This is a genomic window from Mycolicibacterium sp. P4_G11 (genome assembly GCF_056555145.1).
In genome coordinates this window covers 626,607-682,577 of sequence record NZ_JBFUJW010000003.1, presented here as the reverse complement: position 1 = coordinate 682,577, position 55,971 = coordinate 626,607, and the positions used below count along the sequence as shown (strand labels likewise).

59 protein-coding genes and 1 pseudogene (1 of these 60 cut by a window edge) are annotated in these 55,971 nt (G+C 65.6%); 17 read left to right on the top strand and 43 right to left on the bottom strand.

Annotated features, from left to right (window positions below; genetic code table 11):
• Window positions 1-71: 71 nt before the first annotated feature.
• The 4 genes from AC1U2B_RS09320 to AC1U2B_RS09305 form a co-directional block, all read right to left on the bottom strand.
• Window positions 72-416 carry a hypothetical protein gene (locus AC1U2B_RS09320; protein WP_131630705.1) on the bottom strand — a complete coding sequence of 115 codons (345 nt, stop codon included), beginning with the start codon at window positions 414-416 and terminating at the stop codon, window positions 72-74.
• Between the two features lie 20 nt (window positions 417-436).
• The gene (locus tag AC1U2B_RS09315; protein WP_480216557.1) at window positions 437-2,149 is read right to left on the bottom strand and encodes a hypothetical protein; all 1,713 of its coding nucleotides are present in this window, start codon (window positions 2,147-2,149) and stop codon (window positions 437-439) included.
• A 285-nt stretch (window positions 2,150-2,434) separates the two neighbouring features.
• Entirely contained in the window at window positions 2,435-3,643 is a 1,209-nt protein-coding gene (locus AC1U2B_RS09310) for a hypothetical protein (protein WP_480216556.1), read from the bottom strand.
• 5 nt (window positions 3,644-3,648) lie between these two features.
• Window positions 3,649-4,275 (bottom strand): MspA family porin, encoded by a 627-nt coding sequence (locus AC1U2B_RS09305; RefSeq protein WP_480216617.1) that lies wholly within the window; start codon window positions 4,273-4,275, stop codon window positions 3,649-3,651.
• 351 nt (window positions 4,276-4,626) lie between these two features.
• Here AC1U2B_RS09305 and AC1U2B_RS09300 point away from each other — a divergent pair, with 351 nt between their 5' ends.
• Window positions 4,627-5,298, top strand: coding sequence for a Crp/Fnr family transcriptional regulator (locus AC1U2B_RS09300; protein ID WP_480216555.1), 672 nt, complete (start codon window positions 4,627-4,629; stop codon window positions 5,296-5,298).
• Window positions 5,299-5,396: 98 nt separating this feature from the next.
• Here AC1U2B_RS09300 and AC1U2B_RS09295 read toward each other — a convergent pair whose 3' ends face one another.
• The 4 genes from AC1U2B_RS09295 to AC1U2B_RS09280 form a co-directional block, all read right to left on the bottom strand.
• Window positions 5,397-5,810 (bottom strand): SdpI family protein, encoded by a 414-nt coding sequence (locus AC1U2B_RS09295; protein WP_480216554.1) that lies wholly within the window; start codon window positions 5,808-5,810, stop codon window positions 5,397-5,399.
• Between the two features lie 147 nt (window positions 5,811-5,957).
• Window positions 5,958-6,293, bottom strand: a complete 336-nt coding sequence (locus tag AC1U2B_RS09290) for an Imm51 family immunity protein (protein ID WP_157850363.1) — start codon at window positions 6,291-6,293, stop codon at window positions 5,958-5,960.
• Window positions 6,294-6,548: 255 nt separating this feature from the next.
• The gene (locus AC1U2B_RS09285) at window positions 6,549-7,304 is read right to left on the bottom strand and encodes a hypothetical protein (RefSeq protein ID WP_480216553.1); all 756 of its coding nucleotides are present in this window, start codon (window positions 7,302-7,304) and stop codon (window positions 6,549-6,551) included.
• A gap of 278 nt (window positions 7,305-7,582) precedes the next feature.
• On the bottom strand, window positions 7,583-8,014 hold the full coding sequence (locus AC1U2B_RS09280) for an XRE family transcriptional regulator (RefSeq protein ID WP_480216552.1): 432 nt from the start codon (window positions 8,012-8,014) through the stop codon (window positions 7,583-7,585).
• A gap of 544 nt (window positions 8,015-8,558) precedes the next feature.
• Between AC1U2B_RS09280 and AC1U2B_RS09275 the strand changes: the two genes are divergently transcribed.
• From AC1U2B_RS09275 to AC1U2B_RS09250, 6 genes are all read left to right on the top strand, one after another.
• A complete protein-coding gene (locus tag AC1U2B_RS09275; RefSeq protein WP_480216551.1) occupies window positions 8,559-9,098 on the top strand; it encodes a hypothetical protein in 540 nt (179 codons plus the stop codon).
• A gap of 214 nt (window positions 9,099-9,312) precedes the next feature.
• Window positions 9,313-9,900, top strand: a complete 588-nt coding sequence (locus AC1U2B_RS09270; protein ID WP_480216550.1) for a hypothetical protein — start codon at window positions 9,313-9,315, stop codon at window positions 9,898-9,900.
• A gap of 278 nt (window positions 9,901-10,178) precedes the next feature.
• The gene (locus AC1U2B_RS09265; protein WP_480216549.1) at window positions 10,179-10,757 is read left to right on the top strand and encodes a hypothetical protein; all 579 of its coding nucleotides are present in this window, start codon (window positions 10,179-10,181) and stop codon (window positions 10,755-10,757) included.
• On the top strand, window positions 10,750-11,265 hold the full coding sequence (locus AC1U2B_RS09260; protein WP_480216548.1) for a hypothetical protein: 516 nt from the start codon (window positions 10,750-10,752) through the stop codon (window positions 11,263-11,265). Before AC1U2B_RS09265 ends, AC1U2B_RS09260 begins: the two co-directional genes overlap by 8 nt.
• A gap of 338 nt (window positions 11,266-11,603) precedes the next feature.
• The gene (locus AC1U2B_RS09255; RefSeq protein ID WP_480216547.1) at window positions 11,604-12,131 is read left to right on the top strand and encodes a hypothetical protein; all 528 of its coding nucleotides are present in this window, start codon (window positions 11,604-11,606) and stop codon (window positions 12,129-12,131) included.
• A gap of 56 nt (window positions 12,132-12,187) precedes the next feature.
• Window positions 12,188-12,676 carry an MBOE_33420 family protein gene (locus tag AC1U2B_RS09250; protein ID WP_480216546.1) on the top strand — a complete coding sequence of 163 codons (489 nt, stop codon included), beginning with the start codon at window positions 12,188-12,190 and terminating at the stop codon, window positions 12,674-12,676.
• Here the strand turns inward: AC1U2B_RS09250 and AC1U2B_RS09245 are convergent.
• Window positions 12,643-13,095 carry a hypothetical protein gene (locus AC1U2B_RS09245; RefSeq protein ID WP_418005524.1) on the bottom strand — a complete coding sequence of 151 codons (453 nt, stop codon included), beginning with the start codon at window positions 13,093-13,095 and terminating at the stop codon, window positions 12,643-12,645. The two genes, AC1U2B_RS09250 and AC1U2B_RS09245, sit on opposite strands and share 34 nt — an antisense overlap.
• A 66-nt stretch (window positions 13,096-13,161) precedes the next feature.
• Window positions 13,162-14,451, bottom strand: a complete 1,290-nt coding sequence (gene pdxR, locus AC1U2B_RS09240; protein ID WP_480216616.1) for a MocR-like pyridoxine biosynthesis transcription factor PdxR — start codon at window positions 14,449-14,451, stop codon at window positions 13,162-13,164.
• Between the two features lie 202 nt (window positions 14,452-14,653).
• On the opposite strand from pdxR, the gene AC1U2B_RS09235 reads away from it, so the two are divergent.
• Window positions 14,654-15,223 (top strand): carboxymuconolactone decarboxylase family protein, encoded by a 570-nt coding sequence (locus AC1U2B_RS09235; RefSeq protein WP_480216545.1) that lies wholly within the window; start codon window positions 14,654-14,656, stop codon window positions 15,221-15,223.
• A 26-nt stretch (window positions 15,224-15,249) separates the two neighbouring features.
• Here AC1U2B_RS09235 and AC1U2B_RS09230 read toward each other — a convergent pair whose 3' ends face one another.
• The 3 genes from AC1U2B_RS09230 to AC1U2B_RS09220 form a co-directional block, all read right to left on the bottom strand.
• Window positions 15,250-15,819, bottom strand: coding sequence for a nitroreductase family protein (locus AC1U2B_RS09230; protein WP_071286819.1), 570 nt, complete (start codon window positions 15,817-15,819; stop codon window positions 15,250-15,252).
• A 71-nt stretch (window positions 15,820-15,890) separates the two neighbouring features.
• Window positions 15,891-16,403 carry a polyketide cyclase gene (locus tag AC1U2B_RS09225; protein WP_480216544.1) on the bottom strand — a complete coding sequence of 171 codons (513 nt, stop codon included), beginning with the start codon at window positions 16,401-16,403 and terminating at the stop codon, window positions 15,891-15,893.
• Window positions 16,400-16,846, bottom strand: a complete 447-nt coding sequence (locus AC1U2B_RS09220) for a hypothetical protein (RefSeq protein WP_480216543.1) — start codon at window positions 16,844-16,846, stop codon at window positions 16,400-16,402. The genes AC1U2B_RS09225 and AC1U2B_RS09220 overlap by 4 nt, the downstream gene beginning before the upstream one ends.
• 395 nt (window positions 16,847-17,241) lie before the next feature.
• Here AC1U2B_RS09220 and AC1U2B_RS09215 point away from each other — a divergent pair.
• Window positions 17,242-18,537 (top strand): annotated as a pseudogene (locus AC1U2B_RS09215) (integrase core domain-containing protein).
• Window positions 18,538-18,654: 117 nt separating this feature from the next.
• Complete coding sequence (locus AC1U2B_RS09210) at window positions 18,655-19,896, top strand: HNH endonuclease (protein ID WP_480216542.1); 1,242 nt, start codon at window positions 18,655-18,657, stop codon at window positions 19,894-19,896.
• Between the two features lie 103 nt (window positions 19,897-19,999).
• Here the strand turns inward: AC1U2B_RS09210 and nuoN are convergent, their stop codons facing one another.
• The 26 genes from nuoN to AC1U2B_RS09080 form a co-directional block, all read right to left on the bottom strand.
• A complete protein-coding gene (nuoN, locus tag AC1U2B_RS09205) occupies window positions 20,000-21,532 on the bottom strand; it encodes an NADH-quinone oxidoreductase subunit NuoN (protein ID WP_480216615.1) in 1,533 nt (510 codons plus the stop codon).
• Between the two features lie 5 nt (window positions 21,533-21,537).
• Window positions 21,538-23,088, bottom strand: a complete 1,551-nt coding sequence (locus AC1U2B_RS09200; RefSeq protein ID WP_480216614.1) for an NADH-quinone oxidoreductase subunit M — start codon at window positions 23,086-23,088, stop codon at window positions 21,538-21,540.
• On the bottom strand, window positions 23,082-24,965 hold the full coding sequence (nuoL, locus tag AC1U2B_RS09195; RefSeq protein ID WP_480216541.1) for an NADH-quinone oxidoreductase subunit L: 1,884 nt from the start codon (window positions 24,963-24,965) through the stop codon (window positions 23,082-23,084). The genes AC1U2B_RS09200 and nuoL overlap by 7 nt, the downstream gene beginning before the upstream one ends.
• 2 nt (window positions 24,966-24,967) lie before the next feature.
• Window positions 24,968-25,267 (bottom strand): NADH-quinone oxidoreductase subunit NuoK, encoded by a 300-nt coding sequence (gene nuoK, locus AC1U2B_RS09190; protein WP_043400812.1) that lies wholly within the window; start codon window positions 25,265-25,267, stop codon window positions 24,968-24,970.
• The gene (locus AC1U2B_RS09185; protein ID WP_260940578.1) at window positions 25,264-25,974 is read right to left on the bottom strand and encodes an NADH-quinone oxidoreductase subunit J; all 711 of its coding nucleotides are present in this window, start codon (window positions 25,972-25,974) and stop codon (window positions 25,264-25,266) included. Before AC1U2B_RS09185 ends, nuoK begins: the two co-directional genes overlap by 4 nt.
• Complete coding sequence (nuoI, locus tag AC1U2B_RS09180) at window positions 25,971-26,516, bottom strand: NADH-quinone oxidoreductase subunit NuoI (protein WP_480216540.1); 546 nt, start codon at window positions 26,514-26,516, stop codon at window positions 25,971-25,973. Before nuoI ends, AC1U2B_RS09185 begins: the two co-directional genes overlap by 4 nt.
• A complete protein-coding gene (gene nuoH / locus AC1U2B_RS09175) occupies window positions 26,506-27,735 on the bottom strand; it encodes an NADH-quinone oxidoreductase subunit NuoH (protein WP_480216539.1) in 1,230 nt (409 codons plus the stop codon). The genes nuoI and nuoH overlap by 11 nt, the downstream gene beginning before the upstream one ends.
• Complete coding sequence (locus tag AC1U2B_RS09170) at window positions 27,732-30,116, bottom strand: NADH-quinone oxidoreductase subunit G (protein WP_480216538.1); 2,385 nt, start codon at window positions 30,114-30,116, stop codon at window positions 27,732-27,734. Before AC1U2B_RS09170 ends, nuoH begins: the two co-directional genes overlap by 4 nt.
• A complete protein-coding gene (gene nuoF, locus AC1U2B_RS09165) occupies window positions 30,113-31,423 on the bottom strand; it encodes an NADH-quinone oxidoreductase subunit NuoF (protein WP_043400798.1) in 1,311 nt (436 codons plus the stop codon). The genes AC1U2B_RS09170 and nuoF overlap by 4 nt, the downstream gene beginning before the upstream one ends.
• Entirely contained in the window at window positions 31,420-32,142 is a 723-nt protein-coding gene (nuoE, locus tag AC1U2B_RS09160; protein WP_260940571.1) for an NADH-quinone oxidoreductase subunit NuoE, read from the bottom strand. The genes nuoF and nuoE overlap by 4 nt, the downstream gene beginning before the upstream one ends.
• Entirely contained in the window at window positions 32,139-33,467 is a 1,329-nt protein-coding gene (gene nuoD / locus AC1U2B_RS09155; protein WP_260940569.1) for an NADH dehydrogenase (quinone) subunit D, read from the bottom strand. The genes nuoE and nuoD overlap by 4 nt, the downstream gene beginning before the upstream one ends.
• Window positions 33,467-34,141 carry an NADH-quinone oxidoreductase subunit C gene (locus tag AC1U2B_RS09150; protein WP_260940567.1) on the bottom strand — a complete coding sequence of 225 codons (675 nt, stop codon included), beginning with the start codon at window positions 34,139-34,141 and terminating at the stop codon, window positions 33,467-33,469. The genes nuoD and AC1U2B_RS09150 overlap by 1 nt, the downstream gene beginning before the upstream one ends.
• Window positions 34,138-34,695 (bottom strand): NuoB/complex I 20 kDa subunit family protein, encoded by a 558-nt coding sequence (locus AC1U2B_RS09145; protein ID WP_043400788.1) that lies wholly within the window; start codon window positions 34,693-34,695, stop codon window positions 34,138-34,140. The genes AC1U2B_RS09150 and AC1U2B_RS09145 overlap by 4 nt, the downstream gene beginning before the upstream one ends.
• A gap of 11 nt (window positions 34,696-34,706) precedes the next feature.
• Window positions 34,707-35,081 carry an NADH-quinone oxidoreductase subunit A gene (locus tag AC1U2B_RS09140; protein WP_043400785.1) on the bottom strand — a complete coding sequence of 125 codons (375 nt, stop codon included), beginning with the start codon at window positions 35,079-35,081 and terminating at the stop codon, window positions 34,707-34,709.
• Window positions 35,082-35,274: 193 nt separating this feature from the next.
• Window positions 35,275-35,667: an Rv3143 family two-component system response regulator gene (locus AC1U2B_RS09135; RefSeq protein ID WP_043400825.1), complete on the bottom strand. Its 393-nt coding sequence runs from the start codon at window positions 35,665-35,667 to the stop codon at window positions 35,275-35,277.
• A 46-nt stretch (window positions 35,668-35,713) separates the two neighbouring features.
• Complete coding sequence (locus AC1U2B_RS09130; RefSeq protein WP_480216537.1) at window positions 35,714-36,055, bottom strand: DUF6285 domain-containing protein; 342 nt, start codon at window positions 36,053-36,055, stop codon at window positions 35,714-35,716.
• A complete protein-coding gene (locus tag AC1U2B_RS09125; protein WP_480216536.1) occupies window positions 36,052-37,023 on the bottom strand; it encodes a phosphotransferase family protein in 972 nt (323 codons plus the stop codon). Before AC1U2B_RS09125 ends, AC1U2B_RS09130 begins: the two co-directional genes overlap by 4 nt.
• Window positions 37,020-38,258 carry an acyl-CoA dehydrogenase family protein gene (locus tag AC1U2B_RS09120; RefSeq protein WP_480216535.1) on the bottom strand — a complete coding sequence of 413 codons (1,239 nt, stop codon included), beginning with the start codon at window positions 38,256-38,258 and terminating at the stop codon, window positions 37,020-37,022. Before AC1U2B_RS09120 ends, AC1U2B_RS09125 begins: the two co-directional genes overlap by 4 nt.
• Window positions 38,259-38,276: 18 nt before the next feature.
• Entirely contained in the window at window positions 38,277-38,888 is a 612-nt protein-coding gene (locus AC1U2B_RS09115) for a TetR/AcrR family transcriptional regulator (protein ID WP_480216534.1), read from the bottom strand.
• Window position 38,889: 1 nt separating this feature from the next.
• On the bottom strand, window positions 38,890-39,795 hold the full coding sequence (locus AC1U2B_RS09110) for a hydroxymethylglutaryl-CoA lyase (RefSeq protein WP_480216533.1): 906 nt from the start codon (window positions 39,793-39,795) through the stop codon (window positions 38,890-38,892).
• Window positions 39,792-40,994 (bottom strand): CaiB/BaiF CoA transferase family protein, encoded by a 1,203-nt coding sequence (locus tag AC1U2B_RS09105; protein WP_480216532.1) that lies wholly within the window; start codon window positions 40,992-40,994, stop codon window positions 39,792-39,794. The genes AC1U2B_RS09110 and AC1U2B_RS09105 overlap by 4 nt, the downstream gene beginning before the upstream one ends.
• Window positions 40,991-42,190: an alpha/beta hydrolase family protein gene (locus AC1U2B_RS09100; RefSeq protein ID WP_480216531.1), complete on the bottom strand. Its 1,200-nt coding sequence runs from the start codon at window positions 42,188-42,190 to the stop codon at window positions 40,991-40,993. The genes AC1U2B_RS09105 and AC1U2B_RS09100 overlap by 4 nt, the downstream gene beginning before the upstream one ends.
• 2 nt (window positions 42,191-42,192) lie before the next feature.
• Entirely contained in the window at window positions 42,193-43,284 is a 1,092-nt protein-coding gene (locus tag AC1U2B_RS09095; RefSeq protein ID WP_480216530.1) for a homogentisate 1,2-dioxygenase, read from the bottom strand.
• 88 nt (window positions 43,285-43,372) lie between these two features.
• The gene (locus AC1U2B_RS09090; RefSeq protein ID WP_480216529.1) at window positions 43,373-43,759 is read right to left on the bottom strand and encodes a nitroreductase/quinone reductase family protein; all 387 of its coding nucleotides are present in this window, start codon (window positions 43,757-43,759) and stop codon (window positions 43,373-43,375) included.
• A gap of 27 nt (window positions 43,760-43,786) precedes the next feature.
• Entirely contained in the window at window positions 43,787-44,944 is a 1,158-nt protein-coding gene (locus tag AC1U2B_RS09085; RefSeq protein ID WP_480216528.1) for an acyl-CoA dehydrogenase family protein, read from the bottom strand.
• Window positions 44,945-44,978: 34 nt separating this feature from the next.
• A complete protein-coding gene (locus tag AC1U2B_RS09080; protein WP_480216527.1) occupies window positions 44,979-45,569 on the bottom strand; it encodes a TetR/AcrR family transcriptional regulator in 591 nt (196 codons plus the stop codon).
• Window positions 45,570-45,859: 290 nt separating this feature from the next.
• Here AC1U2B_RS09080 and AC1U2B_RS09075 point away from each other — a divergent pair, with 290 nt between their 5' ends.
• On the top strand, window positions 45,860-46,849 hold the full coding sequence (locus tag AC1U2B_RS09075) for an esterase family protein (RefSeq protein ID WP_480216526.1): 990 nt from the start codon (window positions 45,860-45,862) through the stop codon (window positions 46,847-46,849).
• A gap of 263 nt (window positions 46,850-47,112) precedes the next feature.
• Here AC1U2B_RS09075 and AC1U2B_RS09070 read toward each other — a convergent pair whose 3' ends face one another.
• From AC1U2B_RS09070 to hisN, 3 genes are all read right to left on the bottom strand, one after another.
• Window positions 47,113-48,324, bottom strand: a complete 1,212-nt coding sequence (locus tag AC1U2B_RS09070; protein WP_480216525.1) for an acyl-CoA dehydrogenase family protein — start codon at window positions 48,322-48,324, stop codon at window positions 47,113-47,115.
• A 49-nt stretch (window positions 48,325-48,373) separates the two neighbouring features.
• Window positions 48,374-49,780 (bottom strand): acyl-CoA dehydrogenase family protein, encoded by a 1,407-nt coding sequence (locus AC1U2B_RS09065; RefSeq protein ID WP_480216524.1) that lies wholly within the window; start codon window positions 49,778-49,780, stop codon window positions 48,374-48,376.
• A 170-nt stretch (window positions 49,781-49,950) separates the two neighbouring features.
• Window positions 49,951-50,727, bottom strand: coding sequence for a histidinol-phosphatase (hisN, locus tag AC1U2B_RS09060; protein WP_043394712.1), 777 nt, complete (start codon window positions 50,725-50,727; stop codon window positions 49,951-49,953).
• 44 nt (window positions 50,728-50,771) lie between these two features.
• Between hisN and AC1U2B_RS09055 the strand changes: the two genes are divergently transcribed.
• Together AC1U2B_RS09055 and AC1U2B_RS09050 are read left to right on the top strand one after the other, a co-directional pair.
• The gene (locus AC1U2B_RS09055) at window positions 50,772-51,068 is read left to right on the top strand and encodes a hypothetical protein (RefSeq protein WP_377042159.1); all 297 of its coding nucleotides are present in this window, start codon (window positions 50,772-50,774) and stop codon (window positions 51,066-51,068) included.
• 217 nt (window positions 51,069-51,285) lie between these two features.
• The gene (locus AC1U2B_RS09050; protein WP_480216523.1) at window positions 51,286-51,642 is read left to right on the top strand and encodes a hypothetical protein; all 357 of its coding nucleotides are present in this window, start codon (window positions 51,286-51,288) and stop codon (window positions 51,640-51,642) included.
• 36 nt (window positions 51,643-51,678) lie between these two features.
• On the opposite strand, the gene AC1U2B_RS09045 is transcribed toward AC1U2B_RS09050, so the two are convergent.
• Window positions 51,679-53,055, bottom strand: coding sequence for an FAD-dependent oxidoreductase (locus tag AC1U2B_RS09045; RefSeq protein WP_480216522.1), 1,377 nt, complete (start codon window positions 53,053-53,055; stop codon window positions 51,679-51,681).
• A gap of 148 nt (window positions 53,056-53,203) precedes the next feature.
• On the opposite strand from AC1U2B_RS09045, the gene prfB reads away from it, so the two are divergent.
• The 4 genes in view from prfB to ftsE are tightly spaced (at most 54 nt apart) and all read left to right on the top strand, a layout consistent with a single transcriptional unit that may run on beyond the window.
• The gene (prfB, locus tag AC1U2B_RS09040) at window positions 53,204-54,319 is read left to right on the top strand and encodes a peptide chain release factor 2 (RefSeq protein ID WP_480216521.1); all 1,116 of its coding nucleotides are present in this window, start codon (window positions 53,204-53,206) and stop codon (window positions 54,317-54,319) included.
• Complete coding sequence (locus tag AC1U2B_RS09035) at window positions 54,312-55,307, top strand: mechanosensitive ion channel family protein (RefSeq protein WP_480216520.1); 996 nt, start codon at window positions 54,312-54,314, stop codon at window positions 55,305-55,307. The genes prfB and AC1U2B_RS09035 overlap by 8 nt, the downstream gene beginning before the upstream one ends.
• Window positions 55,307-55,849, top strand: coding sequence for an Rv3103c family proline-rich protein (locus AC1U2B_RS09030; RefSeq protein WP_480216519.1), 543 nt, complete (start codon window positions 55,307-55,309; stop codon window positions 55,847-55,849). The genes AC1U2B_RS09035 and AC1U2B_RS09030 overlap by 1 nt, the downstream gene beginning before the upstream one ends.
• Before the next feature lie 54 nt (window positions 55,850-55,903).
• A protein-coding gene (ftsE, locus tag AC1U2B_RS09025) for a cell division ATP-binding protein FtsE (protein ID WP_043394723.1) crosses the window boundary here: on the top strand, window positions 55,904-55,971 show its 5' portion. 622 nt of this gene lie beyond the right edge of the window; only the first 68 of its 690 coding nucleotides appear in the window; its start codon is at window positions 55,904-55,906; the stop codon falls past the right edge of the window.

The window sequence follows — 55,971 nt, the reverse complement described above, 5'->3', positions numbered from 1 at the left end:
GCAGGCCGGTCATTAGTGCATGAAATGACGCATCGGATCGATGTCGATACCTCTCCGGAGAAACCGATGGATTACAGCCGCTGAACATCCGTGACGGCAATATCAGGAAAGACGTCGATAGTTACACGCCCATCTGTGCCCAACTCGCCCTTGAAATCGACGGCTAGGTACGACCTCCCGTCCTTTGACCAGACTGTGAGTCTGTCCGCGCGATCTCTTGAGAGAGAAAGAAGACTTCTCTCTCCTTCGCGCCATTCAACGCAAACAAAGCCGGTCTGATCGTACGAGACACGCAGGGTCTCTATTCCCGTGGACAGCTCGACAGTTCTCTCCCAGTAATCAAGATCCCACGAAATAACAGGGGTTACACCGAGATTGTCCAGGATCTCGGCATCATCGGGATATTCGAACGACACTACCGCGCACCTCCCATCGTTTACATGCCATAGGGTATAACACTTGTTAATCTCAGACCGTCGCTTGTGACTTCCCAGAAGGATTCCAGTTTCAGCACACCCGCCGGGCCGATCAACAAGGAGTCTTTCGTCAAAGTGGTGACGCCGTTCCTGACCTCCTCTCTTACGACGTTTTCTGTCGCCTTGGCGGCAGCTTCGAGGCTTTGTTGTACCAATGTTCTACCCTGCGCATTGTCGAATACACCCACCGCATTGAGTTTTCTGAGCATCGATATCGATCTGGCCGTGTTCGTCGGAGAAGATGTAACTTTGCCAAATATGTAGTCGAGCTTCCCGGGTGCGATAATAGAGTTCAGAACTTCGACCGCAGACTTTGCGTCGCGGACGGCTGACGCAATGCGCTTAACAAACTTTAGAAGGGCACCAACCCCGACTGTCGCGGCAATTTCGACGATGTTCGCAGTGACGCGCTCCATCGCTTCCTTGTATTGCCCGGATTGCCACTTATCGAGACCGATCAGCTGGTTCAATGCCCCGAGTCCCAGGTTCTTCCATGCGTCGCCCAGACCTATGCTGCCCTCAGGTCCGAGCCCGAACAACGGGCCGAGTGCCTGGCGTAAGGCCGATTGCGATTCGCCATTGCCGGTGCTCGCTTTCGTCAGTTCCGCGATCAGATTGCCGATATCGGTTAAGTCGCCCCAGATGTCTTTTCCGACTCCGCTGAAGAAGTCGCCGGTGGAGCGGGCGACTCCGGAGCCGATGCAACTGCCGTCAGCATTGGTTCCGAAAGGGCACCAGAATTCTTGTAGGGCTTCTCGTAACTTCTGTGCGGCGCATTGTTGCGTCGCGCCGTGGTTGCTGATTTGTTGCAGGAGTTGAATATCGAGGGCTTGCGGTCCACTGGGTAGCGCTCCCGAGGGCGCCATGAGCTGGCCGGGAACGCTGTCGTCGAGGCCTAGCGCGTGGCCGAGCTCGTGGCCGAGAACTGATTGGATGCCGCCAGGCCCGGCCGCCCCCATGCGGGCCAGGTTGATGATGATCTCGCTGGGTGAGGAGTCGTCGCCGCTGGTGTACGCACCGCCCCAAGGTGTGAGTGGGTCGTCGATCGTTGAGATATTCAGCGTCACGCCCGGCATACCCGAGTCATCCCCGGACTGGACACTGTTTGAGCGCCGATCGTCGGAATCGCTGTCCTGCTCGGACTTCGTCCTGTTGGAGTTACCGCTTGCGGGGACGAGCTGGATACCCCCGAGGTCGTTCCACTGCTGAGCTGCGGCTGAGACTTGATCGGCGATCTGCGTAGGCGCGGTGTAGGTAGCCTTGCCGTCAACGACCGACGACAACCCCGAAATACCTTGGCAGTCGCGATCTTTTTGCTGCTGGGCCTCCCGATTAGGGCTTGAGGTCTGCGTCGGTGACGACTGCTGGCTCTGTGACGGCTGCTGGCTGGGTGTCGCGCTGTGGCTCGGCTGCTGCGTCGGTGTCGCTTGTTGGCTGTCGTGCGGTTGTTGTTGACCCTGCTGCTGCGGCTGTGCCGAAGGTTGCTGGGAAATGGGGCGGTCGTAGTCCGGCGGTTGGGTTCCGTTGACCGGCTGCTCCGATTGTGGGTAGTTGCCGGCCTGGCTGCCACCGCCCTGGTTTTGCGGGGCATTGGAGTTGTAGATGGAGATGCCGTTGCCTTGGTCAGGCGCAGGGTATGCGCCGCTGTTGTAAGGCCCTGGGGCGCTGGGCATATCTGGCGGCTGCAAGGGGAAAGGCGGCCCACCGGAGCCTCCGCCAGGCCCGCCGGTGGGTCCGGTAGGCGCGGGTTGGGCGGTGGCCCCGGGCAGCGCAGTCAGCGGTGATCCGTGCTGATCGTGTGCGGTGACTACGGCGGCCAGTAGCACAGCAAGGATCGCGACGACAGCGAGTGCGCGTCGGTAGCGGTTAACGCTCCGCCTCGATCGCGGCTTCATCGGTGTCATGGCCGGATTCCCATCTAGCTCAATCGATCTGTGCGCGAATGAATACAGGACGGGTCATTCGGGTCCACCGGCCATGTTGGCTTTGGCCCAGGCGACTTCGTCTGAAGCGGTGCGGATGCAGGCGTCGTAGTCGTCGCCCGTTTGGCCGAACACGGTGACGCATTGGATCGACATGTGCGCAAGTAGGCGGTCGTTGCACGAATCGACACTGGTGCGCGCGGGAGTGCTTGCGAGGCAGAGTTGTTGGGTTTGGCAGGCGGCTACGAAGTTCGCCGACCGTCCGTCGCTGCTGCCGTAAGTGTCGGGTCCGCCCTGGCAGTGACCGGAGTGGCGCTGAGCATAGGTGACGGGGTCGATGCCGTCGGGGCGGTGGGCGCCGGACGGGTCGGTCACATACCCGGCGGGGTTCGGCGGGACGACCGCGCCAGCAGGTGTTCCGGCGGGCATGCCGGCCCAGTTCGGGGCCGGTGCCCCGGTAGTTGCCGCATCGGAGGCCCGGTACGAGACGGTGATCGTGACCGGGAACGCGAAAATGCTTGTTGGGCCGAGATCAACGGTGAGGTTGGATTGTCCTGGTGGGAACCCGGGCCCCAGCGTGGGGGTGACGCCAACGAGGGCTTGGTTGGCGTCGGTGGCGGCCGGGATGCTGAAGGTGCCGATGACCCGTGAGGGATTACCCGGTGCGGCATCGGTTTCCACCAACACAACGTTGTTGCCTTGCCGCAGATGTGTCGCTGCGGGCATCTTCACGCCGAACGGGATCGTCGACGCGGAGAACACTGTCTTACGGATCGCGGTGATGTCGACCCCGCCACCCGCGTACGGAATGACCTGGTAGTCAACGTCATTGGAACCGTAGATAGCGCCACCGCCGGGCAGCCAGGCCGCCGGGCCCAGCGTCACTTCGCCGGGTAGGTGGATGGCGAGCTGGCGGTTCGGGTGTGCGGTGGGTGCAAAGATGCCGTCTTTGGCCCACATGGGCACTGTGGTCGCGCCGCGTTCGACTTGGGCTGCCAGTGGTCGTTCCATGCCGGCGGTTTCGCCTTGCGGCGTGGTGGAGGAAACACGTGCTCCACCAATGGGATTCACGCGTGCCGGGTCCTCGGGCATGGGCCGCGGCGCCGGCACCGGGATCGGGGGCGGTGCCGGCGCCGCGGAGTCGGCAGCGGCGATCCGCAGCGGACCTCCGAGTGCGGCGAGCATCAATGCCGTCGCGATCAGGCTCGCCATCGAACGGCCGATCGATGCCTTCGGGTAATTCATTGGACTCACAGGTCTTTCGGTTCGCCGTAGAGGGTTTGGGTGTCGTTGCCGTTGTCGGTGCGAACCCGAATGGTGGTGTACGACTGGATTTTCACCTGGCCGCCGCAGCCGTCGGCTTCGATGTTCTGCTCGCGCAGGTTCGACACCGCATGCATGGTGCGCAGGCTGATCCGGTCCATCGGAACTTGCGCCAGCCCACCAGGTTTGAGCAGGACACGGATGTAGCCACCGAGGTGTTCCTGCACACCGAGGGTGGCTCCGGCCGAGGCGCCGGCGAAGCCGCCTCCACCACCGCCCCCGCCCCCGGCACCGCCTTGGCCCTGCCCGTAGCCGCCGCCGTAGACCTGGCCGTTGATCTGCTGATAAGGGGTGATGCCGATATCGGCGCCGACCTCGACACCGGGGGAGGAGTCGGTGCGGCACCCCACGAAGTACCCGGATTCGAGTTGGGCGTCCTGAATCACCGCGCCCCCGGTTCCGGTGATGCGCGCCTCCGAGCGCAGTGTCACCCGCGCCTGCCACGAGTTCGACGCCCCGGCCAGATTGTCGATGTGATTGATCACCTCGTTGGTGGTGTTCGCGTCCACCACCCAGCCGTCATCGGTGACGAACTGCGTCCACCGATCCGGCATCGGCTGCGGATCAGCGACCGACACCGCCACCGGAGACGCCCACGCAGCGACAGATACAGCGAACACCGCGGCCCCTGCGCTGAGGCACCGCGACGACAAGCCAAATTCGACCATGTATGAATCCCCCTGCGAAGACCAGCCCCAAGCCCCCCGGCTTGCTTGGTCTTTCACTCAATACCGCGAACAATCGCATAAGCTGATTGGCGCGTCAACCCGTACGCTTGCCGGCCAACTGCAGCAAACCAGATAGGCAACCTACGAAAGACGGCGGTATGGCGATTCCAGCAAAATGGGGGATAACGATGAGCAGGCACTGTGGCTAGCAATGGGATCAGCCCGGGAGGGCCTGTGGTGAATGCGGCGTTGGCGCGCGCCAGCATCTTCCACGGTGTCAGTCCGGACCTTCTGGACGCGGCGGTCAGTCAACTTGATTGGGTATCATTTCCGGAGCGACACAACGTATTTCGCGAAGGCGACGCCGGCGACCGGCTCTACATCATCACCGCCGGCAGAGTCAAAGTCGCCTGTGCAAGCAAGCACTCCGACACCCTGATCGCCGTCCTGGGACCCTCTGATGTTTTCGGTGAAATCGCCCTCCTGGACCCGGGTCCGCGCACATCCACCGTCACCACAATCACCGCCGTGCGCGCCGCGACAATGACCCGTACAGCACTGCGGTCGTGGATGAGCCAGGAACCCCAAGCTGCCGAGCAGGTGCTTCGCGTGCTGGCACGGCGGCTGCGCCGCACCACCAACAAGCTGTGCGACCAGACATTCAACGACGTCCCTGGGCGTCTCGCCACCCTGCTACTGGACCTGGCCAACCGCTTCGGTGAATCCGACAACGGGACACTGCGGATCGACCATCAGCTCAACCAGCACGAGCTTGCCCAGCTTGCCGGATCAACCCGCGAATCGGCCAACAAGGCTCTCGCGTCGTTCGTCGATCGGGGCTGGATTCGTATGCAGAGCAAGACGATTAGCATTGTCGATCCGGCGGCGCTGGCCAAGCGCGCGCGATGATCGCCCGCGGATGATCATCAGGCGTGCACTCGGCGCTGGCTGCTGCGGCAGGGTCCGCGAATTGCCGCAGACGGCCACGTTGCTACCTGTGGTGCGCGTCAGTTCCGTCCATCGTGTGGCGTTGCTCGCCTAGCGGCCCTGCCCGCGATAACCGATGTATACAACGCAATGCCGACGAATGCGACGAGGCAACCGATGCCAAGGAGTATCACCGGCCCCGGCGGCCATGAACGCACGATCACAGCCAGCAGCAGGCCGCACGCGATCACCGCGTTCGCCCCGTGCAGCGGTGCGAGGCGCCACGCAGCCCGGTGGCCGGCGACCCACGCTTGATCGCTGCGCATCGTCGACGGAGTACGGATGCCCGTCAACTGATTGCGGGCCAGGCGCCCAGTGGCTGCTCGCCAGCTGGCGACGACCAGGACCGCTGTGACGACACTTTCGGTGACGATGAAGACCGTAGCGATCGACGCTGCAGCGAGACGTTCAGGTTCGATTATGTCCTCGCGCATTCCAGGGGCACATCCCCCGTGAAGGAAAGTCGGTTCGGGAAGGCTCTCGGGTCGACCGAATATCTGAGATTGGACGAGATAGCGGCACGGCCGTGTACTGCTTCGCCGACGAGTTGGCCCCCGTGGCTTCAGCGGCGGCGTTTGTTGCTAGTCATCGAATTCGTGGCCTGCTGCGGTGGCGGTGGTGATGAGCGCGCCGACCACGTCGGAGTCGGTCACCGCGGGACGCATCAAGGCCGCAAGTGTCAGCAGTTGGTCTCGATCGCCAAAGGCGGCGAATGTTCCTGCCTCAGAGTCAAATTCGAACTCGCCGGAAAGATCCGGGCGGTAGCTGCTGATCAGGTATTCGGCCACTCCCGTCCAAAAGTAGCCGTTCGCCAGATGACCGTGAGCCTCCACGGCCGCGTCCACAGCCAGATCGCCGGTGCTCAGCAGCAACTGCACCGATGCGGGATTCTCCTCGTCAAGGAAGAACGGGTCCACCAGTGACACCTCTCATTTCGTCTTGTTTCCGATGATCCGGGCGGTCAGCTCACGAGGAACGCTGTTCTGCAAGGTGTAGTCGGGCGCCTGCCCCCAAACCGAATGCCACCCGACGGTGATCTGGCGCACAGTAGACAGTGGTGCTGTCGCACCACCGCGAGCCTCTCTTCGAGGCAGCTTGGAGGACAACGAATTCCACATCGACTAGCTGAGAACTCAACCGGCGCTATGAACAGGCTCGGTGTGTTTGTGCGTTCATTGTTGCCACCACGGGTTCAGGACAATCGATTCGCCGGGGTTCCATCCGCAGAGCATGGTGTTACGGCCGGCGGGGGTGACCAGTGGCAGGTACGCGGTGTAAGCGAATCCGCCGACGGTAAGGGTGACCAGGTCGATATCGGCGGCTGCCGACTGCCAGTGTGGTATCCATAGCTCGTCGAACTGCTGAAACTCATGGCTGCGGAAGACGCGGTGCTTGGCGGGGTAGCGGTCTACCAGGGCGGTCCAGTCCTCGGGACTGGCGATCGTGAACCGTCGATCGCCGCGGTACTGGGATGGAAGATGTTGTACCGCAATAGGTTTGTTGTCTGAGTGCTCGTCGGCGCAATAGTGCCGCACAATCTGCATGTCGCCGCCGAACGCCTGGGAGACCGTCGGGTAGCCGGCTGGTTCCATCCACCATCCGCCTGTGAGCCGAGTGGGGCGTTCAGGCTGAATGACCAGATGCTCGTGCAGGATCGGTTGGAACCACCAGCGCGCACCCGGATGGTTCAACAGCGCCGCCACCGTCTCGGGGTCGGGGTCCTGCGTCCAGCCCATCACCTCAGTCCAGTGGCGGTCTGCGAACGCCACCATGCCGGCCTGGGACTGCAACCTTTCCAGTCCTTCGACGCCGTCCATCCCGATGATCTCCACATCCAGACAGTGGCCGTGGTTAGCGATCGCTCTCTGTACGTGGTCAACGAACGATCTCCATACGGGGCCGATGCGCTGGTGTTGCTGGGGTGTCATGCCCACATTCCTTTCACGATGGCGTCGGCGCTCGCGTCGACCACAGATGGTGCGGCGGCTCTTGCTGGCTCTTCACGGCAGCTGACTGGCTCTGCAGCAGTGCTCTTGTCGCGGTGGAGGTTTTGCCACCTTGCGCCGCAAAGCGTGGTGCCGCGGCGATCTCGGCGCCACGCAGGTTCAGATGTTCGCGATTGGTGCTTCCTAGTCGGGTTGAGTCCATGCGGTAGTGATCGTCATCATCAGCATTGCTACTGACCGGTTCTGAGGCCATTACGTGCCTAACTCGCGGTGGGTGTGTTGGCGGGACAGTCGACCGAGTCGAGGAGCCGGTCGCGCACGGCGGGCGCCAGCGTCATGAGCGCTGTGGTTAGTTCGCGCACGCTCTGGTCGTGGACGAGGTCCAGCCAGTCCAGATCAGCGTCGACGACGCGGGCGTAGCTGCTGTCGGTGTCGAAGTATTCGACACCGACACCGAAGAATTCGGCCAGCATCTCCACGGTCCGTGCGGACGGACAGCTGCGTACTCCGGTGCGCAGTTGCGACAGGTACGGCGCAGACAGCTGGTATCCACGGCCGGCCAGCGCCTCCGTAACCTCGACGTTTCGATAGGGGCCGCGCCCGGGCGAGTACACAACGGCGAACAATCGATTCAATCGTTCGGTGAACGCGTCGACATCCACCGACACCCTGGCGCGTTTCCTGTCGGCCATGCAATCCCCCTGAATGTGATTGTGGTACAGAGACTTACAGCCCGCCCTACTCGGCGGGAGGGACTGGTATGTGTGGCGTACAAGCGCCTGGTGATGACCGCCCGGGGGTGCGGCATCTGGGTTGACTGCTGAACCAATTGAAGCCGCAGACGGCAAACCCAACGTGTGCACGTTAGCTCAAAACCGATCCAAGGTGTTGACAGCTAATCATCGATATGAGTTGACGAGTCGGTTGGTTCGTGGAATTCTCCTGAATATCAGTTGGAGAGCCAATCGGGCCGGGGGGCTTTGGTCAGGCTTTTGCAAGGGGGAAGCAGTGTTTCGTGGTATGCTGCGCGTAGTGCGGTCTCTCGCATCAGTGCCGGCGCTGTTCGGGGCGACGATTATGGCTACCTTCAGAACGTCAGACGTGGTCGTTGCTGGCCGGTGAACTCAGCCCCGTGAGGGTTACCTCGCTGACGAGCCATGGGCGGACGGGTAGTAGCGTCGTCGCCGCGGTGAAACCTGGCGACAAACACCGCACCTCCAATATCGCTGAGGGGCAATGAGTCCCGAGCCAACCCGCAAGCGCTGGCACATTGCACGTGTCGCCCACGTCACCGGGGACGTCGCCTGGTGGGTGTTCGTGGTCGCTCGACTGATGGCGGAGATGAACACATCCGGCCTCCCACGTCGCTACGCAGACTACGAGCCACCGGCGGTGTTCGGAATCGGCCTGGGGCATGTCGACGCAGGCCGGACCTCCTACGCGCCGCTGACGGACCACCCAGCGCCGGGACTCAGTGACCGCTTCCTCAGCGCAGACATCATGTCGGCGTGGGTGATTGGCGCTCTAGTGCTGGTGGTGATCGCCGCGGTCGTCGAAGCCGGTGCGGTCGGCCGCTGGCCCGCTGGCGCCGCCACCATCGTAGCCCCGATCATCGGAGCGACAGTCGTTCTCACCGCACTCTACGAGCGCACCGGTTCCTTCACCGGTGGCGTACAGCTGAGCCTGGTCGCCGTGTTCGCGTTGGTGCTCATCGGCATCGCAATCCGCCAGGTATGGAGCCAGGCGTTGGCACCGCGCCCCATACATGGAAGCTGACAACCCTCACAGGACCGAAAGGCCGACAACCGATGTGGATGCGAACAACGCACATGACAGAGCGAACACGGTGGCTGATCGGATCGGGCCTGATGTTTGCCTGGACCTTCGGCATCTCGGCGTGGACGCTGACCCGGTACGGGTACGGCATCCACGATTGGCTGTGGTGGCTCGTGTGTGCGTTCGTTGGTGCCGCCGTCAGCCTGGCAGTCGGGTGGATCAGTGCCTGCTCGCCGTGTTTTGGTCCGAGATTCGTGAAAAGCTGCGACGACCCAGGCTGATGCAACTACGCGCAGCAGCCGATCACGACCCGCAGGTATCCGCGGCGATCGCCGATCCCGTCACCCCGATGCCGCGACCCAACTGGCGCTGGTGGACGGTCGCATTCGCCGTGATCGTTGCACTGGCGTACGGCGGCCTGTTGGGTACCGCCACCTACTTCTCCCCGAAAGAGCGGGGCTGCCGAGTTGCACGGTCAGTCGTGCATGACATATACGCCAACCGCGAGTGGTTTTGGACCACCAACATCGGCCCGACCGGGCGACCACTGGACGACTATCAACACCTAGCCCAACAGTTGCGCGATAATGCCACCGCCGCAGAGGGATTCCCCGACATCGCCCCCCACGCACGCCGCATTGCCGAACTTGCCGACCGGGCCGCCACCATCGTCGCCACGGCCCGGCAACAAACCGACGACGCCAGCAGGGATGCACTGCGGAACAACCAAACTGATTATGCTCAGACTCTCGATGCGGTTGCCAATGAGGAAAAGCCGCTCGCGCAGACGTGCTGGCCGTGACTCGTCATCGACTCCTGCCGGCGGGGACGGCGAATCCCACTGATGAGTGCACTCTGCCGATGCCTCGCGTACGGGCAGTCAGAACTGCATCGAGTTGTGGGCTAGATCACCGTTCGGTTTTGCGGCTGGTTCCCGACTACACCTTGGACAAGCTCGTCGTCGTTGCCGGGTGCACGGCGTCGGTTTGTTGGAAAAGGGGATGTGGGCATGGGTGATTTCTCGTCGGCGCAGGTGACGCCTGCGCCGCGGGCGTTGGGACCATCCAGGAGCGGGTGTCGATGACCGAAATATCGCGCGACCGCTCCGCCGGGCCGGCCGATCACCAGGATTGGGCGCCCTACTCCGACTTGGCACAAGCGGCGCAGGCGTACCTGCGTGATTCGGCGATCGCGTTGGAGGCGTTGTGCCGCGTGATGGATCCGATGGCGATCAAGGCGTTCGTCATGGAACGCACTCTCGAAGAGAAGGATTCGCGCGAGTCGTTGTACCAGGAGGTCGCTGTGACCGATGGCCGGACATTGCTGCTGTGGATGGGTGACGATGAACTCACCGACGACGATGATCCTGAGCCTGGCGCACCATTGCTGACATCCACCCTGCGCTCGATTCCATTGTCCGCGTTGACCGACCGCAGTCTCAAGGTTGCATATCGCGTCGACGGCAGCGGAGGACGGTCATTGCACAGTGTTGAACTGCGGTTGGTGACCACGACGGCCGACTACACCCTCGCCAAGACCCCGTCGAGAACCGAGGCGTTCAGCGAGGAACTGCTGTTCACGAAGTCTGTCACCGACGGCGGACGAGCGCAGATGGAACGGCTGATTCAATTCGGAAGGGCGCTGGCCGCACATGACTGATTGGACATCGCACAGGCATCTTCAGCAGGCGGTAATGCTCGGCATCCGCAATCCCGAAGTGGCGCTGAACAATTTGCGCGCTTTCGTCAACTTCGACACTGTCTACTCGTTCGTACTTACGCAACGTCCGGCGTGGCAAGAAGTTGCGGTCACCGACGGACAGCGTTTGATCTTGTGGCACGGCTCTGACACTGAATGCGCTGGCCACGATAATCGATTGCCGCACCCAATGTTCCAGTCCTCGGTACGAACCGTTCTGCTCTCACGGTTCAGTGATCAGGCGTTGCACACCGACTACGACGTGCTGGACGACGGTTCTCGCCAGCTGGTTTCGGTGCGCCTGCGGCTGTACACGTCGATCGTCAGCAGCACCACCCGAACCACTCCCGAGGACAGTCAGCACTACGTCGAGTGCTACCTCTTCGACAAGAACTCAGACGACGGTCAGGCCGAGATGGAACGACTTCTCGAATTTGCGGCCGCGCTATCGATTTCGGCCAGTGTGTGACTGGCCTTCAGACAGGAAAGGGACCGCAGCCGCGATGACCGACCCCAAGGCGCAATATGTTTCGTGACATGCAGCGGGTCCTGCGTTGCCTCGCATCAATACCAATGCTGTTCTGGACGACGATCACGACTGCCACTCGCAAACCGGGAGAAACGGCAGCTGACCGGAGAATTTCGCAGGATCCCGGACTGTACTTCGCCGACGACCCGTGGGTGGACTGACCGGCATCAACTGTCGCCGGGCTTTGGGGGCGCGCTCGTGGTCGAACCCCACTGCGGATCGAGTCCGCCCGGGAATGCAACTGCCATATGTTGGCTACGGAAAGAGGAGACTTGGCTGTGCGAACAGCAACGAACAAGCTGCTGTGCGACACCACGATCGCACCCGACGGCGGCTTCATCATCATTGAAGATGCTGGGGCGAAGGAGATTTCGGGTGCCCGTGCCTTCGTAACCACCGAAATCGACTGCGAGACCGCGACGGTGCAGCGCGCACTGTGGGTGCAGACCATGAGTGCCCATGAGTGCGACGTCGTGGGCCGGGGGATTCGGGTTCGCGTGCTCTCCGGTTCGGACACCGGCGGACTCGGTGTCCGAGCGTTTGATGGCCAACTGAACATCGCCAGCGGACTATTAGCCATCGGCGATCGCCGCAACCCCGACCGTCAATTGCTGGTTGGCCCAACGGGTGTGGTTGGCGTCAGTGTGTTCGTGGGCAACGACGTCGACGCCATCTGTTTCGACGACCCTGGCGTCACCTACCCGACCTCAGGTCCCAGCGAAATGACACTGCTGCTTCGCGGAGATGCCTGGCACACCTACACGCTGCGTAACACAGTCGCTCGGTGGGGACGACTCTCGCGGTAACGATGGTCTGAGTCTGATCCACCCCCTGGGCTTCGTGCAGTGTGCTATTCAGAGTCATGCTGCCGAAAATTTGTCTCGCCCCGGCCCTGGCGTTGTTGGTAGCCGTCCCGCAGGCGCACGCCGATCGCGCCGAACCGGTTCCGCTCTACGGGAGCTATGACACCTTTCTCGATCATTCGCGCCAGACGTTCAACGACCGTCCGGACACGTCGGATCCATCGACCCAGGCCGCCGTGTTCCGGACGGTGTGCGATGCCGGTGGCTGTGTCGTGCACTGGCTGAGAGTGACTGAGCTGAAAGAGAATCCCAACGCGCCGGCGCTCTTCGACTACCGGTGGACGGGGGATCGCTGGGAGTCCTCGGGGGACTATCCGTTCCATTGCGGCCCGAATGGCGCTGCGGTGACGGCATTCCGGTCGGACTTCCTCAAGCCCAGCGGCGATGGCAGTTTCGCCGGCGAGCGGACGTTCACCGTGGCGGCACCAGGATGCCCTGGTGACGGTGCCGGTACCTACTGGCTGCCGTTCACCTTGACGCCTACGTAGCCGGCCGGGGTGGGCGGCGTGGGCCCAGCCTTGTCACTGCGCTGCCGTCGACCCGCTATCAGCGCGGCCACGCCGGCAAGTGTCAGCACCGTGAGGGCCGTGATGTCGAAGGCCGGCCTGCCGCCGAGATCCCGGTCGATCACGTGCGACACGACGTGGAGCGCCTCGAACGTCACGAAGCCGCCCAATGCCACCTCCACCGGCGATCGACGGGCGGCTGCCAGCAACATCGACACTCCGACACCGATCTGCAGGACGCCGGCGTCATGGAGGAAGTGGCGGTTGTAGGGCTCGAACGGTGCGAGCACCTCGAAGAATGACATCGGCGCAACGAACGCCCAGATGCCCAGGACCAGCGTTATCAGGCCAAGGGCCGCGCAGGTGACCAACACGATCCGCAACGGTGTTTGCGTCGTCATTCTCCGAGGGTAGCCACACAATGGCCCAGGGTCAGGCGCCACTTCTTCGGCGGAATCGGGTACCACTTACGACTGGCGGCGGACGGCAGCGGCGATCGCTCGGACGCCGGTGTCGATTTGCGATTCCGTGAGGTTGGCATAGCCGAGGATCAAGCCCGGCGGGGCAGCGCCGGGTTCGGTGTAGCACCACGACAGTGGATCGATGCGCACGCGCCGGCTCGCCGCTCGCCGCACGACGTCGTCGATCTCGCAGTCGGCGGGCAGACTCACAGTGAGGTGAACGCCGGCGGCGGCGCCGAGCACCGTGGCTTCGGGGAGGTGCCGGCCGAGTGCCCGCAGCATGGAGTTGCGCCGGGCCAGGTACCTGCGGCGCATGAGCCGCAGATGCCGGTCGTAGTCGCCGGACCGCAGCAAGGTGGCGAAGGCCAGCTGATCCATGACCGAGCTACCGGTGTCGGCGAGGCCTTTCGCCGACACCACGGGACCGACGAGGTCCGCGGGCAGCACCATCCAGCCGAGCCGCAGCCCCGGCGCCAACGTCTTGCTGACCGAGCCGAGGTAGATGACGCGGTCGGGGGCCAGGGCGTGCAGTGCGCCGACGGGTGCGCGGTCATAGCGATACTCGGCGTCGTAGTCGTCTTCGATGACGAGGTTGCCTGCACGCGCCCATTCGAGCAGCGCGGTGCGGCGGGCGGGTGACAGGACGACCCCGGTCGGAGATTGGTGCGCGGGGGTGGCGAGCACAGTGGATGCCGCGGTGCCGGCGAGTGCCTCCACGTCGAGCCCGTCGTCGTCAACCGGGACAGGGGTCGGCTCGATGCCGTGGTGGCGAAAAACCATGCGGTGCAACCAGAACCCCGGATCTTCCATCGCGATGACGCGGTGCCGGAGCACGTGGGCGAGCAATGCGATGGCCTGCGTCGCGCCGGAACACAAGACGACGCGCTCTGGATCGGCCAGCACACCCCGCGTGCGCCGCAGGTACTCCGATACCGCCGCGCGGGCTTCCGGCAGACCCTTGGGGGAGACGTATCCGAACGACTCGGACTCGATGGAGGACAGCCCCTGACGCAGTGCGCGCAGCCAACTGTGCCGTGGAAAACTCGCAAGATCGGGCACGCCCGGTGCGAAATCGATGTCGAATGTCCGACGGTCCGGGTGGGATGGCTGAGACCGCCCGGTGGTCGTGTCGACGGCGGCAACCGTTGTGCCAGAACCTTGTTGGCTTTGCAAGAAGCCCTCGGCGACGAGTTGGCTGTACGCGTCGACCACGAGCCGGCGCGACACCTGGAGGTCCGCGGCGAGCACACGGCTGGACGGCAATCGGGTTTGCGGCGCGAGCCGGCCGGTCCGGATCGCGTCACGCAGGCCGTCGGCCAGCTGACGATGCAGCGCGGCGGCGCCACTGGTCCGGTCCAGTTCGATGAGAAGCTCTGGACCTGAAGTGGTACCCGATTCACTCGAAATATTGGTTCCTAACCTGCGACCAGTGCGGACCTAACATGAAGCTATACCGCAGCCGCCGGCCCGCTGGTAAGGGAATCGAGGAGAACGCATCGTGAGGATCCTGAAGCGCATCTGGGTTCACCTGGTCGTCTTGTCCAAGTCTCGCGAAAATCGTTGGGACCTACCGGGTTGGCTGATCCGGCGCCCGCTCATCGCGGCGGCGAACGGGCTGTTCGAGATGGCGCTGCTGTTCAGTGGCAGGGCGCCCACTGCGCTCAAGGTGCTCGCGGGCACGAAAGCGGCGATGCTGACTCACTGCGAGTTCTGCATCGACATCTCCGACACCCTCGGCCGCCATGAGGGGTTCTCGGAAGAGAAGTTGATCGCCTTGGTGAACTATCGCGACAGCGACGAGTTCACGCACCTGGAGAAGTTGTGCATTCAGTTCGCCGAAGAGATGTCCCGCACACCGGCGATCATCTCGGACGGACTCCGTGAGGAACTGCTTACGCATCTGACCAAGGGTCAGCTGATGGAGATCGCGGCCGAAATCGCCTGGGAGAACCAGCGTGGAAGGCTCAACCAGGGCCTCGGTATCAGGCCGATGGACACGGCCGGCGGCACGGTCTGTCTCATCCCCGAGTTGGGAAACCGAAGCGGCGCAAATGATTCCGTTGCCTGATGCATGGAGCCGACCAACGGGGATGATTACATGCTGGCCCAGGTGATTTCGCGTCGTGACAGCCGAGCGCGGTGTGGGGCCGGTTCCGCCTTTCCGTCCGACGCAGGGCTGGCCACACCCAAGGCCGTCATCGACGTCACCTCCCACTCGGCTGGGACATCGAACTCGCGGGCGACACCTTCACGATCGAATGCACGGAACTGATGTGCGCCGAGTCCCATGACCAGCCCCTGAATCGTCATGTGGGCGACCGCCTGTCCGAGGTCGTATCGCGCGAATTCCGAGAACTCCCAGTCCGTGTCTTCAACGAGGATGTGAGCCAGATTCACCACCAGCAGCGAGGCATCCAGAGCCCAGCGAGCTGAACTGGGTGCCAGGTGACTCGCGATCCGCGCGTGGATCGGATCGTCACGCCGACCCACGATGAACATCCACGGCTGCGAGTTCCCCGCTGAAGGCGTCATCCGGGCAGCGTCGAGCAGCACGTCGACCTGGGCGTTACTCAACGCCGCATCTCGATCGAACGACACTGGACTGAACCGCTCCGCCAATAGCGGGTGGACTCCATTTGCCGCGGCATTCTCACACTCGGTCACGTCAGCATCATCTGCTGAAAAATCCTCTTCCACAACCGATGTGGCGTAGTGGCGCGATTGCCTCCGGAATTTCAGCGACGGATGTTCGCTGAGTTTTCAGCGTGATGCTTGAAGTTCAGCAGCTGCCGCCGCGCCATCACGAGATCGCCGACACTGAGCAACGGAGCGGCGAGCCGCATTGATTGCGGCGCCGCGACTTTCAACACCAGTCGAGTTCGGCGGTCATCGATCGGGGTGAGCTGATACGACATGTGCGTGCCCATGATCTGCGCAGTCAACTGCACCTGGTGCTCCACCGCGAGCACCCTGCCCAGGGGCCGTCCCGCGGTGGCGGTGAACGGATCGCCGGGCGAGGGATCGGGCAGGTTGCGCAACTCGCGTGGTGATTTCCGGCCCAGGTTGTCGATCCAGTCGTACGAGTACGGTGCCAGGCGAACCTGAACAAGCCACGGCCACAATTGATCTGGTGTCGTGTTCACCGTCACTCCGCGCCATGCCTCGAGCGATGGGCTGGTGACATAGCTGTCACAGCCGTAGGTCGCCCGGGTCTCGGCGTCGGTGACGCCCCACCGGTCACCGATCATCGGGTCGTCACCTTGTTCATCAGGTAGGGCGCGGCCGTGCGGTGGATGGGGCCGATGGTTCGCCAGACCGCGGCGGCCGCCCGGCGGCGCTTGTACTGGAGCGCGGTGATGAGCTGGCCCGTCGAGGCATCCGTTCGTCGAAGAATCAGGGTCCCGCTCATCAGTGATGAGTCGGCCTGCAGGTGGACCGCATCAGGTGTCGAATCTACGATGCGCCCGCCGAGGATATGGTCCGGTGAGTCCGCTGGTCCGAGCTGGAACCGTAAGAACTCCTTGTGCGCGAATCGAATTCCCTCGCGAAGGAGAGTCCCGGACCGCTCGAGCGCTTCACGTGCCAGCACCTCGGGCGTACGGGTGTCGGATTCGGCGACGGTGACTTCGAAGGCGTCGAGGTAGTCGGCACGCTTGACTTGCCCCGGCAAGGAGTCGCGGTCCAGGTTCACCTGGCGCGCATATCCAACTGCCGTCGTTGTCGCCACACTTCGAGACTAGGTACTCATTGGTCGCTTGTCAGGGGCCAGTCCGATGGCGGAACCGGGTACCACTCGGCTGATGCTGTATTCCGATGGAGCGCTCAGCGAGCGCTGGGTCCGCGGGCGCTGGGTCCGCGGGCGCTGGGTCGATGAGACGGCGGCAAGCGTCACTCATCGTGCGGTGCGCAGGTGCGGTCGAGCCAATTCCAGGCCCTTCCAGTCGTGGTTGTGGCTCTCCACAACTTGCGACCCTGCCAAGAAGTTTGAGTGTTATGTCTCAGGACATCGGTGACAGTTCTGCATCAGGACATCGGTGACAGTGCCGATGGTCTTGGTGGTGACACTTCTGGTCCCAGGCTCTGGCGGTGGCCGTTAATGAACCCATCGATCCTCGTGTCCGCCTCGCTGTCGCGCAGTGGCCCGATGACGCGCCCCGCGGGGCCGTTTCGACGTTCTGTGCCGAACACGGTATTTCCCGTAAGTCGTTCTACGCGTTGCGGAACCGCGCTAGGACCGACGGGCCGGCCGCAGTGCTTGAACCTCGAACCCGGCGGCCGGCATCGAGCCCGTCGACGCTGACCGAGGAGGTCAAGGATCAGGCGGTGGCCGTGCGCAAGGCGCTGGAGGACTCCGGCTTGGACCACGGGCCGATCAGTGTGTACGAGTAGATGCGGGCGATGGGCCTAGAACGGGTCCCGTCCACAGCGTCACTGGCACGGATCTTCCGTGACGCTGGTGTGGCCCGTCTGGAGCCGAAGAAGAAACCCCGTTCGGCATGGCGTCGGTTCGTCTACCCGGCCCCGAACGCATGCTGGCAACTCGACGCCACCGGATACGTACTGACCGGTGGACGCACGTGTGTGATCTTCCAACTCATCGACGACCACTCCCGCTATGCGGTCGGCTCCCACGTCGCCGCCGGCGAGACCGCCGAGGCCGCGATCGCCGTGTTCGACAAAGCCGTCGCCGCCCACGGAGTGCCCCAAAAACTACTGTCGGACAACGGCATTGCACTCAACCCCTCGCGGCGCGGAATCGTCGGCCAACTCGTCGCCCACGTTGAGCGCCTCGGCGTGCAGGCCATCACCGGCAAGCCCTACAAACCCACCACCCAGGGCAAGAACGAACGCTTCCACCAAACCCTGTTCCGCTACCTCGACAAACAGCCCCTCGCCGAGACACTGGCCGAACTGCAAGCCCAGGTCGACGAATTCGACCACATCTACAACACGCAACGACCCCACCAAGGACTCCCCAAGCGCGTCACACCCCAGGCCGCCTGGGAAGCAATCGCCAAGGCCGATGCACCCCGGCCCAAACCGGACCGACCCATCTTCGAGGCACCCGCCCCAAGCCGCTACCGACGCCCTCGAGCACAGCTGCCCGCTGATCTGCCCACCGGCACACGAGTCAGAACGGTGAACACATCGGGCACCATCAGCCTGGACTACGTCCACTACAAGGTCGACGTGAACCTCGCATTCGCGCAGGTCCTCGTAATCGCCACTGGCACCAACACCGGCGACCCGGTCATCATCACCGACCTGGAAGGCGAAGTCCTCGCCGAGCACACCCGACCCGCACCCGGAATCTGATACGTCGGCAACGGCCGACCCCCCGGAACTAGACCCAAGACCGAGGAACCGTCACCGAAGTCCTGATACATCAACTGTCACCGATGTCTTGATGCAGAACTGTCACCGATGTCCTGATACATCACACCAAGAAGTTTGAGTCAGTCCCTTGCAGATCGAACATATGTTCGATAAAATCGAATCATGAGTACCTCGACGGAACTCGACACCATCGTCGCTGGTGTCTGCGCTTTGCGTATCCCTGACGACGTCAATGGCGACGACGCTCTTGATGTGATGCGGGCGCTGGTGGTGCTGCGAAACGTCGTTGAGCATCTGGCGGCGATGGTCGCCGCTACCTTGGGGCGGCTTGGTGTGGCGTCGTCGCAGGGCCGGACGCCGCGTGAGCTTTTGATCGGTCTTGGTTGTGCGCCGGGCGTGGCGGAGCGGCTGGTGCGTGTTGGTGGTGCGTTGCCGTCGCTGCCGACCTTGGTGGCGCATGCTGCTGATGGGGCGATTTCTGGTGAGCATGTCGATGCGATCGTCAAGGGCATCAATCACATTCGGGCACGGTCGCCAGGTCCGGTGGACGAGGCCAGTCGCTTCGCGCAGGTGACCGATTTGTTGGGGCAGTTCTTCTCGGGGGCCACCCCGGCGGCGATCGGTGACCGGGCCCGCCGGCTGGGGAATCGGGTGGCCGCCGCCGAGGGTGGCTTGCCCGCGGCCGAGGACCGCTCGATCAACACCGTGGACCATCGGGTGACCAGTGACGGACGGCTACAGATCCGCGCGGATCTGGATGCCGAGGTCGGTGCCAAGTACGTCGCGGCGATGGAGGAGTTGTCGGCGCCGCGGCCCGAACCCGACGGCAGCCCGGATGTGCGGTCGGCGGGGCGGCGGCGTGCTGATGCGTTGGAGGCGGTGCTTGATATCGCGGCCCGCGGCGGGGACATGGCCAGCGCGCCGCGTACGCAGTTGTTGCTGACGGTGCCTGCGGATACCCCGGACGTGGCGGAGTTGGAGTTCATGGGGCCGATCAGTGCCGGGACCCTGGATCGGCTGACGTGTGACAGCGCGGTCACGACGGTGCTGGTGGACGGCGAGCAGGTGCCCCTCGATATGGGGCGGGAGAAGCGGCTGTTCCCCGCGCATCTACGCAAGGCCCTGTATCTGCGTGATCAGTGCTGCATCAAATGCGGTGCACCGCCGGGACGGACCCATGCTCATCACATCGTGCACTGGAGCCACCACGGCGAAACCAGCCTGAGCAACGGGTGCCTGCTGTGCCCGGCGTGCCACGCCAACATCCACCACGACGGCTGGGACGTCGTCATGGGCATGGACAAACATCCGTGGCTCATCCCACCCGCCGCAGTCGACCGGCGCCGGCGAGCCATTCCCGCCTACAACAGACGCACCATGCGACTGGACCACGCAGCTGCGTAACGAGGCCTGGAACCTATTGCGCACCTTGATAACTCAATAGTGGCGCCCCACCACTGCGTCGGTCAAGTGGAACGCGTGCGTCGGCCGGCGGTCAGTCAGTCGCTCAGCGCAAGAATTGTCCGGCGTGGTTGGCCAAGTCCAGCACGGGCTGGGGGACGGCACCCAGCGCGAGGGTCACGAAGGCCGTCAGCCCGATCATTGCGGTGCTGAGCGTGCCCGACTGCACCACCGGGCCGTCCTCGACCGGATCGGTGAAGAACATCAGGACGATCACCCGGACGTAGAAGTACGCGGCGATGGCGCTGACGATCACACCGATGACCACCAGGGATGCGGCGCCACCTTCGGCCGCGGCCTTGAAGACCGCGAACTTGCTGACGAACCCGCTGGTCAGTGGAATGCCGGCGAAGGCAAGCAGGAACAGCGCGAACACGACACCGAAGAATGGATGCCGCCGGCCCAGGCCGGCCCACCGGCGCAGGTCACCTTCTTCGTCGCCGTCGGCGCGGCGGACCACGCTCACCACCGCGAACGCGCCGAGCGTGCTGAACCCGTAGGCGAAGAGGTAGAACAACGACGCCGAGAGTCCGCTGGTGTTGAGCGCGATCACACCGGTGAGGATGAAACCGGTATGTGCCACCGAGGAATACGCCAACATGCGCTTCACGTCGTTCTGCGCGATGGCGATCACCGTACCCACTGCCATGGACAGCACGGCGATGATCGACAGCACCGGTCGCCAGTCGTCGGCGAGGGTCGGCAGCGCGACGTAGCAGACCCGCAGCAGCGCGCCGAACGCGGCGATCTTGGTGGCCGACGCCATGAACGCCGTCACCGGCGTGGGTGCCCCTTGGTACACGTCCGGCACCCATGAATGGAACGGCACCGCGCCGACTTTGAACAACAGGCCCACGCACAGGAGTGCGATGCCGATGAGCCCGAGGGATGCCGGTCCGCGGCCGGCCGCGACCCCCGACAGGCTCAGGCTGCCCGAATAGCCGTAGAGCATCGCGACACCGAAGAGGAAGAATGCCGACGAGAAAGCCCCCAGCAGGAAGTACTTCAGCGACGCTTCCTGCGACAGCAACCGATTTCGCCGGGCCAGGCCGCACATCAGGTACAGGGGCAGGGACAGCACCTCGAGCGCGACGAACATGGTCAGCAGGTCGTCGGACGCGCCGAACAGCATCATGCCGCCGAGCGCGAACATGGCGAGCGGGAACACCTCGGTTTGGGTCACGCCCGCTTTGACTGCCACCTGCTCGGCGGTGCTGTCGGGCACCGTCGCGGCCTGTGGCGTGAACGCGGCCAACCCGCTGCCATCCGAAACGCGTTGCGCCATCAGCAGGGTCGCCAGCAGGCTGACCCCGAGCAAGGTGCCCTGCAGGAACAGCGCCGGACGGTCGATGGCGATGGCCCCGAGCACCGCGGACCGGCCGATCGGTGAATTCAGGTGCAGTGCCTGGCAAACCACGGCGACGAGTGCCACCGCCTGGCCGCCGATGCTCAGCACGACCTGGGCGCGGTACCGCGCGGTACGCGGCGCGAAGGCCTCCACCAGCACACCAGCCAGTGCGATGCCGAAGATGATCAGCATCGGCGACAACAGGCCGTACTCGACGGACGGCGCGGGGATGGGCGTCACCGGGCGACCCCCTGCGCGGTGCTCGGCGAGGTATGGCCGACAGCGGGATTGATGATGTCGAGGGCGGGCTTGGGATAGACGCCCAGCACGAACAGCAGGGCGACGAGCGGCACCACCACGGCCAATTCGCGTGGCACCAGGTCGCGCAGCTTGTCGTTGCCGTCGGCCACAGGGCCCGTCATCATCCGCTGGTACATCCACAGGATGTAGAGCGCCGAGAGCACCAGCGCCGTGGCCGCCACGGCGGTGACGACCGGGTAGTGGATGAATGTGCCGACCAGGACCAGGAATTCACTGATGAACGGGGCCAGGCCGGGCAGGGACAGCGTGGCCAGGCCGGCGACGAGGAACGTGCCGGCGAGGACCGGTGCGACCGTCTGCACGCCGCCGTAGTCAGCGATGTTCCGAGATCCCCGGCGGGATACCAGGAACCCGGCGATCAGGAACAGCGCGGCGGTCGAGATGCCGTGGTTCACCATGTACAGCGCGGCACCGGACTGCGCCTGCTCGGTCATCGCGAAGATGCCCAGGATGATGAAGCCGAAGTGCGATATCGAGGTGTACGAGATCAGCCGCATGACGTCCGTCTGCCCGATGGCGACGATGGCTCCGTAGACGATGCCGATGACCGCCAGCGCAATGATCAACGGCCGGAACGTCGCCGCCGACGACGGGAAGAGCTGCAGGCAGTACCGGAGCATGCCGAAGGTGCCCACCTTGTCGACGACGGCCATCATGAGCACCGCAGTAGCCGGCGTCGCGTGCACTGCCGCGTCGGGCAGCCAGCGGTGTAGCGGCCACAGCGGTGCTTTCACGGCGAACGCGAACATGAATCCGCCGAACAGCGCGTTGGCCAGCCCCGGGCTGATGTTCAGCGTGCCGTAGCGCGCGGCGTCCGCGACGGCGCGGAAATCGAAGGTGCCGTGGGCGAATAGCGGGCTGTTGGCCGTGGCCACATACAGCCCGATGACCGCGGCCAGCATGATCAAGCCGCCGAACAGGTTGTACAGCAGGAACTTCACGGCCGCCTTCGAGGCGGCGGGACGGTCTGCTCCGAAACCGCCGATGAGGAAGTACATCGGGATGAGCATGGCCTCGAAGAACACGTAGAACAGCAAGATGTCCAGCGACACCAGGGAAATCAGCACCATCGACTCGACGGCGAGGATCAGCGCGAAATAGGCATGTGTCGACTTGGCCTGCGCACCAGCGTCGTTCGTGTCACCGTCATTCCACCCGGCGATGATCAGCAGCGGTACCAGGACCGCCGTCAGCGCGACCAACACCAGCGCCACGCCGTCCACGCCGAGGATGTACCCGGTGCCGAACGACGGTATCCACGGATGGTTCTCGACGAACTGATAGCGCGCACCGGCGGGATCGAATCGCAGTGCCAGCACCAGTGCGATGACCAGCACCACCAGCGACACCGCGAGCGCGGCCCAGCGGGCGAAAGCCCGTGCGGTGGCAGGCAACAGGATCACTGCCGCACCGCCGGCCATCGGGACGGCCCACAACGCCGTCAGCCACCACATTCCGGTCACCAGATCCTCACCGTGAGAATGGCGGCCGCAATCAATGCCGCTCCGGCCAACATGGACAGCGCATACGACCGGGCGAACCCGTTCTGCCAACGTCGAAGATCCTGCGACCCGCTGCGTACCAGGGCCGCCAGTTCGCGCGTGACGCCGTCGACCGCGACGTCGTCGAAGTCGACCAGGTCCTTGGTGAGCCGCCGGCCCGGCGCCATCAGCGCCCGCTCGTTGAACGCGTCGCCGTAGAGATCGCTGCGGGCGGCGACCGTCAGGCCGGAGACGTTGACCGGCGCACTGATCGGAATGGGTTGCAGCGCATACATCCGATATGCGATCGCCACACCGACCCCGACCACCGCGAGCGTGACGACGGTCAGCAGCCACGCGGGGATAGCATGCTCGGGCTCCTGGTAACCGACGATCGGTTCCAGCCAGTGCTCCAGTTTGCCGCCGACGGCGAGCAGGGCACCGGCACCGATGGACCCGCCGGCCAGCAGGACCATCGGCCAGCCCATGACCGACGGCGATTCGTGCGGATGCGCCTCGGCGCGCCAACGCTTTTCGCCGAAGAACGTCATCAGCATGACGCGGGTCATGTAGAACGCGGTGATGCCCGCGCCCAGCAGGGCCGCGCCGCCGAACAGCAGACCTCTGGCGCCACCGGCCGCGAAGGCGGTCTCGATGATCGGGTCCTTCGAGAAGAACCCGGACAGTGGCGGGATACCGATGATCGCGAGATACCCCATGCCGAACGTCGCGAACGTGACGGGCATGGCGGTGCGCAGCCCGCCGTAGCGGCGCATGTCGGTCTCGTCGTCCATGGCGTGCATCACCGAACCGGCACCGAGGAACAGCCCGGCCTTGAAGAAGCCATGGGCCAGCAGATGCAGGATCGCGAGCGCGTAGCCGGCCGGACCGAGCCCCGCCGCCAGCATCATGTAGCCGATCTGGCTCATGGTCGACGCCGCAAGGGCTTTCTTGATGTCGTCCTTGGCGCAGCCGATCACCGCACCGAACAACAGCGTGACCGCCCCGACGACGGCAACCGCCAACCGGGCATCGGCGGACTGGTTGAAGATCGGCGCCGAGCGAACCACCAGATATACACCGGCGGTGACCATGGTGGCCGCGTGGATGAGCGCCGACACCGGCGTCGGGCCCTCCATCGCGTCCCCCAGCCAGGACTGCAGTGGCACCTGCGCGGACTTGCCGCAGGCCGCCAGCAGCAACAGCAGACCGATGAGCGTGGCGGTCGCCGCGGCCAGATGCGGAGCCTTGGCGAAAACACCCGTGTACGAGAGGGTTCCGGTGTGGGCGAACATGGCCGCCAGGGCCAGCGCCAGCCCGATGTCACCGACCCGGTTGACGACGAACGCCTTCTTCGCGGCCGTCGCGGCCGATGGCTTGTGCGACCAGAACCCGATCAGCAGGTACGACGCCAGGCCGACGCCTTCCCATCCGACGTACAGGCCCAGGTAATTGTCGGCCAGGACCAGCAGCAGCATGGCGGCGACGAACAGGTTGAGGTAGCCGAAAAATCGGCGCCGTGCCGGGTCATGCGCCATGTAGCCGATCGAATAGATGTGGATCAGCGCGCCGACGCCGGTGATCAGCAGGACGAAGCAGACCGACAGCTGGTCCAGCCGCAGCCCGAAGTCGACCTGGAGTTGCGCGACCGGGACCCAGGAGAACAGCGTCTCGTGCACCAACCGGAAGTCGTTGGCACGCCCGGACATTGCCACGAACTGCGTCGCGCCGACGAGGAAGGCGCCGACCACCGTGGCGCAGCCGAGCAGATGACCCCACGCGTCGGTGGCCTTCCCGCCGAGCAGCAGTATCGCCGCACCGGCCAGCGGCAGCGCGATCAGAAGCCACACGGATGTCGTCACGGTCACTGCTTCAGCAGGCTCGCGGCGTCCACTGACGCCGACCGTCGGGAACGGAAGATGGTCATGATGATCGCCAGTCCCACCACCACCTCACACGCAGCCACCACCATGGTGAAGAACGCCACCACCTGACCGTCGAGTTCGCCGTGCATCCGGGAGAATGTGACGAACGCCAGGTTGGCGGCATTGAGCATCAATTCGACGCACATGAACATGACGATGGCGTTGCGGCGCAGCAGCACACCGGCCGCGCCGATGGTGAACAGCAGCGCCGAGAGATACAGGTAGTTGGTGGGATTCATGAGGCGTTCCCATCGTCGGTGGACACACTGCGCCGGGGCAGGACGGCGCTGACGGACATGTCGGCGTCCGATCCGTCGGGCAACCGGGCCAGGATGTCGACGGCGTTGTGCCGGGCGTACACACCGGGGTTCGGTCGCGGCGTCGGATGCCCGCCCGGGGCGAACCGTTCGATTGCCAGCTCACGCTGGGTCTTTCGGTGTTCGAACCGTTCGCGGTGGGTCAGCACCATGGCGCCCAGCGCGGCGGTGATGAGCAGCGCGCTGGTGGTCTCGAAGGCCCACAGATAGCGCGTGAAGATCAGCACCGCCAGTCCCTGGACGTTGCCGGCCCGGTTCGCGTGTTCGAGACCGACGACGTTGGTACCGAGGCTGCCGATGCCGGCGATCACCGCGATGCCGAAGCCGATGCCGGCCACCACGGCGGCAATGCGTTGTCCCCGTATGGTTTCGACCAGGGAGTCCGCGGAATCGACACCGATGAGCATGAGGACGAACAGGAACAGCATCATGACCGCGCCGGTGTAGACCACCACCTGCACGACGCCGAGGAACACGGCGTCCTGGGCGATGTACAGCACGGCCAGGCTGATCATGGTGCTGGCCAAGAACATTGCCGAGTACACCGCTTTGGGCGCGGCCACCATGGCGATGGCGCCGAGCACCGACACCGTGCCGAGCACCCAGAACGTCACGGCCTCTCCGGTCACTTGGCCGCCTCGGGCCGCGACAGTCCGGCCGCGGTGATTTTGCCGCGGTAGTAGTCCTCGTCGGTGCTGCCCTCGGCCATCGCATGGGGCGGCGCGGTCATGTCGATCTCCAGCGGCGCCAGCAGCTTGTCCTTGCCGTAGATCAGGCCGGACCGGTTGTCGCCGGCCATTTCGTAGTCGTTGGTCATTGTCAGCGCACGGGTCGGGCAGGCCTCGATGCAGAGCCCGCAGCCGATGCACCGCAGATAGTTGATCTGGTACACCCGGCCGTACCGCTCGCCGGGCGAAAACCGTTGTTCCTCGGTGTTGTCCGCGCCCTCGACGAAGATGGCGTCCGCGGGGCAGGCCCACGCGCACAATTCACAGCCGATGCATTTCTCGAGGCCGTCGTCGTAGCGGTTGAGCTGATGCCGGCCGTGATAGCGAGGAGCGACCGGGCCGGGCTCCTCGGGATACTGTTCGGTGACCGACTTTTTGAACATGGTTCCGAAGGTGACGCCGAAGCCGGCGATGGCGTCGATGAACTTGGGCCTACCGGGCATGGTGTATCTCCTTGGCCGGGATGGGTGGCACCGGGAACGCGCCGGGCTGAGGCTCGGCGGCCGGGACCGGGATGCGAGCCGCCTTGCGCCGCACCGTATTCCACAGCGCACCGGCGATGGCGACCACAGCGATGAGGGCGGCGAACGCCAGCACGACGGGCCAGCTGTCGTATCCCTGCAGTCGCAGCGTCCGCACGATGCTGACGATCATGATCCACGCCAGTGAGATGGGGATGAGCACCTTCCAGCCCAACGCCATGAACTGGTCGTACCGCAGGCGGGGGAGCGTCGCACGCAGCCACATGAACAGGAACAGGAACGTCCACACCTTGCCGATGAACCACAGCAACGGCCACCATCCGGTGTTGGCTCCGGGAATGAGGCTCAGCGGCCACGGGGCCTGCCAGCCGCCGAGGAACAACGTCGTGGCCAGTGCCGACACCGTCGTCATGTTGACGTACTCCGCGAGCATGAACATCGCGAATTTCAGCGACGAGTACTCGGTGTGGAAACCGCCGACGAGCTCGCCCTCGGCCTCGGGCAGATCGAACGGCGCCCGGTTGGTCTCGCCGACCATGGCGACCACGTAGACCAGGAACGACGGCAGCAGCAGGAAGACGTACCAGCGGCCCTGCTGGGAGGCGACGATCTGCGACGTCGACATGGTGCCGGCGTACAGGAACACCGCGGCGAACGAGAGTGCCATCGCGATCTCGTACGAGATCACCTGCGCGCTGGACCGCAACCCACCGAGCAGGGGGTAGGTGGAGCCGGAGGCCCAGCCGGCCAACACGATTCCGTACACCCCGATCGACGTGACCGCCAGGACGTACAACACCGCGACCGGCAGGTCGGTCAGCTGCAGCGGGGTCTCGTGCCCGAAGACATGGACCAGCGGTCCCATCGGGATGACGGCGAACGCCATGAACGCGGGGATCACCGCGATGATGGGTGCCATCAGGTAGATCGGCTTGTCCACCCCGGCCGGGACCAGCCCTTCCTTCAGGGCGAGCTTGACACCGTCGGCCAGGCTCTGCAGTAACCCGAAGGGGCCCACCCGGTTCGGCCCGATACGCATCTGCATCCAGCTCAGTACCCGGCGTTCGAGCAAGATGGCGACGAGCACCGTCAGGACCAGGAACACAAAGATGCCGAGGGCTTTGGCGAGGACCAGCCACCACGGGTCGAGTCCGAAAGACGACAGGTCGGGATAGTTCATGACCTGGTCCCGTCACTGGCCCCGCTGATCGTGACGACGGCGCCCGGGGCGACGCCGAGCGTGGCGTGCACCGTCGACCCCGGCGAATTCAGCGGCAGCCACACCACGCCGGTCGGCATGTCGGTGATCTCCAGCGGCAGGGTGATGCTGCCATTGTCTGTGCTCACCGTGAGCGTCTCGGACGCGCCGATGCTCGTGGCCGTGTCGGCCGACAACCGGGCGACCGCCGGACGGGCGGTGGCAGCCAGATTCGGTTCGCCGTCCTGCATGCGACCGGCATCCAGCAGCATGCGCCAGCCCGCAAGGACTGCCTGTCCGGGTCCCGGCACCGGGCTGGGCGGAGCGGTGAATTCCGGTGCGGCGGGGCGTGGTCCGGTCCAGCACCCCAGCCGGTTCATCTCATTGCGCACCGTCGTGACGTCGCGCAGACCCAGATCGATGCAGTGCTCGTCGGCGAGCGCGGCCAGCACCCCCATATCCGCTCGCATGGCAGGCGGCAGCGCCGCGCCGAAAGATCGTCCGCGCCCTTCCCAGTTGACGAAACTGCCGGCCTTCTCGACCACCGGTGCCACCGGGAACACCACGTGCGCCAGGTCGGTGACGGCGCTGCGGCGCACCTCCATGCTGACGACGAACTTCGCCGCACCGAGTGACCGCTGAGCTAGCGCCGGGTCAGGTAGGTCGGCCAGTTCGACCCCGGCGACCAGGACCGCCTCCAGGTCACCGTTGGCTGCGGCGGCCAAGATCGCGGTGGTGTCGCGGCCCGGAGCGTCGGGCAGTTCGTCCACGTGCCAGGCGACGGCAACCTCGGTACGCGCAGGCAGATCGGTCACCAAGCGCCCGCCGGGCAACAGATTCGGGGCTGCCCCGGCCTCCAGGGCACCGCGCTCGCCGGCCCGCCGCGGCACCCAGCCGATGGTGGCGCCCGTCCGCCCGGCCAGCCGGGCCACCGCGGAGAACCCACCGGGGACGCCGGCCAGTCGCTCACCGGTGAGGATGACCGATCCGGGCGGCAGCACCTCGATGGCGTCGAGTGCGCGGGGCTCGCGGCCGGGTGCGGCGGTGATCAGGGTGCCGCCCATGTTCTGCAGGCCCCGGCTACTGAAAGGTGCCACCGCAACCACTTTGAGCCCGTGCTTGCGGAAGGCCTTGCGCAGCCGTAGGTAGATGATCGGTGATTCGTCTTCCGGCTCGAACCCGACGAGCAGCACGACGGGCGCCTTTTCCAGGTCGGCGTACGTCACCTGCATCGGCTGACCCGCGACGCTGGCCGCCAGGAACTGCGATTCCTCGTCGCTGTGCACCCGGCTGCGGAAATCGATGTCGTTGGTGCCCAACACGATCCGCGCATACTTGGCGTAGGCATAGGCGTCTTCGGTGGTGAGTCGTCCACCGACGAGCACTCCGGTGCGTGCACCGGCGGCCGAGAGGCCGCGCACCGCGACCGCCACCGCTTCGGGCCAGGACGCCGGACGTTGGGTGCCGTCGGCCTCGCGGATCAATGGCGTGGTGATCCGGTCACCCTGCGTGGCATAGGTGAAGGCCCAGCGGCCCTTGTCGCAGTTCCACTCTTCGTTGACCTCGGGATCGTCACCGGCCAAGCGGCGCAACACCGTTCCGCGTCGGTGATCGGTGCGCTGCGCGCACCCGGAGGCGCAGTGTTCGCACACGCTGGGGGTGGAGACCAGGTCGAAAGGCCGGGCCCGGAACCGGTACGCGGTCCCGGTCAGGGCGCCGACGGGACAGATCTGCACGGTGTTGCCGGAGAAGTACGAGTCGAACGGGTCGTCGCCGCCGATCCCCACCTGCTGCAACGCGCCACGTTCGAGGAGTTCGATGAACGGGTCGCCGGCGACCTGGTTCGAGAACCGGGTGCAGCGCGCGCACAGCACACAGCGTTCGCGGTCGAGCAGTACCTGCGCCGACAGGTTGATGGGCTTGGGGTAGGTGCGCTTGACGTCCTCGAAACGAGAATCGCTGCGGCCGTTGGACATCGCCTGGTTCTGCAGGGGGCATTCGCCGCCCTTGTCGCAGACGGGGCAGTCCAGCGGATGGTTGATCAGCAGCAGTTCCATCACGCCGTGCTGCGCCTTGTCGGCAGCCTCCGACGTCACTTGGGTGCGCACCACCATGTCCGGGCTGACGGTGGTGGTGCACGACGCCAGCGGCTTCCGCTGGCCCTCCACCTCGACCAGGCACTGCCGGCAGGCGCCCACCGGCTCCAGCAGAGGATGGTCGCAGAACCGGGGAATCTGGACGCCGATGAGCTCGGCCGCACGAATCACCAACGTGCCCTTGGGCACACTGATCTGCTGGTCGTCGATGGTCAGCGAGACCATCTCGACCGCAGTCGCGTCCTTCGCCGGCTCAGTCACCGTCACGCGCCCGCTCCTTCCGTGGCGAAGATCGTGGCGGCGTGCGGATCGAAGGGGCAGCCACCGTTCAGGTGCGCGACGTACTCATCGCGGAAGTACTTGAGCGAGGACATGATCGGGCTGGCCGCACCGTCACCGAGCGCGCAGAACGACTTGCCGAGGATAGCGTCGGAGATGTCGAGCAGCTTGTCCAGATCGGCCGCCTGCGCCTGCCCGCTCTCCAGCCGGGCGTAGATCTGGGCCAGCCAGTAGGTGCCTTCCCGGCACGGCGTGCACTTGCCGCAGGATTCGTGCGCATAGAACTGGGTCCAGCGCCGCACGGCCCGCACCACGCAGGTGGTCTCGTCGAAGATCTGTAGTGCCTTGGTGCCCAGCATCGAGCCGACCCCGGCCATGCCTTCATAGTCGAGCGGGATGTCCAGATGTTCGGGTGTCAGCATCGGCGTCGACGAGCCGCCCGGCGTCCAGAACTTCAACTGGTGTCCGGCTCGTACCCCGCCGGCGTACTCGAGCAGTTCGCGCAGCGAAATCCCCAGTGGTGCTTCGTATTGTCCGGGTCGGGTGACATGACCCGATAGTGAGTACAACGTGAAGCCCGGTGACTTCTCCGACCCCATGGACCGGAACCAGTCGACGCCGCCGCGGATCACCGAGGGGACGCTGGCGATCGACTCGACGTTGTTGACCACGGTCGGGCACGCATACAGCCCGGCGACCGCGGGAAACGGTGGACGCAAACGGGGTTGGCCGCGCCGGCCCTCCAGTGAGTCGAGCAGCGCGGTCTCTTCCCCACAGATGTAGGCACCCGCCCCGGCGTGCACGACCAGGTCCAGATCGAAGCCGGTGCCGGCGATGTTGGTGCCGAGGTAGCCGTTCGCGTAGGCCTCGGCCACGGCGCCCTGCAGCCGGCGCAGGACCGGCACCACCTCTCCGCGCAGGTAGATGAATGCGTGCCGGGCGCCGATGGCGTACGACGCGATGATCGCGCCCTCCACCAGAGTGTGCGGCGAGGCCAGCATCAGCGGAATGTCCTTGCACGTCCCGGGTTCGGATTCGTCCGCGTTGACCACCAGATAGTGCGGACGGCCGTCGTCGGGGGAGATGAACGACCACTTCGTCCCCGTCGGGAAACCGGCACCGCCCCGGCCCCGTAGGCCCGAATCCTTCACCAGCGCAATGACTTCAGCGGGTTGCATCCGCAGCACCGCGCGCAGCGCCTGGTAGCCGCCCTGCCGCAGATAGCTCTGCAGCGTCCAAGACTGCGGCTGATCCCAATGCCTGCTCAGTACCGGCGTCAGTCCCGTCGACGTCATTGCGGCGCCTCCATCCCGCGCTCTTCGGCGACGCGCAACCCGGCGAGGGTGGCCGCGCCGGGTTCGCCGTCGTTGCTGCCGGGACGCTCGTCGGGGAACCCGGCGAGGATGCGTGCGGTCTCCTTGAAGGTGCACAGCGCCGCGCCCCGGGTCGGGGTCACCGACTCGCCGGCTCGCAGCGAGTCGACGAGATCGCGTGCCGAACCGGGGGTTTGGTTGTCGAAGAACTCCCAGTTGACCATCACCACCGGTGCGTAGTCGCAGGCGGCGTTGCATTCGATGTGTTCCAGCGTGACCCGGCCATCGGCGGTGGTTTCGCCGGCGCCGAGGCCGAGGTGTTCTTCCAGGGTTTCCAGGATGGCGTCCCCGCCCATGATGGCGCACAGCGTGTTGGTGCAGACGCCGACCAGATACTCGCCGGTCGGCGTGCGCCGGTACATCGAGTAGAACGTCGCGACCGCGGTGACTTCGGCCGTGCTGAGGTCCAATTGCCCAGCACAGAAAGAGATTCCGGCTGGTGTCAGGTAGCCGTCCTGGGACTGGACGAGATGCAGCAGCGGCAACAGTGCGGACCGGGCACTGGGATAACGGGCGATGATCGCCGCCGCGTCGGCCGCCAGCTGTTCCCGCACGTCCGCCGAATACGACTGCGGCCCTTGGCCGATGGGAGGTCCCGGCTCGTCCGGACGCGGCCCGAGACGGAGTTCGATAGCGGTCACCTGTCCACGCCTCCCATGACCGGATCGATCGACGCCACCGCGGCGATGGCATCGGCGACCATGGATCCCTCACACATGACCGACACCGCTTGCAGATTCGTGAACGATGGGTCGCGGTAGTGCACCCGGAACGGCCGGGTGCCGCCGTCGGAGACCATGTGCACGCCCAGTTCGCCGCGCGGCGATTCGACCGCGACGTACACCTGCCCGGCCGGTACCCGGATGCCTTCGGTGACCAGCTTGAAGTGGTGGATCAGTGCCTCCATCGAGGAGCCCATGATCTTGGCGATGTGTTCGTTCGAGTTGCCCAGGCCGTCGGGGCCGACTTTCAGGTCCGCGGGCCAGGCCAGCTTCTTGTCGGTGATCATCACCGGTCCCGGCCCCAGCCGAGCCAATCGCTCCACGCACTGCTCGACGATCTTGATGGACTCGCGCATCTCCAGCACACGAATCATGTAGCGGCCGTACGCATCGCACTGGTCGTGGGTGATGACGTCGAAGTCGTAGGACTCGTACCCGCAGTACGGCTGCGACTTGCGCAGATCATGCGGCAGCCCCGTCGACCGCAACACCGGACCGGTGATGCCCAGCGCCATGCATCCGGTCAGATCCAGGTAGCCGACTCCCTGGGTGCGTGCCTTCCAGATGTAATTCTCGTTGAGCAGGTTCTCCATGTCGCGCAACCGTTTCGGCAACAGCTGCAGCAGTTCCCGCAGGCGTGGCAGTGCGTCGTCGGGCAGGTCGGCCGCCAGCCCGCCGGGGCGGATGAAGGCGTGGTTCATCCGGAGTCCGGTGATGGTCTCGAAGACGGACAGCACCAGTTCGCGTTCCCGGAATCCGAAGAACATCGCCGACATGGAGCCCAGCTCCATGCCGCCGGTCGCCAGCGCCACCAGATGCGACGAGATTCGGTTGAGCTCCATGAGCATGACCCGGATGACGTTGGCGCGCTCGGGAATGTCGTCGGTGACGCCGAGCAGCTTCTCGACGCCGAGGCAGTACGCCGTCTCGTTGAAGAAGGGGGAGAGGTAGTCCATCCGGGTCACGAAGGTGACGCCCTGCGTCCAGGTGCGGTACTCGAGGTTCTTCTCGATTCCGGTGTGCAGGTAGCCGATTCCGCATCGGGCCTCGGTGATGGTCTCGCCGTCGATCTCCAGGATCAGGCGCAGGACGCCATGGGTGGACGGATGCTGCGGCCCCATGTTGACCACGATGCGCTCGCCGGCCACAGCGCTCTCGCGCGCTGCTGCGACAACGTCGGCCCAGTCCTGACCGCCGACGGTGACCACGCGTTCGCGGCCATCGGGTTCGTTGTCCGGAGTCATCAGTTGTAGGCCCGCCGTTCGTCCGGGGGCGGAATCTTCGCGCCGTGGTATTCGACGGGAATGCCGCCGAGCGGGTAGTCCTTGCGCTGCGGGTGGCCCACCCAGTCGTCGGGCATCTCGATGCGGGTCAGCGCGGGATGGCCGTCGAAGATGATGCCGAAGAAGTCGTAGGTCTCCCGCTCATGCCAGTCGGTCGTCGGATACACCGAATACAGCGACGGCACATGCGGATCGGCGTCCGGTGCGCACACCTCGACGCGAATCCTTCGATTGTGGGTGATGGACATCAACGGGTAGACGGCGTGCAGCTCGCGATCCGTGTCGTCGGGGTAGTGCACCCCGGAAACGCCCAGACACAGTTCGAACCTCAGCTCGTCGCGCAGCGTCTGCGCCACCGGCACGAGGTGGTCCCGGCGTACCTCGAGGGTCAGCTCGTCGCGGAACACGACGATGCGCTCGACCGCGGCGGTGAACTGGTCCGCGCCCAGGGCCTCGGCCAACGCGTCGACGACGTCGTCGAAGTACCCGCCGTACGGACGGGGCGAACTGCCGGGCAGGACCACCTCACGGACCAACCGGCCGTAGCCCGACGTGTCGCCGCTGCCGCGCACGCCGAACATGCCGCGCCGCGTCCCGATCACCTCGGGGCCGGTCTGGTCGGGCGTGTCCGTCATGACCGCAGCAGTCCCTTCAGTTCGATGGTGGGACGTGCCTGCAACGCCGCTTCCTCGGCCGCGGCAATCGCCTCGGCCCGGTTGACCCCCAGCGGCATCTCCTGAATCTTGGCGTGCAGCATGAGGATTGCGTTGAGCAGCATCTCGGGCCGGGGCGGGCAGCCCGGTAGATAGATGTCGACCGGCACGATGTGGTCGACCCCCTGCACCACCGCGTAGTTGTTGAACATCCCACCGGAGGAGGCGCACACGCCCATGGCCAGCACCCATTTGGGTTCGGCCATCTGGTCGTACACCTGCCGCAGCACCGGTGCCATCTTCTGGCTGACGCGGCCCGCGACGATCATCAGATCAGCCTGCCGGGGTGTCGCCGAGAACCGCTCCATGCCGAAGCGCGCGATGTCGAAACGAGGGCCGGCGGTGGCCATCATCTCGATGGCGCAGCAGGCCAGCCCGAAGGTGGCGGGCCACAGCGACCCCTTGCGTACGTACCCCGCGACCTTCTCGACGGTGGACAGCAGGATGCCGCCGGGTAAGCGTTCTTCGAGTCCCATGGGTCCTGTCCTCAGTCCCAGCTCAGTCCGCCGCGTCGCCAGATGTATGCGTAGGCGACGAACACCGTCAGCATGAACAGCAGCATCTCCACCACGGCGAATACCCCCAGCGATTCGAAGGAAACGGCCCAGGGGTACAGGAAGACGATCTCGATGTCGAAGACGATGAACAGCATGGCGGTCAGGTAGTACTTGACCGGGAATCGCTGGCCCGTCGTCTCATGTCCTGGAGAGCCCGGCGCCATCGGTTCGATGCCGCATTCGTAGGCCTCCAGCTTGGCCCGGTTGTACCGGCGAGGGCCGATGACCAGCGCAATTCCGACCGAACCCACCGCGAACGCAGCGGCGATCGCGCCGAGTACCAGGATGGGGATGTAGACGTTCATGCGTGCGCCATGCCCTGTGCGGCTCCCTCGTCGAGCTGTCGATGTGAGCTGGCCCACAGCTTAGCCTGGTTAACGGAACGGCCGCCGCATTTTGGCTAGGATCATGATCAGTTCCTGACGTTCCCGCGCCGCACCGCCGCTGACGCGAAGAGTGAACGGCCACAGGCTATTTCGTGCTGGTTAACGCACTGTTTCACCGCTGTGGAGACAGCACTGCCACCACTGCCTCGCCGAGCCGGATCGGGTCGATGGGGTGCGGTACCGCGGCTTCCGCGCGCGACCACGAGGCCAGCCAGGCGTCGTCGGCGCGGCCGGTGAGCACCACGATCGGCGGGCAGTTCGCGACCTCGTCCTTGAGCTGCTTGGCCAGTCCCATCCCGCCGGCGGGAGTGGCTTCGCCGTCGAGGATCGCCAGATCGATCCCGCCCGCGTCGACGGAGCTCACCACGACGGGCGCCGTCGCCACATCGAGGTACGTCAGGTCGGGCAGGTCCGGGTGAATGCGCCGTCCCAGGGCTGTGCGCACCTGGTCGCGGGTGTTCGGATTGTCGCTGTAGACCAGGATCGTGAGGGCAGAATCGGCCACGTTCGCGATGGTACGCAGTTCGCCGGTGGGCCAGGCCCGGATCGGGCTACTCGAGGTGGTAACCCGGATGTGCGACATCCAGCCGGTATCGCACCAGTGCTCGCAGCATCGGGTCCAGTACGGCTGTTCGATCATCGAATTCGCCGGATCGAATGGCCTTCGCCAGTGCCTGCTCGTCGTCGAAGCCCAGCAACTCAGGTTCCGGGCCGGCCTGCAACAGTTCGCGTTCGACGATCCGCAGCGCGTTCGCGGCGACGCGGGCGTGGAAGTTCACGGCGCCCAGGTCGGCGAGCCGACTATTGGGTCCAGTGGCGTCGCGTACTTCTGTCTCCAGGAACTCCGCCACCGCGGCGATCAGTTCGGTGGCGGTGGGGCGGTAGTGGCTCATTGCGCCTCCAGCAGATTGAGCAGGTCCCATTCGGTCTCGCACACCCGCCGGCCGATGGTGGCCAACTCCACCGACCTGGTCTGTCCCGAGAGATGGCGTTCTGCCTGGTACCGGCAGATGATGCCCCAGCGCAAGGTGGCCGACACCAGCCACCAGTGAAAGGTCTTGCGGTCCAGAGTGATCGCGCTGGCGCGTTCGTAGGCGGTGAGGAAGTCCTCGATACGGCCCAGGCCGCCGGCATCCAGGGCGCGCGGCGCACCGAAGCGCCAGGCCCGAATACAGAACCAGGCCAGGTCCTCGGCGCGCGAGCCCCGATGGGTGAGTTCCCAATCCAGTACCGCGGCGAGCCGGCTGCCGTCAACGATGAGGTTGCCCATCCGGAAGTCGCCGTGCACCAGCACCGGATCGCCGGTATCCGCCGGCTGGTTGCGCTCCAACCAGCGGAACGCCCACTCGAAAGTCGCTGTGGTGTCGCCGATCTCGTCGAGCTCGTGCCGCCACGATCCCAGTTGGTCCGCGCTCGACAGCCCGATTCCGGTGGGGTCGGCGCGGTGGATCGCCGCCAGCGCTTCGGCGCACTGCTGGAGCAGGGCGCCCCTGCCGCCGTCGTCGAGTGCCCGCTGGATCTTGCGCACGATGGTCTCGCCGGGCACGAAGTCGCACACCAGGAACGGATTGCCCAGGGCCTCAGGCGAATTACTGGCCGCCAGCACCCGCGGGACCGGAGCACCAGCGGCCGCGGCCCGGGACAGCGCTGCGGCCTCCAGTTCCATGCCGGCGTGGATTTCGTCGGGCGGCCCGACCCGCAGGATCAGTTGGCGGACGTCGGTTGCGGTGGTCGCGGTGAACGCCCACGTCGCACGGCTGGCGCCGCCGGTCAGCTCGCGCAGGTTCTCGACGCTGACCTCGCCGAGCCCGGGTTTGAGCACCGCAGCGAGCGCTCGGGCCAATTCGGGGGCGTCGATCACTTGCGCCCGAACTTCAGCATCCGCTGTGCCACCCGGCGAATCTGAATCTCTTCCGCGCCTTCGGTGATCCGGTAGCGGCGGTGGTGCCGGTAGATGTGCTCGAACGGCTCGTGCCGGCTGTAGCCGATACCGCCGTGGATCTGCATGGCGCGGTCGGCAGCCTCGCAGACCAGACGGTTGGCGCGGTAGTTGGCCATCGACACCTTGTCGGAGACCTCCATGTGGTGATCTCGATCGAGGTGCCAGGCGGCGTAATACACCAGCAGCCGGACCATCTGGGCCTCGGTCTGCAACTCGGCCAGCGGCCACTGCACGGCCTGGTTCACCGCCAGCGGCTTTCCGAACACGACGCGCTCACCGGCATACTGCGCGGCCCGGTCGATGCAGTATTGGGCGGCGCCCAGGCTGCTGGCGGCCTGCCGAATCCGGTTCTCGTGCAGGAACGTCTGGCCGACCTCCAAGCCGTGGTCCACCTCGCCGAGCACCGCATCATCAGGCACGCGAACATCTTTCAGCTCGACTTCGCCGTGATCGCTGGGCATGTTGAACGTCCACCAGTAGTACGGCACGGTGAATCCCGGCGTATCGGTGGGGACCAGGAATGCGCTGATGCCGACCGCTTGACCGGGCTCGCCGGAGGTGCGGGCGAAGATCAGGTCGTGGGTGGCCCGGTGTACTCCGGTGTTCCAGCGCTTGCGGCCGTTGATGATCCAACCGTCACCGTCTCGGACCGCGGTCGTCTCGAGCCAGGTGGCGTCGCTGCCGTGGTCGGGTTCGGTGAGCCCGAATGCCATCGACCGCTTCCCCGTGATCATCGCTTCGACCCACTCCGCTTGCTGCGCCGCGGTGCCGAATCGGCTCATCATGATGACCTGCGGGAAGTTGCCGACGATCGACGATTCGTCCTGCAGGTCGTTGTGCAGCCCGAGTCCCTTGTGCGCCAGGTGTTCCCGGACGACGGCCATGTCCAGGTTCGTGCCGTCGCGGCCGCCGAACTCGCTGGGCAGGCCGTACCGCAGCCAGCCGGCTGCGTCGGCGCGGCGGCGCATCTCGTCGAGCAGATCCTCCCATTCCCGGGTCGGCACACCGCCGTTCTCGAGGTCGGTGCGCGCGAATTCGCGGCGCCGGTCGAAGTACTGCATGTTCTCACGTTCCAGCGGCTTGATCTCCGCCTCGATGAAGGCGTCCATCTCGGCCAGCAGGCCCGGGAGGTGTTCCGGTAGAGCGAAATCCACGGTGATCTCTTCCTTCGGTCAGAAGCCGTACAGGGTTTTCTTCCAGATGGTCGACAGTGTGGTGATGGCGTCCTCGTCGCTGATCTGCAGCTCGGATCCCGGGTTGCCGACCACCACCACGGTGAAGTTCTCGAACAGCAACGCAATGGCAGCGGCGATGTGTTCGGCGTTGAGGCCTTGGGCGTAGCCCTGCTGGGCGGCGTGACGCACCGAGTCGGCGACCATGTCCATACCGAAGCGGCGGAACTCGTGCTGCACCTTGGCGAATCGTGGTTGGGTGGCGCCCAACTGGGCGACCGCGATCATGATGCCGATGTTCTGCTTGAACAGATTCCAGTATCCGGTGACCACCGTGGTGAAGTAGTCGGTGTCCTCGGGAGACTCCGGCAGCGGCACGCTCATCCCCGAGGGGGTGACGATGTCGTGCAGGAATGACTCGGCCAGTTCGGCCAGCAGGTCTTCCTTGTCGTCGAAGTATCGGTAGAACACCGCCGACGACTTGCCGGCTGCCGATGTGATGTCGGCCAGCGTCGTGCCGTGAAAGCCCCGCTCGGCAAACAGCTTCCGCGCCGCCATTTCGATGGCCTCCCGGGTTTGGCGGCCCTTGGCGGTCAGAGTGTCGGACGGCATCTCAGCCCAGCAACCGGTCACCGGCGCGAAGCAGCGCGCTGGGCAGTTCGTGGCCGACGACGCGCTGCGCCACCATGGCCGCGTCGATCGCCAGATCCAGGTTGATGCCGGTGTCGATGTCGCTGTCCCGCAACAGGTAGACCAGATCTTCGGTGGCGATGTTTCCGGTAGCGCCCGGTGCGAATGGGCAGCCACCCAGCCCGCCCACCGACGCGTCGAGCCGGGTCACCCCGGCCTGCACGGCGGCGTAGGCACTGGCCAGGCCGGAGCCCCGGGTGTTGTGGAAATGCGCGCCGAGCGGCAGGTCTCCGATGACCGGGCGGACCCGGCTGATCAGGTCAGTGACGCGGCGCGGGGTGGTGGTGCCGATGGTGTCGGCGATGGCCACCCGATCCGCGCCGAATTCCCGTGCTGCTGCGGCGATCTCGACGACCCGGCTCGGGTCGGTGGGGCCGTCGAACGGGCAGTCCCAGGCGGTGGCGATGATGACCTCTGCGCTCGCGCCGCTGTCGTGGGCCAGGTTCACGATGTCGGCGATCAGCGCCGTGGAGTCGGCCGTCGACCGCCCGACGTTCGCCTGGCTGTGCCCGTCGGCCGCAGATACCACGTACTCGAGGGACCGCAGGCCCGCGGCGAGCGCGCGGCCTGCGCCGCCCGGTCCGGCCACGAGCGCGGAGAACTCGACATCGGGAAATGCGTCCAGCGCCGCTGCCAGTTCGGGGGCGTCGGCCAGCGCGGGCACCTTCGACGGTGACACGAACGCGGTGGCCTCGATCTCTCGCACTCCCGTGGCGACGATGGCTTCGAGGAGTTCGATCTTGGCGGACAACGGAATCGGGTCTTCGAGTTGCAGACCGTCGCGCAGGCAGACTTCGCGGATGGTGACATGGGACGGTAGGTCGGTCACAGCACGCCCTCCTCACGCAGCGCCGCCAGCTGCTCGGCGTCGAGACCGAGCAGGCGGCCGTACACCTCGTCGTTGTCCTGACCCGGCCGCGCCGATCCGCCATTGCGGATGGTGCCCGGAGACTCCGACAGCACCGGCACGACACCGGGACCCTTCACGTTGCGCTGCACCCGTTCATCCCAGTGGTCGGCAATCATGTTGCGCGCCTGCAGTTGTGGGTCCTGCACGACTTCGGCGACGGTGTTGATCGGTCCGCTGATCACCCCGGCCTCCGACAGGGTGGCGATGATGTCCTGGGGCTCACGCTGTGCGGCCCAGTCGCCAATGAGTTTGTCGAGCTCGTCCTGGTTACGGCCGCGCGCCAGATGGTCGACGAACCGCTCGTCCGTCGCCAGTTCGGGCCGGCCCATGGCCTGACACAGCCGCCGGAACACGGTGTCCTGGTTGGCCGCGATCACCACCCAGCTGCCATTGGCGCTCTGGTAGATGTTCGACGGCGCAATGCCTTCCAGGCGAGTGCCCGACGGTCCGCGCACCACACCGCCGATGTCGTAGTCGGGAATGGTGGATTCCTGGATGGCCAAACAACTTTCGGTGAGGGCCGTATCCACGACCTGACCTTCCCCGGTGACGCTGCGTCGGTACAGCGCGGCGAGCGCACCTTGGGCGGCGAACATGCCCGCGAGGCTGTCGCCCAGGGAAAGGGCGAGCCGCGGGGGAGGACCGCCGGGGAATCCGTTCATGTGCCGCAGCCCGCTGGCCGCCTCCGCGACCGACGCATAGCCGGCCTTCCCCGCGTCCGGACCGGTCTGCCCATAACCCGACACCCGCACCAGGATGATGCCTCGATTGTGTTGGCGCAGCACGTCGTAGCCCAGGTTCCATTTCTCCAGGGTGCCGGGCCGGAAGTTCTCGACGATGACGTCGGACTGCTTGACCAGGTCCAGGAACAGTCCCCGGCCGCGCTCGGTGCGTAGATCCAGGGTCACCGCCTTCTTGTTGCGTGCGTGGACCGTCCAGAAGAACCGGTGTCCGTCGAGTTCGGCCTGGCCCCAGGTCCGCAGCGGATCAGGGGAGGACGGCAACTCGATCTTGAGCACCTCGGCGCCCATGTCGCCGAGCAGCCGCCCGGCGAACGGCCCCGAGATCAGGGTGCCGAGTTCAAGCACCCTGATGCCATCGAGTGCGCCGGCGGTCATGGCGTCTCCACCGAGAACCCTTGCCGGTGCAGCCAATCCGTGCAGACCCCGACGGCTTGGCGCAGAGTGCCGCGCTGATCCGGACCGGAGTAGTAGTGGTTGGCGCCGGGGATCTCGTGCATCTCCTTGTCCGGATGCCCGATCGCCTCGTACAGCCGCCGCGTGTGGCTGGGCGTGCAGGCGTCGTCGGCGAGATTGCCGATGACGAGCGTCGGTACCGCGATATCGGGTCCCGCCTTCACGGCGTCACCGTTGGCGTCGTCGTAGCTCCACTGCGACAGCCAGCTGCGCAACGTACAGAATCGGGCCAGGCCGACCGGGCTCATGTTCACCACTTGAGGATCCCCCAGATAGCACTGTCCCGGGGTGCGTTCGTTGGGATCGACCGTCGGGTCGAGCCAGCGGGGGTCGGCCATGGTGCCATGGACGACGAATGCGAACTCATCGTCGGACCGGCCAGCGGCCTTGAGTTCGGCCAGCTTTTCCTTGACCCACTTGGTGATTCGCCGGTTCCGCGCGACCTGTGCGTCGTGGTAGCGCTGCAGGAACTCGGCGGTGTAGGGCGGCTGGTTCGGGTTGTCGGGGTTGTACAGGTCCAGTTCCGGATCGCGCTTCGACGGGTCGTTCTCGTCGAGGATCGAGGCGTCCATCCATTCGGTCATGGTGCCGTGGCGGCTGATGTGGGCGGCCAGCAGCATGAGGCCGTCGGCGGGGATCAGGCCCAGCTTCGTCAGGTCGGGGCCGTCGCCGGAGGGGCTGGCGGTCACCGTCGGGTGCTGCGCCTGCTGCTGGTAGAACACCGACAGCGAGCCGCCGCCGCTCCACCCGGCGAGCACCACCTTCGAGTAGCCCAGCCGGTTCTTGGCGTCTTTGATGCACTCGCCGAGGTCCTCGACCACCTTCTCCATGAGCAGAGCGGAGTCGGTGCCGCGGAAGCGGCTGTTGCAGTAGATGACGTGGTGGCCGGCGCGGGCCAGCGCGTTGATCATCGGCAGATACGCACCGCCACCGATCGGGTGCATGAACACCAGCACGGTGTCGGACGGCTTCTCTTTCGGTCGCAGCAGATAGCTCTCCAACACCACCAGCTCAGCGACGCCGCCGTAGACGTCGCGGACCGCCGAGTTGTTCTGGTAGGCAACCAGATACGGAATGCGGTCGTAGTCGTGCTTCACAGGTGCTTCGGTCGTGGTCATGTCTAGTGCTGCCCCAGGTCGTTGGCGAGAATTTCGGCGGATGGTGTGAGACGTCGGCGGGTGTCGATGGCGATCACCGACCAGTCGACGCGGTCGTATTGGTCGAACTTGCGGCGGGCGCGCTCACGAGCCGCTTCCGGCGCTCCGTGGTGAACCCCTTGTGGCGCATGGGAAACCAGACCGGGCGGCATCGGGATGCCGTACAGCGAGCCGGAGTGGAAGAACGCGATCTCGTCGTAGTCGACGTTGCGGTGGTACCAGGGGGTGCGCTCGGTGCCGGGCACGCTCTCGGCGGGCTTGGGCAGGAAGTTCATCACGTAGACCCCGGTCGCCTGCATGAACAGGTGCACCGTCGGCGGCAGGTGCACGCTCTCGGACGTGATGACGGTGTAGTCCTCGATGTTGAAGGTGAACGGGAAGTTGTCGCCCCGCCAGCCCTCCACGTCGAGCGGATGATGTTGGTAGAAAAGCGAAGTGGGTCCGCCGTCGTGGTAGAGCCGCACCTCGTACTCGTCACGGCCATCGTCATCGATGGGTTCCGGTTCGGGGATGGTGACCTGCGCCGGGTCGAACGGGAAGTGCCGGCCGAGCGTGCCGGCCGGCGGCACCCGGAAGTCCTCGGTGGCCTGGATCATGAGCCAGGTTGACTCTTCATCCGGCACCTGCCGGAACGTACAGGCCTTGGGGAGGTAGACCCAGTCGCCCTCGCGGTAGCGCAGCGGACCGAACTCGGTCTCGAGCAGCCCAGAACCCTTGTGTACGAACAGCAGTAGATCGCCGTCGACGTACCGGACGAAGAACGGCATCTCCACACTCCGCCGGCTCAGCAGCACCTGGCAGTCGGCGTTGGAGAACATCAGCAGGGGAGCGCCCGCCGCGTCGGTGGCGTCCGACGGCTTCAGTTCGGACGACAGCACATCGGTGGGACGCAGCGGGCCAACGGTCCGGTACGCGGTCGGATCGTTGCGCCGGTACATGTTGGCGGTGCGGCCCACGAATCCACCGCGCCCGAGTTCGTCGTCCTTGAGTCCGTCGAGATCGGCATGTACCCGTTTGGGTGTCTTGCCTCTCCGTAAATGAACGAAGGATTCCATGTACCGCTCCTGTCGCATTGCTGGAACTAAAAGTGACATTAGTTTTACTTATGGTTCGAGGTCAATGACCTGACCGATGTGGCGGGGTCTAGTGGTCCAGATCGACCCGCACGGTCAGCAGATTGGTGCCGAACGTGCGCACGCCGAAGCTGTTGAACTGCGGTAATTCGCGAAGACGCGCGGCGGCGTCATCGTCCGGCACCAGGTGAGCGGTCCCGCTGTGCCACCGGCCACGCAGCCGTACGCGCACCCGTGGGTCGGCTTGGATGTTGCGGATGTACTGCGACTGGTCGCCGAACTCCGAGACGAACCAGAACTGTCCGTTCACCAGCTTTCCGCCGAGCGGGGTGCGGCGGGGTTCACCGGACTTGCGTCCGGTGGTCTCCAACAGGGTCTGAAATGGCATCCGCCGCATGACCGGGTTGGCGATGCGTCTCTGGAAGAAGTTGGTGAACGCGGGCTGCGAGTTCGGCATGGACCTCATTTCACACCCTCAGCTCCGTCAGATCATCGACGTCCGCGGGATCTTCATCCCGAGTGTGAGTGCGCCGGCCAGCTCCCGGCTGGTGTCGTAGTCGAACACGACGTGCCCGGCCAGCACGTCGACGTCGCGCTTGAATCGCTGCATCGGGCTGGACAGGAAGTGGATGCTGGCCCCGCCGGCGCCCAGGAGATCGCCGATCACCGCCCTTGATTCGGCGACGATGTGCGCGGCCGCCAGCCGAGCCTGCGCGCGGACGGGCTTCTCGACGGAGTCACCAGCGACGACGATCTCCTCGATTTCCCCGACCGTATCGGCGAGCAGTCCGCGCAGCGACCGCAACCGCACGTGCGCTCCGGCCAAGTGCGCCTGGGCGATCGGCTTGTCCTTCTGCATCACCCCCTCGTACGGCAGCACCCGCTCGGCCAGCCGCTGCGCGTAGATCTCGGTGACCCGCTCGGCGCTGCCCAGGGCGGGCATCGCCGCGAGCAGGGCCAGGGCCGGCACCATCGGCCAGCGGTAGGTGGCGCTGTCATGCAGGCCCGCGCCGGGGGCGGTGCCGGCATAGATGTCGGTCACCTTGACCAGGCGGTGCTCGGGCACGAACACGTCGGTGGCCAGCGCATCGTTGGATCCGGTCGCCCGCATCCCGTCGGTGTGCCAGACGTCGTCGACGGTGACGTCGCTGATCGGCAGCAGGGCGAGAGCGGGGTAGATGCCGTCGTCCGGCCCGCACAGCGCGGCGACGATGATCCAGTTGCCGTGCATCACCCCGGTGGCCCAGGACCAGCGCCCGGTCAGTCGAATGCCACCGTCGACCGGAAGCCCGCGCCCGGTCGGGGCCAGCGGTGCCGGCGCGAGGAACGGCCTGCTGTCGAATGCGTCCTGCTGGGCCTGCTCGCCGAACAGCGCCAGCATCCAGTTGTGCAGCGTCAGGAAGCCGATGGTCCAGGCGCTCGAGGTGCAGCCGTGGGCCAGTCGGCGCACCGGATCGAGGATGTCGGGGAACGCTGCCTGCTGTCCGCCATACCGGGCAGGCACCAGGAGTTCGGTGAATCCGGACGCGATCAGGTCGCTCACCGTGTCGTCGGGGAGACGTCGGAGTTTCTCGGCCTCGGCGGCGCGTTCGCCGAGTGCGGTTACGAATCCATCGGTGATTCCGGCCTGCGTACTCAACATGCGCCGGACGCTACCATACCTTTTAGTATGGAGGTCAGGTGGCGAGCATCAGGTCGAGAAACCGCTCGCTGCGGGCGGCCAGCCGTGGGTCCGGGGAGTCCCCGGAAAGGTGCAGGAACCCGATGCCGACGGCGAAGGTGGCGTCGGCTCGCAGTTCCGCCTCGTCGGTGTCGAAGCCGTAGTCCTCGAACGCGCGCCGGACCGCGGCCAGGATGCGCCGATCCGCGGCGCGGACGCTCTCGGCGACGGCCTGGTCGGAGCGCGCCCATTCCCGCATCGCACGTTCCAGCGTCCAATGCCTGGGGCTGACCAGCGAGTTCATCATCTGGATCAGTCGGTCCCGTGGTGCCAGGGAGCCGATCGCTTCGATCTGGCTGCGGTCGGCGTCGCGGAGCTCGCTCCACCCCTGGATGAGTGCCGTCCGGTAGGCGGCGATGTTGGCGAAGTGCCAGTAGAAGCTGCCCTTGGTGACCTTCAGCCGAGCGCACAACCGGTCGATCTTCAGGGCCTTCAAACCCTCTTCTGCGAGGATTGCGTACCCGGCAGCGCGCCAGTCATCGATACCCAACCGGCTGCCCGCTCGGGAGTCCGGCACGTCGTCGACATCGTTCCGATCGATGGTCACAAACGGCAGCCTACGGCGGGATGAACGCCGCGTAGCTCTGCGTCAGGGTGGTAGCTGAACGGTACGAAGTACGCAACAACCTGGTCTCAAGCGGGATTCGGGGGTTCCTCGGCGTGTCCGGCGCGTGTTTTACTGCCCACAGACAACTGAATCATTCGGTGCGTTCAGTTCCCGTACCAGACTGAGCCCGCCACACGCGGCCGCGAGAAATCGCGGCCGTGCCACCAACGCCGACTGATCGCGTGGGGTGGGCACGATACCCGGTACCTGATACTGAAATGGGATTGTGAATGTTCGTTGACAAGCTTCGCGGCCGTCTGGCGCGCAGGGTCGCCGGCGCCGTCTCGGCCGCCGTCCTGCTCCCGGGTCTCATCGGACTTGCCGGCCAGACAGCTACCGCCAGTGCGTTCTCGCGCCCCGGCCTGCCGGTCGAATACCTACAGGTGCCGTCGCCGTCCATGGGCCGCGACATCAAGGTGCAGTTCCAGAGTGGTGGCGCCGGGTCCCCGGCGGTGTACCTGCTCGACGGTCTCCGTGCACAGGACGACTACAACGGCTGGGACATCAACACCGCCGCCTTCGAGTGGTACCTCAACTCCGGCCTGTCGGTCATCATGCCGGTCGGCGGCCAGTCCAGCTTCTACGCGGACTGGTACAAGCCGGCGTGCGGCAAGTCCGGTTGCTCCACCTACAAGTGGGAGACCTTCCTGACCTCGGAGCTGCCGCAGTGGCTGCAGGCCAACCGCGAGGTCAAGCCCACCGGCAGCGCCGCGGTCGGCCTCTCGATGGCTGGTTCGTCGTCCATGACCCTGGCGATCTGGCACCCCGAACAGTTCATCTACGCGGGCTCGATGTCGGGCTTCCTGAACCCGTCCGAGGGCTGGTGGCCCTTCCTGATCAACGTCTCGATGGGTGACGCCGGTGGCTACAAGGCCGACGACATGTGGGGCTCGACGGGCTCCCCGGACAACGCCTGGCAGCGCAACGACCCGATGGTCAACATCCCGCGGCTCGTCGCGAACAACACCCGCCTGTGGGTCTACTGCGGTAACGGCAACCCGAGCGAGCTCGGTGGTGACAACGTGCCGGCCAAGTTCCTCGAGGGCCTGACCATCCGCACCAACCGCACCTTCCAGGACAACTACCTGGCCGCGGGCGGCAACAACGGCGTGTTCAACTTCCCGGACAGCGGCACCCACGACTGGGGCTACTGGGGCCAGCAACTGCAGGCCATGAAGCCTGACCTGCAGCGCGTGCTGGGCGCAAACCCGTCGTCGTAACCTCAACAGCAAACAGGCCCCGGGAGAAATCCCGGGGCCTGTTTGCTTGTCACGGTGCATGATTGGGCCATGACGGTCCACGCCAGCCCAGTCGACGCGCACCTGCCGGACCCGAAAGAAGTGGTGGAACAACGAACTGGCAGCGGACAGCGAAAAGCCCAGCGCCCGGGACAGTGAGTGTCATTGGGCGCTGGGCATTTTCGGTCAGACGCTGGCGACCGCGCTCCGGTAGCCCAGCGCGTGCCGGGCCACCGGAGCACCGGTCACTTGAGCTGTGCCGAGGACAGGCCCAGCAGACGTCGTGCCACGACGAGCTGCTGAATCTGCTGCGTGCCTTCGAAGATGTCGAGAATCTTCGAGTCGCGGGCCCACTTCTCGAGCAGCGGCTCCTCGGAATAGCCGGTGGTGCCGGCCAATTCGACGGCCTTGAGGGTGACGTCGGTGCCCATGCGCCCGGCCTTGGCCTTGCTCATGGACGCTTCCTTGGAGTTCGGGATCTTGTTGTCGGCCTGCCAGGCAGCGCGCAGCGACAGCAGGTAGGCGGCCTCCCAGTCGGACTCCATCCGCAGGAATTCCGCTGCCGGGGCGCTCTGCGCATGGGCCGGCTTGTCGTACGAGATCTCGATGCCGGCGTCGGTCAGGATCGTCCGCAGCTCCTCCAGCGCGGCGCGGCCGACACCGACGGCCATGGCGGCCACCATCGGACGGGTGTTGTCGAAGGTCTCCATGACCCCGCCAAAACCCTTGTCCACCTTGATGTCCGGATCGCCGAGCAGGTAGTCCTTGGGGATGCGGCAGTTGTCGAAGCGGATGACCGCGGTGTCGGAGGCCTTGATGCCGAGCTTGTGCTCGAGGCGCTCGACGATGACGCCGGGGTGCTCACGCGGCACGCAGAACGACTTGATGGCCGCGCGGCCGAGCGAGCGGTCCAGCGTCGCCCACACCACGATGTGGGTGGCGCGTGAACCGGCGGTGACGAAGATCTTCTCGCCGTTGATGACCCACTCGTCGCCGTCGAGCACCGCGGTGGTCGAGACTGCCGCCGAATCGGAACCGAAGCTCGGCTCGGTGATGGCCATGGCGGCCCACACCTTGCCCCACTTGGCCAGCTGGTCCTTGGTGGCGACCGCGGAGATCGCGGCGTTGCCCAGGCCCTGGTAGGGGACGGTCAGCAGCAGGGCGACGTCGCCCCAGCTGACCTCGAGCGCGTTCAGCAGCGCAGACATGTTGGCGCCGTTGATGTTTGCGTGCTTGCTCTTGGATTCGCTGGCCGAGAATCCGGCGCCGGCGATGGAGACGGCGTTGGACTCCTGGATGCCTTCGAACAGGCTGGCCAGGGTATCGAGCTCGGCCGGATAGGCGTGCTCGGCCAGGTCGTACTTGCGGGAGATCGGGCGGAGCATCTCCGCGGCGCCCTGGTGGCCCTTCTCGACGACGGCCTGCAACTTGCGGGGTATTTCCAGATTGATTGCCATGATTGGTCTTTCGGGATATTTGGAAGTTTTGGGCGATTACCGGGTCGGGCTACAGAACGACGACACCTTCGGCGACGCCGATGGCCCGCAGATCGCGGTACCAGCGCTCGACCGGGTGTTCCTTGGTGTAGCCGTGGCCGCCGAGCAGCTGCACGCCGTCGAGGCCGATCTGCATGCCCTTGTCGGTGGCGAACCGCTTGGCGAGGGCGCCCTCGCGCAGGAACGACATGCCCTGCTCGGCGCGCGACGCACCGCGCCACACGATCAGCCGCAGGCCGTCGAGCTCGATGGCGATGTTGGCGCACATGAACGCGACCGACTGGCGGTTGGCGATGGGCTCACCGAACGCCTCACGCTCCTTGACGTAGGGCACCACGTAGTCGAGCACCGCGTGCGAGGTGCCGACTGCCAGTGCGGCCCAACCCAATCGGGACAGTGCGATGGCTTCGGAGTAGTCGTTGTCGGTGGCCGCGTCCTCGCCGAGCCGGTTGCCCAGCGGGACCGCGACGTTGTTCAGCTCGACCTTGCCCAGGGCCGCGGCGCGGATGCCCATGCTCGGGTCGGCCGTGACGGACAGGCCCTCGGAGCCCGACTCGACGATGAACAGGGCCGGCTTGCCGTCGAGCTGCGCACCGATGATGAACACCTCGGAGTTGGCGGCGGCCGGGACCAGCGACTTGACGCCGTTGAGGCGGTAGCCACCGGGGGTGCGGACCGCGGTGGTCCGCAGTGCGGTCGGGTCGAACAGGGCGTGCGGCTCGGCGATGGCGACGCATGCCTGCGGCACGTTCTCGCCGGCGAACGACGGCAGGTAGGTGGCCTGCTGGCCGGCGCTGCCCCAGCGGGTCAGGGCCGACGCCACGCCACCGGGCGCCAGGATCGGCAGGGCCAGACCCATGTCGCCGTAGGCCAGGGCCTCGGCGACCAGAGCGGTGGTGACGGTGCTCTGGGTGGCGGCGATGCCGTCGAACTCCTCGGGCACGTTGATCGCGGTGATGCCGAGTTCAGCGGCCTTGGCGATCAGGTCGGCCGGGTAGGCCGCCGCGGCGTCGGCGTCGTGCGCGGCCGGTCGCAGGATCTCCGCGGAGAACTCGCGGACCGTCTCCACGATCATTTGCTGGTCTTCGTCCGGATTCAGGTCGAAGTAGTCCGAGCCGCCCGGCTTCAGGCGCGTCGGGGCGCCGTTCAGTCCGGGAATGCGCTTGAACGTACGGCTCGCGGCGCCGACGGCGGAGAAGCCCGTCTTGACTCCGTATTTCACGCCGCGGTTGAGCGGCTCGCGCAGGTTGTATTTGTCCAGGAATTCCTGGCCGACAAAAGGCGTGATCAGCGCCAGACCGATGTCGGTCGCTGTCCGCTTGTGCCGTTGCAGGCCGATGGCGCTCTCCGGACCCTTGCGCACCGGGCGCTGGGAGGAACCGGACGAAGTGCCGTTCTGGGGAAGGGTGTTGGTCATTTCGACAGCCTCGCGTCGTTGGGGCAGTGCGCTATGACCGTATCTTACTCCGGAGTAAGGTACGACGCTCGTGTTATCAAGTTCACACTTTGCTCAACGCCGAATGGCCGGTTCTCGCACGTAATTCGCGGGAATTTTCGTGCGAGAACCGGCCATTCGGCGGGGTGAAATCAGGAGAGGGCGGCGAGTACCTTGTCGTGCAGCAACCCATTGGTCGCCACCGCGCTGCCGCCGTGCGGGCCGGACGCGCCGGCCAGGTTGGTGAACGAACCGCCGGCTTCACGCACGACGACGTCCAAGGCGGCCAGATCCCACAGCTTGACCTCCGGTTCGACGGCGATGTCGACCGCGCCTTCGGCCAGCAGGCAGTACGACCAGAAGTCGCCGTAGGCCCGCACCCGCCACACCGCGTCGGTCAGTGCGACGAACGCGTCGCGCCGGTCTTCCCAGCCGGTGGTCAGATCCGAGTAGGACAGGCTCGCGGCGTCCAGCGCGTCGACACCCGATACCGAGATGGTGCGCGTCCGGCCGGCGAATGAGCTGAAGGCGCCCTCGCCAGTGCCGGCCCACCAGCGCCGTCCGAGCGCCGGGGCGCTGACCACCCCGACGATGGGCACGCCGTCCTCCAGCAGGGCGATCAAGGTGGCCCACACCGGGACGCCGCGGACGAAGTTCTTGGTGCCGTCGATCGGGTCGATCACCCATTGCCGGCCCGCGAAAACTGCTGTGCCCCCGTACTCTTCGCCCAGCAAGGCGTCGTCCGGCCGAGCTGCCGACAGCGTCTCCCGCAGCACCCGTTCCACGGACTGGTCGGCATCGGTCACCGGGGTCAGATCCGGTTTGGTCTCGATGCGCAGGTCCTGTGCGCCGAAGCGGTCCAACGTCACGGCATCGGCCTGATCGGCCAATTTCAGGGCAAGGTTGATGTCGTCTGCGGTGGTACTCATGGGTGCAGTCCTACCATGGGTACGTGTGGGAATTCGTCGTGCTCATTGTCTTGCTCGGAGCGCTCGTACTGCTGGCTGCCCCGTGGCTGCGACGTACGCGTAGCGGGGAGAGCGGGACGCTGCTGATCACCGGCGTCAGTCCGCGACCCGATGCCACGGGGGAGCAGTTCGTCACCGTCGCCGGAGTCATCAACGGCCCCAGTGTGAACGAGCACGAGGTCTACGGCCGGATCGCGATGGATGTGGCCGACTGGCCCTCGGTGGGCCAACTGGTCCCCGTCGTCTACTCGCCCAAGAACCCCGACAACTGGAACTTCGCGCCGCACGCCCCGCAGGCGTAGTCGATCGGCCCGAACCTTTCTGCATACGCCGCCCTGGTGGTTTGCTCAGCATCCTCTGGAAATTCCATCGAATGGACTAATTCCGGTGTTGCCCTGTGCTAATAGATTCACTGTGTGAATAGCCAGCTATCGCATCGAGCTTGCTGACCGGATGGTGTGCGCAGCTCGGATTCGACCGTCGGACACAGTCTTTCCGCAGAAGGGGACAAGAACGTACATGGCCAAGTCTCAGATCTCGTCGACCGGTAGGGCCACCACGATGATTGGGGTGGGGCTGACGGCAAGCGGATTGCTGCTCTTTGCGTCGACGGGCGTCGCATCAGCTGACGGCGGGCCGCTCGACGGGCTGGGCAGCGCCGTGGGCGGCGAGCTCGGCTTCACGCAGCACTTCGCCACCCACAACATCGGTGGACTCGCCGGCATCGCCGCGATCAACACCGGCGGCCTTCAGGCCGGCGTGGGTTCCCTGAGCTCGGGCGTCCTGTCTGGATCGACAGCCACGTCGTCGCTGCTCAATTCGGGCGGCAGCCTCACGACTTTCGCGGTGCAGGGCATCCTGCGGCCCAGCCACTGAGCGGGCACCAAGGGTCGCGCCGGGGCGCACGGCTGCTCAGCCGTGCGCTACCCGCAGCATCTCCGCGACCTCTGTCAACTTCACCCGCGGCCGGTTCTGGCCCTCGCCGGCCGACCGTTCGTGCGCGTCGATCAGGCGCCAGTGGTCATTGGTGACCAACGCGGGCTGCCGGGACAGGAACCAGGCGGCCAGGTCCTCGGCGTGGGTGGTTCCGAAATCGGCCAGCTCAGCGCCGCAGATGTCCTCGATCAGGGTGTTGACGGTGTCCTGCGAGTCCTTCTTGTTGCTGCCGATGACCCCCGACGGTCCGCGCTTGATCCAGCCGACGACGTACTCGTTGCGGCTGCCTTCGACCCGGCCCTCGGTGTGCGGGATGATCGCGGCGCGCTCATCGAATGGCAGGCCCGCGGTCGGCACGCCCCGGTAGCCCACGGCGCGCACCACCAGCTGGGCCGGCAATTCCTCGCGGTTACCGCTGTCCTTCGCGATGATCCGGCCACCGTCATCGACCAATTCGTTGTGGCCCAACACAATTGACTCGACGCGTTCGGAGCCCTTGATCTCGATCGGCGACGTCTGGAACTTGAAGACGATGCGCCGCTCGCGCCCGAGGTCGCCACGTTCGGCGTAGTTGCGCAGAATCTTGATGTTCTGCCGCACGGTCTTGCCCGCGGCTTCCAGATCCGCGTCGGTGATGCCGTCGACGTCAGCGGGATCGACGATGACGTCGACGTCGGCCATGGCGGCCAGGTCGCCGAGCTCACGCAGTTCCAGCGTCGTGAACGGCGCCTGCAGCGGGCCGCGCCGCCCGATGATCACGACCTCGCGAACGCCGCGTGCGCCCAGGGCCGTCAACGCGTGATCGGCGATGTCGGTGGCGGCCAGTTCGGCCGGATCGCTGACCAGGATGCGGGCCACGTCCAGGGCCACGTTGCCGTTGCCGACCACCACGGCGCGGTCCTGGGTGACGTCGGGGTTCATGGTCGCGAAATGCGGATGTGCGTTGTACCAGCCGACGAAGTCGACGGCAGCGACGCTGCCTTCGAGCTCCTCGCCGGGGATGCCCAGCGGCCGGTCGGATTGTGCGCCGATGGCGTAGATGACCGCGTCGTACCGCTGCGCCAGCTCGGCCGCCTGCACATGCTCACCCACGGTGACGTTGCCGAAGAAGCGGAACCGGGCATCGTCGGCGACCTTGTCGAACTGCGCCGAGACCGTCTTGATCTTCGGATGATCCGGAGCCACACCGGAGCGGACCAGTCCCCACGGGGTGGGCAGCATCTCGATCATGTCGATCTGGACGTCGACCGGATCGTCGGTGGCGGCCTTGGCATCGGCGAATTTCAACAGTGACGCGGCAGCGAAAAACCCTGACGGGCCGGATCCGACAACCGCCACATGGTAAGGGCGCATATGTATGGTTTGCCTTCTTGTTCTGCTCAGTGCGCGCAAGGGGCTGTCGCGACGCGCGGAGCGGGTTACACGGCGATGCTAAACCGGTCTAATCGATCATGGCTTGCAATGCGTAAGTCCGTCTCACTGGTCGGTACCCTCATGCTTTGTGGACCTCGATCGCCAAGCCGACATTGCCGCCCTCGACAGCACCCTGACCACTGTGGAGCGGGTGCTCGACGTCGAGGGTCTGCGCGCGCGGATCGCCAAACTCGAGGACGAAGCCTCGGATCCCAAGTTGTGGGATGACCAGGCCAACGCGCAGAAGGTGACCAGCAGCCTGTCGCACGCACAGGGTGAGCTGCGCCGCGTCGAGGAGTTGCGCGGACGGATCGAGGATCTGCCCGTGCTCTACGAGCTGGCCGAGGAGGAAGAGGGCGCCGCCAAGACCGATGCCGTGGCCGACGCCGACGCCGAACTGGCCAAGCTGCGCGAGGACATCGAGGCGCTCGAGGTTCGAACGCTGCTGTCGGGGGAATACGACGAGCGGGAAGCGGTCGTGACCATCCGCTCCGGCGCCGGTGGTGTGGACGCTGCCGACTGGGCCGAGATGCTGATGCGCATGTACATCCGCTGGGCTGAGAAGCACGGGTATCCGGTCGAGGTCTTCGACACGTCGTACGCAGAGGAGGCGGGCATCAAGAGCGCGACCTTCGCGGTGCACACGCCGTTCGCGTACGGCACGTTGTCGGTCGAACAGGGCACCCACCGGCTCGTGCGGATCAGCCCGTTCGACAACCAGAGCCGGCGCCAGACGTCGTTCGCCGACGTCGAGGTGCTGCCGGTCGTCGAGACCGCCGACTCCATCGACATCCCCGAAGGTGACATCCGGGTCGACGTCTACCGGTCCAGCGGTCCGGGTGGTCAGTCCGTGAACACCACCGACTCCGCGGTCCGGCTGACACACATCCCGACGGGCATCGTCGTGACCTGTCAGAACGAGAAATCGCAGCTGCAGAACAAGGTTTCCGCGATGCGCGTGCTCAGCGCCAAGCTGCTGGAACGCAAGCGCCAGGAAGAGCGGGCCGAGATGGACGCCCTCAAGGGCGACGGCGGCAGCTCCTGGGGCAACCAGATGCGCTCGTACGTGCTGCACCCCTATCAGATGGTGAAGGACCTGCGCACCGAGTTCGAGGTCGGCAACCCGGCCTCGGTGCTCGACGGTGACATCGACGGCTTCCTGGAGGCCGGAATCCGCTGGCGCAACCGAAAAGACGATGACTAATTTCGCTCTGATCGCCGCGAGCCAACCGGAGTCATTCGGTTGGTGGGCCCAACAGTGGCACGACTTCTGGCGGGGCTCGATCGGCGCGTGGATCATCACCCGCGGGCTGCGGATCGTCATGCTCGTGATCGCGGCGATGCTGATCGCACGGTTCGTCGGCTGGCTGACGCACCGGATCACTGCCCGCATCGACGAGCGTTTTCAGGAGAGCGACGCGCTGGTCCGGTCGGAGACCACCAAGCACCGGCAAGCCGTCGCTTCGGTGATCTCGTGGGTGTCGATTGCTCTGGTTTCGGTGATCGTGCTGGTCGACGTCATCGAAATCCTCGGGATACCCATCGGTTCGCTGGTCGCGCCCGCCGCCGTGCTGGGCGCGGCGCTGGGCTTCGGCGCGCAGCGCATCGTGCAGGACCTGCTGGCCGGGTTCTTCATCATCACCGAGAAGCAGTACGGCTTCGGTGACCTCGTGTCCCTCACCGTCAGCGGCATCAACACGCCCGCCGAGGGCACGGTCGAAGACGTCACGTTGCGCGTCACCAAGCTGCGTTCCAGCGACGGCGAGGTGTACACGATCCCGAACGGGCAGATCGCCAAGACCGTCAACCTCTCCAAGGACTGGGCACGTGCGGTCGTGGACATTCCGGTGCCGACGACCGCGGACCTGGGCAAGGTCAACGAGGTACTGGGCCGGGTCTGCGAACGCGCGATGGCGGACCACCAATTACGCACCCTGCTCCTCGACAAGCCCCAGCTGATGGGCGTGGAGAGTATCGAGCTGGACACCGTGAACCTGCGGATGGTGGCCCGGACGCTGCCCGGCAAGCAGTTCGAGGTCGGCCGGCGGCTGCGGGTGATGGTTGTCTCCGCGCTGGGCCGGGCCGGCATCGAGAGCCCGCACGACAGCGAGCCCGAAGTGGAGGCCATGGTGCACCCGGCCACTGTCGCCGGTGCCGAGGACAAGACCCAGGGGCCGGGGGACGAGCACTGATGAATGCGCTGTCTCGTCTGACTGCCAAGCACAGCGACTCGCGAGCGTGGCCCGAGTACATCCTGGGCCGGATCCGGACGTCGACTCTCGGCCTGATCGTGGCGTTCTTCGTGGCGTACTGGGTGCACCAGACCTACGCGCCGCCGCCACCACCGCCGGCACCACCGCCCGCGGTCGTGCCGCCGGGCTTCGTGCCCAACCCCGAGTACACCTGGGTGCCGCGCACCGATGTGAACACTCGCCCGAAGTCGACGTACCGGCCGACGCCGACGGAGACCACCGAGACGACTGATACGACGACAACGACCTCGACCACCTCGACCACGTCCAGCACGACGGCGCCGCCCACCACGACGGTCATCACCCCGGCGCCGGGGATCCTGCCGCCGGTCACGCTGCCGGTGCTGCCCGGCCTGGCCCCGGCGCCAACGCCGGCTCCGGCGCCCTCGCCGCCGCCTGGCCCGCTGCCGGCCGCTGCGCCGCCCGACGGTCCGGTCACGACGACCACCGTTTCGCCCGGCGCGGCCCCGGCGCCGAGCTAGCAGCATCAGCCTCACCCGTCACTCGTCAGCGTCCGACTACACTGGCGTGCCGTGATGATCACCCTCGACCACGTGAGCAAGAACTACAAGTCTTCGGCACGCCCAGCCCTGGACAACGTGTC

Excerpts from the sequence above, each read along its gene's own strand:
- AC1U2B_RS09285 (WP_480216553.1), bottom strand. The coding sequence starts at position 7,304 with ATGACACCCCAGCAACACCAGCGCATCGGCCCCGTATGGAGATCGTTC.
- AC1U2B_RS09045 (WP_480216522.1), bottom strand. The coding sequence starts at position 53,055 with ATGCGCCCTTACCATGTGGCGGTTGTCGGATCCGGCCCGTCAGGGTTT.
- nuoK (WP_043400812.1), bottom strand. The coding sequence starts at position 25,267 with ATGAATCCCACCAACTACCTGTATCTCTCGGCGCTGCTGTTCACCATC.
- AC1U2B_RS09030 (WP_480216519.1), top strand. The coding sequence starts at position 55,307 with ATGAATGCGCTGTCTCGTCTGACTGCCAAGCACAGCGACTCGCGAGCG.
- nuoF (WP_043400798.1), bottom strand. The coding sequence starts at position 31,423 with ATGACGTCGACGGGACTGACGCCGGTACTGAGCAGGCATTGGGATCAG.
- AC1U2B_RS09280 (WP_480216552.1), bottom strand. The coding sequence starts at position 8,014 with ATGGCCGACAGGAAACGCGCCAGGGTGTCGGTGGATGTCGACGCGTTC.
- AC1U2B_RS09310 (WP_480216556.1), bottom strand. The coding sequence starts at position 3,643 with ATGAATTACCCGAAGGCATCGATCGGCCGTTCGATGGCGAGCCTGATC.
- AC1U2B_RS09265 (WP_480216549.1), top strand. The coding sequence starts at position 10,179 with ATGACCGAAATATCGCGCGACCGCTCCGCCGGGCCGGCCGATCACCAG.
- AC1U2B_RS09225 (WP_480216544.1), bottom strand. The coding sequence starts at position 16,403 with ATGATCGGTGACCGGTGGGGCGTCACCGACGCCGAGACCCGGGCGACC.
- AC1U2B_RS09050 (WP_480216523.1), top strand. The coding sequence starts at position 51,286 with ATGGCCAAGTCTCAGATCTCGTCGACCGGTAGGGCCACCACGATGATT.
- AC1U2B_RS09085 (WP_480216528.1), bottom strand. The coding sequence starts at position 44,944 with ATGTTGAGTACGCAGGCCGGAATCACCGATGGATTCGTAACCGCACTC.
- AC1U2B_RS09115 (WP_480216534.1), bottom strand. The coding sequence starts at position 38,888 with ATGCCGTCCGACACTCTGACCGCCAAGGGCCGCCAAACCCGGGAGGCC.
- hisN (WP_043394712.1), bottom strand. The coding sequence starts at position 50,727 with ATGAGTACCACCGCAGACGACATCAACCTTGCCCTGAAATTGGCCGAT.
- AC1U2B_RS09065 (WP_480216524.1), bottom strand. The coding sequence starts at position 49,780 with ATGACCAACACCCTTCCCCAGAACGGCACTTCGTCCGGTTCCTCCCAG.
- AC1U2B_RS09070 (WP_480216525.1), bottom strand. The coding sequence starts at position 48,324 with ATGGCAATCAATCTGGAAATACCCCGCAAGTTGCAGGCCGTCGTCGAG.
- AC1U2B_RS09140 (WP_043400785.1), bottom strand. The coding sequence starts at position 35,081 with ATGAACGTCTACATCCCCATCCTGGTACTCGGCGCGATCGCCGCTGCG.
- AC1U2B_RS09260 (WP_480216548.1), top strand. The coding sequence starts at position 10,750 with ATGACTGATTGGACATCGCACAGGCATCTTCAGCAGGCGGTAATGCTC.
- AC1U2B_RS09315 (WP_480216557.1), bottom strand. The coding sequence starts at position 2,149 with ATGCCCAGCGCCCCAGGGCCTTACAACAGCGGCGCATACCCTGCGCCT.
- nuoI (WP_480216540.1), bottom strand. The coding sequence starts at position 26,516 with ATGCCCGGTAGGCCCAAGTTCATCGACGCCATCGCCGGCTTCGGCGTC.
- AC1U2B_RS09210 (WP_480216542.1), top strand. The coding sequence starts at position 18,655 with ATGAGTACCTCGACGGAACTCGACACCATCGTCGCTGGTGTCTGCGCT.
- AC1U2B_RS09075 (WP_480216526.1), top strand. The coding sequence starts at position 45,860 with ATGTTCGTTGACAAGCTTCGCGGCCGTCTGGCGCGCAGGGTCGCCGGC.
- AC1U2B_RS09095 (WP_480216530.1), bottom strand. The coding sequence starts at position 43,284 with ATGGAATCCTTCGTTCATTTACGGAGAGGCAAGACACCCAAACGGGTA.
- nuoD (WP_260940569.1), bottom strand. The coding sequence starts at position 33,467 with ATGACTCCGGACAACGAACCCGATGGCCGCGAACGCGTGGTCACCGTC.
- AC1U2B_RS09250 (WP_480216546.1), top strand. The coding sequence starts at position 12,188 with ATGCTGCCGAAAATTTGTCTCGCCCCGGCCCTGGCGTTGTTGGTAGCC.
- AC1U2B_RS09105 (WP_480216532.1), bottom strand. The coding sequence starts at position 40,994 with ATGACCGCCGGCGCACTCGATGGCATCAGGGTGCTTGAACTCGGCACC.
- AC1U2B_RS09275 (WP_480216551.1), top strand. The coding sequence starts at position 8,559 with ATGAGTCCCGAGCCAACCCGCAAGCGCTGGCACATTGCACGTGTCGCC.
- AC1U2B_RS09305 (WP_480216617.1), bottom strand. The coding sequence starts at position 4,275 with ATGCCGGATCGGTGGACGCAGTTCGTCACCGATGACGGCTGGGTGGTG.
- AC1U2B_RS09145 (WP_043400788.1), bottom strand. The coding sequence starts at position 34,695 with ATGGGACTCGAAGAACGCTTACCCGGCGGCATCCTGCTGTCCACCGTC.
- nuoH (WP_480216539.1), bottom strand. The coding sequence starts at position 27,735 with ATGAACTATCCCGACCTGTCGTCTTTCGGACTCGACCCGTGGTGGCTG.
- AC1U2B_RS09130 (WP_480216537.1), bottom strand. The coding sequence starts at position 36,055 with ATGAGCCACTACCGCCCCACCGCCACCGAACTGATCGCCGCGGTGGCG.
- AC1U2B_RS09245 (WP_418005524.1), bottom strand. The coding sequence starts at position 13,095 with ATGACGACGCAAACACCGTTGCGGATCGTGTTGGTCACCTGCGCGGCC.
- AC1U2B_RS09150 (WP_260940567.1), bottom strand. The coding sequence starts at position 34,141 with ATGACGGACACGCCCGACCAGACCGGCCCCGAGGTGATCGGGACGCGG.
- AC1U2B_RS09100 (WP_480216531.1), bottom strand. The coding sequence starts at position 42,190 with ATGACCACGACCGAAGCACCTGTGAAGCACGACTACGACCGCATTCCG.
- AC1U2B_RS09295 (WP_480216554.1), bottom strand. The coding sequence starts at position 5,810 with ATGCGCGAGGACATAATCGAACCTGAACGTCTCGCTGCAGCGTCGATC.
- AC1U2B_RS09090 (WP_480216529.1), bottom strand. The coding sequence starts at position 43,759 with ATGCCGAACTCGCAGCCCGCGTTCACCAACTTCTTCCAGAGACGCATC.
- AC1U2B_RS09035 (WP_480216520.1), top strand. The coding sequence starts at position 54,312 with ATGACTAATTTCGCTCTGATCGCCGCGAGCCAACCGGAGTCATTCGGT.